67 protein-coding genes (1 of these 67 cut by a window edge) are annotated in these 55,747 nt (G+C 51.9%); 51 read left to right on the top strand and 16 right to left on the bottom strand.

Translation table 11 applies throughout. The features are described 5' to 3' along the window. The 26 genes from rplB to cutA form a co-directional block, all read left to right on the top strand. Positions 1-112 carry the end of a 50S ribosomal protein L2 gene (gene rplB, locus NAI64_RS07005; protein ID WP_269299093.1) on the top strand. 716 nt of this gene lie to the left of the window's left edge, so the window shows 112 of its 828 coding nt (coding positions 717-828); its start codon lies off the left edge, out of view; the stop codon is at positions 110-112. A 10-nt stretch (positions 113-122) separates the two neighbouring features. Further along, the gene (rpsS, locus tag NAI64_RS07000; RefSeq protein WP_005878792.1) at positions 123-398 is read left to right on the top strand and encodes a 30S ribosomal protein S19; all 276 of its coding nucleotides are present in this window, start codon (positions 123-125) and stop codon (positions 396-398) included. Between the two features lie 5 nt (positions 399-403). Then, on the top strand, positions 404-736 hold the full coding sequence (rplV, locus tag NAI64_RS06995; protein WP_269299091.1) for a 50S ribosomal protein L22: 333 nt from the start codon (positions 404-406) through the stop codon (positions 734-736). A gap of 10 nt (positions 737-746) precedes the next feature. Then, positions 747-1,595, top strand: coding sequence for a 30S ribosomal protein S3 (gene rpsC, locus NAI64_RS06990; protein WP_269299089.1), 849 nt, complete (start codon positions 747-749; stop codon positions 1,593-1,595). Positions 1,596-1,597: 2 nt separating this feature from the next. Continuing rightward, the gene (gene rplP, locus NAI64_RS06985; RefSeq protein WP_269264519.1) at positions 1,598-2,017 is read left to right on the top strand and encodes a 50S ribosomal protein L16; all 420 of its coding nucleotides are present in this window, start codon (positions 1,598-1,600) and stop codon (positions 2,015-2,017) included. A gap of 11 nt (positions 2,018-2,028) precedes the next feature. After that, positions 2,029-2,220, top strand: a complete 192-nt coding sequence (rpmC, locus tag NAI64_RS06980) for a 50S ribosomal protein L29 (protein WP_005878796.1) — start codon at positions 2,029-2,031, stop codon at positions 2,218-2,220. Then, entirely contained in the window at positions 2,220-2,492 is a 273-nt protein-coding gene (rpsQ, locus tag NAI64_RS06975) for a 30S ribosomal protein S17 (protein ID WP_269299087.1), read from the top strand. The genes rpmC and rpsQ overlap by 1 nt, the downstream gene beginning before the upstream one ends. A gap of 177 nt (positions 2,493-2,669) precedes the next feature. Further along, on the top strand, positions 2,670-3,038 hold the full coding sequence (gene rplN, locus NAI64_RS06970) for a 50S ribosomal protein L14 (protein WP_005878798.1): 369 nt from the start codon (positions 2,670-2,672) through the stop codon (positions 3,036-3,038). Between the two features lie 9 nt (positions 3,039-3,047). Further along, positions 3,048-3,362, top strand: a complete 315-nt coding sequence (gene rplX, locus NAI64_RS06965; protein ID WP_269299085.1) for a 50S ribosomal protein L24 — start codon at positions 3,048-3,050, stop codon at positions 3,360-3,362. 2 nt (positions 3,363-3,364) lie between these two features. Further along, the gene (gene rplE / locus NAI64_RS06960) at positions 3,365-3,904 is read left to right on the top strand and encodes a 50S ribosomal protein L5 (protein ID WP_269299083.1); all 540 of its coding nucleotides are present in this window, start codon (positions 3,365-3,367) and stop codon (positions 3,902-3,904) included. Positions 3,905-3,911: 7 nt separating this feature from the next. Further along, positions 3,912-4,217 carry a 30S ribosomal protein S14 gene (gene rpsN, locus NAI64_RS06955; RefSeq protein WP_269299081.1) on the top strand — a complete coding sequence of 102 codons (306 nt, stop codon included), beginning with the start codon at positions 3,912-3,914 and terminating at the stop codon, positions 4,215-4,217. A gap of 14 nt (positions 4,218-4,231) precedes the next feature. After that, positions 4,232-4,627 (top strand): 30S ribosomal protein S8, encoded by a 396-nt coding sequence (gene rpsH / locus NAI64_RS06950; RefSeq protein ID WP_269299079.1) that lies wholly within the window; start codon positions 4,232-4,234, stop codon positions 4,625-4,627. 10 nt (positions 4,628-4,637) lie between these two features. Then, the gene (rplF, locus tag NAI64_RS06945; RefSeq protein ID WP_269299077.1) at positions 4,638-5,171 is read left to right on the top strand and encodes a 50S ribosomal protein L6; all 534 of its coding nucleotides are present in this window, start codon (positions 4,638-4,640) and stop codon (positions 5,169-5,171) included. Positions 5,172-5,183: 12 nt separating this feature from the next. Then, complete coding sequence (rplR, locus tag NAI64_RS06940; protein ID WP_269299075.1) at positions 5,184-5,540, top strand: 50S ribosomal protein L18; 357 nt, start codon at positions 5,184-5,186, stop codon at positions 5,538-5,540. Between the two features lie 10 nt (positions 5,541-5,550). Further along, positions 5,551-6,069, top strand: coding sequence for a 30S ribosomal protein S5 (rpsE, locus tag NAI64_RS06935; protein ID WP_005878805.1), 519 nt, complete (start codon positions 5,551-5,553; stop codon positions 6,067-6,069). A 10-nt stretch (positions 6,070-6,079) separates the two neighbouring features. Next, a complete protein-coding gene (gene rpmD / locus NAI64_RS06930) occupies positions 6,080-6,259 on the top strand; it encodes a 50S ribosomal protein L30 (RefSeq protein ID WP_269299073.1) in 180 nt (59 codons plus the stop codon). Between the two features lie 24 nt (positions 6,260-6,283). Further along, complete coding sequence (gene rplO, locus NAI64_RS06925) at positions 6,284-6,715, top strand: 50S ribosomal protein L15 (protein WP_269299071.1); 432 nt, start codon at positions 6,284-6,286, stop codon at positions 6,713-6,715. Positions 6,716-6,740: 25 nt separating this feature from the next. Beyond that, positions 6,741-8,075: a preprotein translocase subunit SecY gene (gene secY, locus NAI64_RS06920; protein WP_269299069.1), complete on the top strand. Its 1,335-nt coding sequence runs from the start codon at positions 6,741-6,743 to the stop codon at positions 8,073-8,075. A 24-nt stretch (positions 8,076-8,099) separates the two neighbouring features. Then, complete coding sequence (infA, locus tag NAI64_RS06915; protein WP_005878809.1) at positions 8,100-8,318, top strand: translation initiation factor IF-1; 219 nt, start codon at positions 8,100-8,102, stop codon at positions 8,316-8,318. 34 nt (positions 8,319-8,352) lie between these two features. Beyond that, the gene (gene rpmJ / locus NAI64_RS06910) at positions 8,353-8,466 is read left to right on the top strand and encodes a 50S ribosomal protein L36 (RefSeq protein WP_081442209.1); all 114 of its coding nucleotides are present in this window, start codon (positions 8,353-8,355) and stop codon (positions 8,464-8,466) included. Between the two features lie 25 nt (positions 8,467-8,491). Then, positions 8,492-8,857, top strand: a complete 366-nt coding sequence (gene rpsM / locus NAI64_RS06905) for a 30S ribosomal protein S13 (RefSeq protein ID WP_269299066.1) — start codon at positions 8,492-8,494, stop codon at positions 8,855-8,857. Positions 8,858-8,903: 46 nt separating this feature from the next. Then, a complete protein-coding gene (rpsK, locus tag NAI64_RS06900; protein WP_005878811.1) occupies positions 8,904-9,305 on the top strand; it encodes a 30S ribosomal protein S11 in 402 nt (133 codons plus the stop codon). Between the two features lie 91 nt (positions 9,306-9,396). Next, complete coding sequence (gene rpsD / locus NAI64_RS06895) at positions 9,397-10,020, top strand: 30S ribosomal protein S4 (RefSeq protein ID WP_269299065.1); 624 nt, start codon at positions 9,397-9,399, stop codon at positions 10,018-10,020. Between the two features lie 67 nt (positions 10,021-10,087). Further along, positions 10,088-11,065 carry a DNA-directed RNA polymerase subunit alpha gene (locus NAI64_RS06890; protein WP_269299063.1) on the top strand — a complete coding sequence of 326 codons (978 nt, stop codon included), beginning with the start codon at positions 10,088-10,090 and terminating at the stop codon, positions 11,063-11,065. A 71-nt stretch (positions 11,066-11,136) separates the two neighbouring features. Further along, positions 11,137-11,529, top strand: coding sequence for a 50S ribosomal protein L17 (gene rplQ, locus NAI64_RS06885; protein ID WP_269299061.1), 393 nt, complete (start codon positions 11,137-11,139; stop codon positions 11,527-11,529). A gap of 108 nt (positions 11,530-11,637) precedes the next feature. Continuing rightward, positions 11,638-11,955: a divalent-cation tolerance protein CutA gene (gene cutA, locus NAI64_RS06880; protein ID WP_269299059.1), complete on the top strand. Its 318-nt coding sequence runs from the start codon at positions 11,638-11,640 to the stop codon at positions 11,953-11,955. 14 nt (positions 11,956-11,969) lie between these two features. On the opposite strand, the gene NAI64_RS06875 is transcribed toward cutA, so the two are convergent. The 5 genes from NAI64_RS06875 to NAI64_RS06860 form a co-directional block, all read right to left on the bottom strand. Next, positions 11,970-12,596, bottom strand: a complete 627-nt coding sequence (locus tag NAI64_RS06875; protein WP_269299058.1) for a diacylglycerol/polyprenol kinase family protein — start codon at positions 12,594-12,596, stop codon at positions 11,970-11,972. A gap of 140 nt (positions 12,597-12,736) precedes the next feature. Then, positions 12,737-13,402, bottom strand: a complete 666-nt coding sequence (gene yihA, locus NAI64_RS06870; RefSeq protein ID WP_269299057.1) for a ribosome biogenesis GTP-binding protein YihA/YsxC — start codon at positions 13,400-13,402, stop codon at positions 12,737-12,739. A gap of 52 nt (positions 13,403-13,454) precedes the next feature. Then, a complete protein-coding gene (gene lysA, locus NAI64_RS06865; protein ID WP_269299055.1) occupies positions 13,455-14,747 on the bottom strand; it encodes a diaminopimelate decarboxylase in 1,293 nt (430 codons plus the stop codon). Positions 14,748-14,752: 5 nt separating this feature from the next. Further along, positions 14,753-14,980, bottom strand: a complete 228-nt coding sequence (lptM, locus tag NAI64_RS09100) for an LPS translocon maturation chaperone LptM (protein WP_407946919.1) — start codon at positions 14,978-14,980, stop codon at positions 14,753-14,755. 99 nt (positions 14,981-15,079) lie between these two features. Further along, positions 15,080-17,440, bottom strand: coding sequence for a penicillin-binding protein 1A (locus NAI64_RS06860; RefSeq protein ID WP_269299053.1), 2,361 nt, complete (start codon positions 17,438-17,440; stop codon positions 15,080-15,082). 170 nt (positions 17,441-17,610) lie between these two features. On the opposite strand from NAI64_RS06860, the gene aroKB reads away from it, so the two are divergent. Then, positions 17,611-19,302 carry a bifunctional shikimate kinase/3-dehydroquinate synthase AroKB gene (gene aroKB, locus NAI64_RS06855; protein WP_269299052.1) on the top strand — a complete coding sequence of 564 codons (1,692 nt, stop codon included), beginning with the start codon at positions 17,611-17,613 and terminating at the stop codon, positions 19,300-19,302. Between the two features lie 20 nt (positions 19,303-19,322). Beyond that, complete coding sequence (locus NAI64_RS06850; RefSeq protein WP_269299050.1) at positions 19,323-20,456, top strand: deoxyguanosinetriphosphate triphosphohydrolase; 1,134 nt, start codon at positions 19,323-19,325, stop codon at positions 20,454-20,456. 5 nt (positions 20,457-20,461) lie between these two features. On the opposite strand, the gene xseA is transcribed toward NAI64_RS06850, so the two are convergent. Together xseA and NAI64_RS06840 are read right to left on the bottom strand one after the other, a co-directional pair. Then, entirely contained in the window at positions 20,462-21,811 is a 1,350-nt protein-coding gene (gene xseA / locus NAI64_RS06845) for an exodeoxyribonuclease VII large subunit (protein WP_269299048.1), read from the bottom strand. A 65-nt stretch (positions 21,812-21,876) separates the two neighbouring features. Continuing rightward, positions 21,877-22,455 carry a DUF2889 domain-containing protein gene (locus NAI64_RS06840; protein WP_269299047.1) on the bottom strand — a complete coding sequence of 193 codons (579 nt, stop codon included), beginning with the start codon at positions 22,453-22,455 and terminating at the stop codon, positions 21,877-21,879. Between the two features lie 248 nt (positions 22,456-22,703). Between NAI64_RS06840 and recA the strand changes: the two genes are divergently transcribed. Both recA and recX read left to right on the top strand, forming a co-directional pair. After that, on the top strand, positions 22,704-23,765 hold the full coding sequence (recA, locus tag NAI64_RS06835) for a recombinase RecA (RefSeq protein ID WP_269299046.1): 1,062 nt from the start codon (positions 22,704-22,706) through the stop codon (positions 23,763-23,765). A 37-nt stretch (positions 23,766-23,802) separates the two neighbouring features. After that, on the top strand, positions 23,803-24,264 hold the full coding sequence (gene recX / locus NAI64_RS06830; RefSeq protein ID WP_269299045.1) for a recombination regulator RecX: 462 nt from the start codon (positions 23,803-23,805) through the stop codon (positions 24,262-24,264). A gap of 9 nt (positions 24,265-24,273) precedes the next feature. On the opposite strand, the gene lgt is transcribed toward recX, so the two are convergent. Next, positions 24,274-25,083, bottom strand: a complete 810-nt coding sequence (gene lgt, locus NAI64_RS06825; protein ID WP_269299043.1) for a prolipoprotein diacylglyceryl transferase — start codon at positions 25,081-25,083, stop codon at positions 24,274-24,276. 216 nt (positions 25,084-25,299) lie between these two features. Here lgt and ilvD point away from each other — a divergent pair, with 216 nt between their 5' ends. The 10 genes from ilvD (at position 25,300) to pyrF (ending at position 35,879) form a co-directional block, all read left to right on the top strand. Then, positions 25,300-27,150 (top strand): dihydroxy-acid dehydratase, encoded by a 1,851-nt coding sequence (gene ilvD, locus NAI64_RS06820; RefSeq protein WP_269299041.1) that lies wholly within the window; start codon positions 25,300-25,302, stop codon positions 27,148-27,150. 132 nt (positions 27,151-27,282) lie between these two features. Further along, a complete protein-coding gene (gene argH / locus NAI64_RS06815) occupies positions 27,283-28,680 on the top strand; it encodes an argininosuccinate lyase (RefSeq protein ID WP_269299039.1) in 1,398 nt (465 codons plus the stop codon). A 71-nt stretch (positions 28,681-28,751) separates the two neighbouring features. Next, on the top strand, positions 28,752-29,360 hold the full coding sequence (locus NAI64_RS06810) for a MotA/TolQ/ExbB proton channel family protein (RefSeq protein WP_269299037.1): 609 nt from the start codon (positions 28,752-28,754) through the stop codon (positions 29,358-29,360). Between the two features lie 15 nt (positions 29,361-29,375). Further along, on the top strand, positions 29,376-29,801 hold the full coding sequence (locus NAI64_RS06805) for an ExbD/TolR family protein (protein ID WP_269299035.1): 426 nt from the start codon (positions 29,376-29,378) through the stop codon (positions 29,799-29,801). Between the two features lie 61 nt (positions 29,802-29,862). After that, on the top strand, positions 29,863-30,864 hold the full coding sequence (gene lpxK / locus NAI64_RS06800; protein ID WP_331282618.1) for a tetraacyldisaccharide 4'-kinase: 1,002 nt from the start codon (positions 29,863-29,865) through the stop codon (positions 30,862-30,864). After that, entirely contained in the window at positions 30,845-31,051 is a 207-nt protein-coding gene (locus tag NAI64_RS06795; protein WP_269299034.1) for a Trm112 family protein, read from the top strand. Before lpxK ends, NAI64_RS06795 begins: the two co-directional genes overlap by 20 nt. After that, on the top strand, positions 31,048-31,815 hold the full coding sequence (gene kdsB, locus NAI64_RS06790; protein WP_269299032.1) for a 3-deoxy-manno-octulosonate cytidylyltransferase: 768 nt from the start codon (positions 31,048-31,050) through the stop codon (positions 31,813-31,815). The genes NAI64_RS06795 and kdsB overlap by 4 nt, the downstream gene beginning before the upstream one ends. 134 nt (positions 31,816-31,949) lie before the next feature. Then, positions 31,950-32,606, top strand: coding sequence for an adenylate kinase (adk, locus tag NAI64_RS06785; protein ID WP_269299030.1), 657 nt, complete (start codon positions 31,950-31,952; stop codon positions 32,604-32,606). 67 nt (positions 32,607-32,673) lie between these two features. Beyond that, on the top strand, positions 32,674-34,848 hold the full coding sequence (locus tag NAI64_RS06780; protein ID WP_269299028.1) for a sodium-translocating pyrophosphatase: 2,175 nt from the start codon (positions 32,674-32,676) through the stop codon (positions 34,846-34,848). 200 nt (positions 34,849-35,048) lie between these two features. Beyond that, on the top strand, positions 35,049-35,879 hold the full coding sequence (gene pyrF / locus NAI64_RS06775; RefSeq protein WP_269299026.1) for an orotidine-5'-phosphate decarboxylase: 831 nt from the start codon (positions 35,049-35,051) through the stop codon (positions 35,877-35,879). Here the strand turns inward: pyrF and hrcA are convergent. Next, a complete protein-coding gene (gene hrcA / locus NAI64_RS06770) occupies positions 35,863-36,906 on the bottom strand; it encodes a heat-inducible transcriptional repressor HrcA (protein WP_269299024.1) in 1,044 nt (347 codons plus the stop codon). The two genes, pyrF and hrcA, sit on opposite strands and share 17 nt — an antisense overlap. 301 nt (positions 36,907-37,207) lie before the next feature. Here hrcA and NAI64_RS06765 point away from each other — a divergent pair, with 301 nt between their 5' ends. The 5 genes from NAI64_RS06765 (at position 37,208) to dnaJ (ending at position 43,871) form a co-directional block, all read left to right on the top strand. Beyond that, positions 37,208-38,098, top strand: coding sequence for an NAD kinase (locus NAI64_RS06765; RefSeq protein WP_269299022.1), 891 nt, complete (start codon positions 37,208-37,210; stop codon positions 38,096-38,098). Between the two features lie 70 nt (positions 38,099-38,168). Next, positions 38,169-39,824: a DNA repair protein RecN gene (gene recN, locus NAI64_RS06760; RefSeq protein ID WP_269299021.1), complete on the top strand. Its 1,656-nt coding sequence runs from the start codon at positions 38,169-38,171 to the stop codon at positions 39,822-39,824. An 85-nt stretch (positions 39,825-39,909) separates the two neighbouring features. Continuing rightward, entirely contained in the window at positions 39,910-40,485 is a 576-nt protein-coding gene (gene grpE, locus NAI64_RS06755) for a nucleotide exchange factor GrpE (RefSeq protein ID WP_269299020.1), read from the top strand. Between the two features lie 127 nt (positions 40,486-40,612). Beyond that, positions 40,613-42,559, top strand: coding sequence for a molecular chaperone DnaK (gene dnaK / locus NAI64_RS06750; protein ID WP_269299018.1), 1,947 nt, complete (start codon positions 40,613-40,615; stop codon positions 42,557-42,559). A 187-nt stretch (positions 42,560-42,746) separates the two neighbouring features. Continuing rightward, the gene (gene dnaJ / locus NAI64_RS06745; protein WP_269299016.1) at positions 42,747-43,871 is read left to right on the top strand and encodes a molecular chaperone DnaJ; all 1,125 of its coding nucleotides are present in this window, start codon (positions 42,747-42,749) and stop codon (positions 43,869-43,871) included. 57 nt (positions 43,872-43,928) lie between these two features. On the opposite strand, the gene trmL is transcribed toward dnaJ, so the two are convergent. Together trmL and NAI64_RS06735 are read right to left on the bottom strand one after the other, a co-directional pair. Beyond that, the gene (gene trmL, locus NAI64_RS06740; protein WP_269299014.1) at positions 43,929-44,399 is read right to left on the bottom strand and encodes a tRNA (uridine(34)/cytosine(34)/5-carboxymethylaminomethyluridine(34)-2'-O)-methyltransferase TrmL; all 471 of its coding nucleotides are present in this window, start codon (positions 44,397-44,399) and stop codon (positions 43,929-43,931) included. A 1-nt stretch (position 44,400) separates the two neighbouring features. Beyond that, positions 44,401-45,030 (bottom strand): ComF family protein, encoded by a 630-nt coding sequence (locus tag NAI64_RS06735; RefSeq protein ID WP_269299012.1) that lies wholly within the window; start codon positions 45,028-45,030, stop codon positions 44,401-44,403. Between the two features lie 240 nt (positions 45,031-45,270). Between NAI64_RS06735 and NAI64_RS06730 the strand changes: the two genes are divergently transcribed. Further along, positions 45,271-46,107 carry a methyltransferase domain-containing protein gene (locus NAI64_RS06730; protein WP_269299011.1) on the top strand — a complete coding sequence of 279 codons (837 nt, stop codon included), beginning with the start codon at positions 45,271-45,273 and terminating at the stop codon, positions 46,105-46,107. Between the two features lie 32 nt (positions 46,108-46,139). On the opposite strand, the gene rpoH is transcribed toward NAI64_RS06730, so the two are convergent. From rpoH to ftsY, 4 genes are all read right to left on the bottom strand, one after another. Next, positions 46,140-47,036 (bottom strand): RNA polymerase sigma factor RpoH, encoded by an 897-nt coding sequence (gene rpoH, locus NAI64_RS06725; protein WP_269299009.1) that lies wholly within the window; start codon positions 47,034-47,036, stop codon positions 46,140-46,142. Positions 47,037-47,220: 184 nt separating this feature from the next. Continuing rightward, positions 47,221-48,153 (bottom strand): cell division protein FtsX, encoded by a 933-nt coding sequence (locus NAI64_RS06720; protein WP_269299007.1) that lies wholly within the window; start codon positions 48,151-48,153, stop codon positions 47,221-47,223. After that, a complete protein-coding gene (locus tag NAI64_RS06715) occupies positions 48,150-48,830 on the bottom strand; it encodes a cell division ATP-binding protein FtsE (RefSeq protein ID WP_269299193.1) in 681 nt (226 codons plus the stop codon). Before NAI64_RS06715 ends, NAI64_RS06720 begins: the two co-directional genes overlap by 4 nt. A 12-nt stretch (positions 48,831-48,842) precedes the next feature. Continuing rightward, positions 48,843-49,889, bottom strand: a complete 1,047-nt coding sequence (gene ftsY / locus NAI64_RS06710; RefSeq protein ID WP_269299005.1) for a signal recognition particle-docking protein FtsY — start codon at positions 49,887-49,889, stop codon at positions 48,843-48,845. Between the two features lie 77 nt (positions 49,890-49,966). Between ftsY and NAI64_RS06705 the strand changes: the two genes are divergently transcribed. Genes NAI64_RS06705 through NAI64_RS06685 form a run of 5 tightly spaced genes read left to right on the top strand, consistent with a single transcriptional unit; the run spans position 49,967 to position 54,210 of the window. Further along, a complete protein-coding gene (locus NAI64_RS06705; protein WP_269299003.1) occupies positions 49,967-51,313 on the top strand; it encodes a M16 family metallopeptidase in 1,347 nt (448 codons plus the stop codon). A gap of 48 nt (positions 51,314-51,361) precedes the next feature. Continuing rightward, positions 51,362-52,702, top strand: a complete 1,341-nt coding sequence (locus tag NAI64_RS06700) for a M16 family metallopeptidase (RefSeq protein WP_269299002.1) — start codon at positions 51,362-51,364, stop codon at positions 52,700-52,702. Positions 52,703-52,734: 32 nt separating this feature from the next. After that, a complete protein-coding gene (gene rsmD, locus NAI64_RS06695) occupies positions 52,735-53,379 on the top strand; it encodes a 16S rRNA (guanine(966)-N(2))-methyltransferase RsmD (RefSeq protein WP_269299000.1) in 645 nt (214 codons plus the stop codon). A gap of 38 nt (positions 53,380-53,417) precedes the next feature. After that, complete coding sequence (gene coaD / locus NAI64_RS06690) at positions 53,418-53,915, top strand: pantetheine-phosphate adenylyltransferase (RefSeq protein ID WP_269298998.1); 498 nt, start codon at positions 53,418-53,420, stop codon at positions 53,913-53,915. Positions 53,916-53,958: 43 nt separating this feature from the next. Further along, positions 53,959-54,210, top strand: coding sequence for a YfhL family 4Fe-4S dicluster ferredoxin (locus NAI64_RS06685; RefSeq protein WP_269298996.1), 252 nt, complete (start codon positions 53,959-53,961; stop codon positions 54,208-54,210). Positions 54,211-54,261: 51 nt separating this feature from the next. Here NAI64_RS06685 and ychF read toward each other — a convergent pair whose 3' ends face one another. Continuing rightward, complete coding sequence (gene ychF, locus NAI64_RS06680) at positions 54,262-55,353, bottom strand: redox-regulated ATPase YchF (protein WP_269298994.1); 1,092 nt, start codon at positions 55,351-55,353, stop codon at positions 54,262-54,264. Positions 55,354-55,747 lie beyond the last annotated feature (394 nt).

The raw sequence follows: 55,747 nt of genomic DNA, 5'->3' as shown, positions 1-55,747 counted from the left end.
ATCCGGTGGACGTCATCCGGTTACGCCTTGGGGTCAGAAGACCAAGGGTCTGAAAACGCGTAGCAACAAGCGCACGACTTCGATGATCGTTTCGCGCCGCAACAAGAAATAAGGGGTAGCATATGACACGTTCGTTGAAAAAAGGACCTTTCTGCGATGCGCACCTGATCGCCAAGGTGGAAGCTGCGCAGGCATCCAAGGATAAACGGCCAATTAAAACCTGGTCTCGTCGGTCAACAATTATGCCGGATTTTATCGGGCTGACGATTGCTGTTCATAATGGCAAACAGCATGTTCCCGTTTATATTTCCGAAAATATGGTTGGTCATAAATTGGGCGAATTCGCATTGACCAGAACTTTCAAGGGTCATGCCGCCGATAAAAAAGCTAAGAAATAGGACCAATGATGGAAACAAAAGCTTCTCTTCGTGGTGTGCATTTGTCAGCGCAAAAAGGTCGTCTGATTGCCGACATGATTCGTGGCAAGAAAGTGGATCAGGCGCTCGATATTCTGTCGTTCACACCGAAAAAAGGTGCTGTCATTATCAAGCAAGTGCTGGAATCGGCTATCGCCAATGCGGAACACAATGACGGTGCGGATATTGATGAACTGAAAGTTTCTTCGATTTATGTTGAAAAAGGAACTTTTATGAAACGTTACTCGGCTCGTGCAAAAGGACGGGGTGACCGTATTTCGAAACAAACCTGTCACATTTATGTGACGGTCGGTAATTAAGGGGGTCACGATGGGACAAAAGATTCATCCAACTGGTTTCCGTCTGGCAGTTGCCCGTAACTGGTCTTCCCGCTGGTATGCCGGCAACAACAATTTTGCCGGAATGCTCAACGAAGACCTGAAGGCTCGTGCCTATCTGAAGAAAAAACTGAAAAACGCATCGGTCGGTCAGGTCGTGATCGAACGTCCGGCAAAGAATGCGCGCTTTACCATTTACAGTTCTCGTCCGGGTGTAGTGATCGGCAAGAAAGGTGAAGATATCGAAGTGCTGAAATCGGATCTTTCCAAGATCATGGGTGTGCCGGTTCATGTCAATATCGAAGAAGTTCGCAAGCCTGAACTGCATGCACAGCTGATCGCAGATTCGATCACCCAGCAGCTGGAAAAACGTATCATGTTCCGTCGCGCAATGCGTCGCGCGATGCAAAACGCGATGCGACTGGGAGCTGTCGGTATCAAGATCATGTCTTCCGGTCGTCTGAACGGTATCGAAATCGCGCGTACCGAATGGTATCGTGAAGGTCGTGTGCCTTTGCATACCCTGCGTGCCGATATCGACTATGGCTTTTCCGAAGCACAGACTACCTACGGCATTATCGGTGTGAAGGTCTGGGTATACAAGGGTGATCGTCTGGAAAACGGCGAAGCGCCAAAGATCGAAACACCGAACGATGAAGACAAGAAACGTCGTGGCGCACGCCGTGATGATGGCCGTCCTGGCAGACAGCGTGTCAGAAAGTCTGAAGGTGCCGGTGCATCCGAAGCTCCTTCGACCGGAGCCAAACGCGTTCGTGCAAGAAAACCTGAAAATGCAGCGGCAGCGACCGAAAGTGCGCCTGCTGAAGCGGCAGGAGAATAATTATGTTGCAACCATCTCGTAGAAAATATAGAAAAGAGCAGAAAGGTCGCAATACCGGTATTTCTCACGAAAGAGGTACCAAGGTATCGTTTGGCGACTTTGGTCTGAAAGCGGTCGGAAGAGGTCGTATCACGGCACGTCAGATCGAGGCAGCACGTCGTGCCATGACACGCCATATCAAGAGAGGCGGCCGTATCTGGATTCGTGTATTCCCGGACAAGCCGATTTCCGAAAAACCTGCTGAAGTCCGTATGGGTAGCGGCAAAGGCAATCCGGAATACTATGTCGCAGAAATCAGACCAGGCAAGGTTCTTTATGAAATGGACGGAGTGGATGAGGCTCTGGCCCGTGAGGCATTCCGTCTGGCCGCTGCCAAATTGCCACTGCCGACGGTCTTCGTTGTCCGTCAGCTTGGCCAGTAATAGGAGTGAATATGAAAGCATCCGAACTGCGTTCCAAGGATCAGGCTGAGCTGAAGACCGAACTCAACGATCTTTTGAAGGCTCAATTTGGTCTGCGTATGCAATTGGCGACCCAGCAGTTGACCAATACTTCCCAGCTCAAAAAGGTGAGAAGAGATATTGCTCGGGTAAAAACTGTCATGAATTCAAAGGGTAAAGCATAATGAACGATCAGGAAAAGTCCGTGTTGAAACGCACTCTGATTGGTAAAGTTGTGTCTGACAAGATGGACAAAACGGTTTCCGTTTTGATCGAACGCCGTGTCAAGCATCCGCTGTATGGGAAAATTGTCCGTCGTTCCAAGAAGTATCTTGCGCACGATGAAAACAATCAGGCAAAAATTGGCGATACCGTTGAAATTCAGGAAAGTCGTCCAATTTCTAAAAACAAATCTTGGGTTCTCACCAAAGTTATTCAGGTTGCGCAAATTATATAAAAGGATTGCATTTGTCCCTGGATAGTGCAATAATGCAAAACTTCGCATCACACCTCACGGGTGCGGTGCGAAGTTCTTTATATATCATGTACACCTAATCAGTCGCACGCATGTGCGTCTGGCGGGACCAAGACTGATCGCCGAAGTTTATGGCGAATTAAGTTGGGAAAGAAAATTATGATTCAGACTGAAAGTCGTTTAAAAGTGGCCGACAATACGGGTGCCAGAGAGGTTCTTTGCATCAAGGTTCTCGGCGGATCCAAGCGTCGCTATGCTCAGATCGGTGACATCATCAAGGTGACTGTCAAAAGTGCTGCGCCGCGCGGTAGAGTCAAGAAGGGCGAAATCTACAATGCAGTCGTTGTTCGTACTGCAAAGGGTGTTCGTCGTCAGGATGGTTCTCTGATCAAGTTCGATGAGGGTGCGGCTGTGTTGCTCAACAACAAGCTCGAACCGATCGGAACGCGTATCTTCGGGCCGGTAACTCGTGAATTGCGTACGGAAAGATTTATGAAAATCGTTTCACTTGCGCCGGAAGTATTGTAAGGGGATGTTATGAACAAAATACGCAAAGGCGATGAAGTGATTGTTCTGGTCGGTAAAGACAAGGGCAAACGTGGCGTCGTTCAGCAATGTATTGAAGATCGTGTCGTTGTCGCTGGTGTGAACGTTGCCAAGAAAACGACCAAGCCGAATCCGATGACGGGTGCAACGGGTGGCATTGTCGACAAGCTTATGCCGATTCATGTTTCCAATGTTGCTCTGTTCAATGCAAAAACGGGCAAGGCTGATCGCGTGGGTTTTAAGGAAGTGGACGGCAAGAAGGTCCGTGTCTTTAAATCGAATGGTGAAGTTGTCGGGGCTAAATAATTATGGCGCGTCTACAGGATTTATATAAGGAAAAAATTGTTGCCGATCTGATGGCAAAGTTTTCCTACAAGTCAGCAATGGAAGTTCCTCGTATTACCAAGATCACTCTGAATATGGGGTTGTCGGAAGCCGTTGCCGATAAAAAGGTAATTGATCATGCTACTGGCGATCTTGCCAAAATCGCAGGTCAAAAACCGGTTGTGACCAAGGCTCGCAAGTCCATCGCGGGTTTCAAGATTCGTGAAGGTTATCCGATCGGGTGCATGGTTACCCTGCGCGGTGCGAGAATGTATGAATTTCTCGATCGTCTGGTAACGATTGCATTGCCGCGTGTGCGTGACTTCCGTGGTATCAATGGCCGCTCTTTTGATGGTCGTGGCAACTACAATCTGGGCATCAAGGAACAGATCATATTCCCTGAAATCGAATATGACAAAATCGATGCGCTGCGTGGTCTGAATATCAGCGTCACCACCACCGCCAAGACAGACGAAGAGGCGAAGGCACTTCTTTCCGCATTTAAATTTCCGTTTAGAAATTGAGATAGCCATGGCAAAACTGGCATTAATAAATCGTGAATTGAAACGCGCTGCGCTTGTCAAGAAATATGCAGGCAAACGCGCTGAACTGAAAGCTATTATCGACGACCAGACGAAGTCTGAAGAAGAACGTTTCGAGGCTCGTCTGAAACTGCAATCGTTGCCTCGCAACGCCAATCCGACGCGTCAGCGCAACCGTTGCGCATTGACCGGAAGACCGCGTGGCACTTACCGCAAGTTTGGCTTGGGTCGTGCCAAACTGAGAGAATTCGCCATGAATGGTGAAATTCCGGGAATTACTAAAGCTAGCTGGTAGCAGGGGGAATTGTTATGAGTATGAGCGATCCTATCGCAGATATGCTGACTCGCATCCGCAATGCGCAGCAGGTCAAAAAAGGTTCTGTTGCCATGCCTTCGTCCAAGGTGAAAGTTGCCATCGCGAAGGTGCTGAAGGATGAAGGTTATATCGATTCCTTCGATGTTAGCGAGGAAGCTGGCAAGGCACAGTTGAATATCGCGCTGAAATACTATGTCGGTCGTCCTGTTATCGAAAGACTTGAACGTGTTTCCCGTCCTGGTCTTCGTATTTACAAGGGTCGTGACGAACTGCCGAGCGTGATGAATGGACTGGGTGTCGCTATTGTATCGACGCCGAAGGGAGTCATGACTGACCGCAAGGCGAGAGCTACCGGTGTCGGTGGTGAAGTTCTTTGCTATGTTGCCTGAGGAGTGAAGCATGTCTAGAGTTGGAAAAATGCCGGTTGCTGTTCCTGAAGGCACGACGGCAGCAATCGCGGGCAATCAGATTACCATCAAGGGCCCTTTGGGTTCCATGAGCAGAACGCTGAGCGATCTGGTTGTTGTCAAGCAGGAAGACAAGTTATTGAAGGTTGAGGCTGCAAACGACAGCCGGGAAGCCGTAGCGATGTGGGGAACGACGCGTGCCCTGCTGAACAATATGGTTCTGGGTGTCAGCAAGGGCTTTGAAAAACGTCTGAGTCTGGTTGGCGTCGGTTTCAGGGCTCAGGCGCAGGGCGACAAGTTGAACATGTCTCTCGGTTTTTCTCATCCTGTCGTTCATGTCATGCCGGAAGGCATCAAGTGCGAAACCCCTTCGCAGACTGAAATCGTGATCAAGGGTATGGACAAGCACCTGGTTGGTCAGGTCGCTGCTGACGTACGTGCATATCGCAAGCCTGAACCATACAAGGGCAAGGGCGTTCGGTATGTAGACGAAGTCGTTAAGATCAAAGAAACTAAGAAGAAGTAATAGGGGCGATTGATGAACAAGAAACAATCACGTTTGCGCCGCGGCCGTCAGACCCGGGCCAAAATTGCTGTTCTGAAGGCAACACGTTTGTCGGTGCATCGTACCAATTTGCATATTTATGCAAACATTATTGGCCCGGATGCCCGGATTCTGGCTTCTTCGTCGACACTGGAATCGGACGTCCGCAAGGAACTGGCAGGGAAAAGCGGTGGCAACGTCGCTGCCGCCATGCTGGTAGGCAAGAGAGTTGCCGAGAAGGCTTTGCAGGCCGGAATTACCGAAGTGGCTTTCGATCGTTCCGGTTTTCGTTACCACGGCCGTGTCAAAGCATTGGCTGAAGCTGCTCGCGAAGCAGGTCTGAAGTTCTAAGGATATAACCATGGCAAAAATGCAACAAAAGACGCAGGGTGATCGGCCGGATGACGGATTGCGCGAAAAGATGATCGCGATCAATCGTGTAACGAAAGTCGTCAAGGGCGGTCGTATTATGGGTTTTGCTGCACTGACGGTAGTCGGTGATGGCGATGGCCGTATCGGAATGGGCAAGGGTAAATCGAAAGAAGTGCCTATCGCTGTCCAGAAGGCAATGGAAGAAGCTCGCCGCAACATGATCAAGGTGACGCTCAAGGACGGTACCTTGCAGCATACGATTATCGGAAAACATGGCGCTTCCAAAGTGATGCTCAATCCTGCCAAACAGGGTACCGGTGTGATTGCCGGTGGCGCAATGCGTGCGATTTTCGACGTGATGGGCGTGACCAACGTCGTCGCCAAATCTTTCGGTTCGAGCAATCCGTACAATATGGTCAGAGCAACCCTCAATGCACTGGCTTCGATGAACACTCCCGCCGATGTCGCGGCAAAACGTGGCAAGTCGGTAGAGGAAATTGTTGGATAAGGTGATCGACATGTCTAATCAAATTACCGTGAAACTGGTCAGAAGTCTGATCGGAACGCGCAAGTCGCATCGCGACACCGTTCGTGGTCTGGGTCTTCGTCGATTGAATTCCGTATCCACTTTGCAGGACACGCCTGCTGTTCGTGGAATGATTAAGAAAGTATCGTATCTCGTTCAGGTTATTGCCTGAGCGGAGCGGCAAACAGGATAAGCTATGAATTTGAATAATTTGCAGCCTGCCTATGGCGCTAAACAGGCAAAGCGCAGAGTCGGACGTGGTATCGGCAGCGGATTGGGAAAAACAGCTGGCCGCGGTCACAAGGGCCAGAAATCAAGAGCTGGCGGTTTTCACCGTGTGGGTTTTGAAGGCGGTCAGATGCCGTTGCAGCGCCGTCTGCCAAAGCGCGGTTTCAAGTCTCCTGCTGCATTGACCCGTGCAGAAGTCCGTCTTTCCGATTTGGATAAACTGGGCGTGGATGAAATCGATCTGCTGGTGCTGAAACAGGCCGGTCTGGTATCCGGTCTGGTCAAGAATGTCAGAGTCATTCTGTCTGGTGAAATCAATCGCAGTGTGACTGTGAACGGGCTTGCTGTCACCAAAGGAGCCAAGGCCGCCATTGAAAGCAAGGGTGGCAAGGTCGCTTAAGTAAACAACTTACAGGGGTATCCAGTTGGCAACGTCATCTAATTTGGCAAAAAATGCCACAGCCGGTTTTCCATGGCGGCGTTTGTTGTTTTTGCTCGGAGCATTGGTGGTGTTCCGTATTGGCGCCCATATACCGGTTCCTGGCATTGATTCCGAACAGCTGGCCATGCTGTTCAGACAGAATCAGGGCGGTATTCTCGGCATGTTCAACATGTTTTCGGGTGGTGCGCTTTCGCGGTTTACCGTGTTTGCGCTGGGCATCATGCCGTACATTTCGGCTTCCATTATCATGCAGATGCTGGGGATTGTGTCCCCGCAGATTGATGCACTGAAAAAGGAAGGTGAAGCGGGCAAAAGGAAGATGACGCAGTACACGCGTTACGGTACGCTTGTGCTGGCCGCGTTTCAGGGGCTCGGTATCGCTGTCGCGCTGGAATCGCAGCCAGGCCTGGTTATCGAACCGGGCATGGCTTTCCGTTTTACGGCAGTTGTTACGCTGGTAACCGGTACGATGTTCCTGATGTGGCTTGGCGAGCAGATTACCGAACGTGGTCTGGGTAACGGTATTTCCATGCTGATTTTTGCAGGTATTGCAGCAGGTTTGCCCAATGCGATCGGCGGTCTTGTCGAACTGGTTCGTACCGGTTCGATGAATACGCTGACTGCATTGATCATTTGCGTTATCGTTGCGGTGGTTACCTTTCTGGTTGTCTTTATCGAAAGCGGTCAGCGTCGTATCCTGGTCAATTATGCAAAACGACAGATCGGCAACAAGATTTATGGCGGGCAAAGCAGCTTTTTGCCGCTCAAGGTCAACATGGCCGGTGTTATTCCGCCGATTTTTGCCTCGTCGATCATCCTGTTCCCGGCAACGATCGTCGGCTGGTTCGCTACCGGTTCAGAGTCGGACAACATGTTCGTTCGCTTTTTGAAGGACCTTGCCGCATCGCTGGCACCGGGTGAACCGGTTCATGCCATTTTGTATGCGGCTGCCATCATCTTTTTCTGTTTCTTTTATACCGCACTGGTATTCAACAGCCGCGAAACGGCAGATAACCTGAAAAAGAGTGGCGCTTTCATTCCGGGCATTCGTCCGGGTGACCAGACAGCACGCTATGTCGATAAAATTTTGATGAGGTTGACACTGGCGGGCGCGATTTATGTTACATTAGTCTGTTTGTTGCCGGAATTTCTGGTTGCGCGTTGGCAGGTGCCGTTTTACTTCGGTGGTACGTCCCTGCTGATTATCGTCGTTGTCACGATGGATTTTATGGCGCAGATTCAGAATTACATCATGTCCCAGCAGTATGATTCGCTGTTGAGGAAAGCGAATTTCAAGAGCAACAGCTTACCGCGTTAATATTTCATAAAAGATATTGGTTTTATGGCTAAAGATGACGTTATCCAGATGCAGGGCGAGATTGTCGATAACTTGCCCAATGCGACTTTTCGTGTAAAGCTGGAAAATGGACATATGGTTCTCGGGCACATTTCCGGCAAGATGCGTATGAATTACATCCGTATTCTTCCGGGCGACAAGGTAACGGTGGAGCTGACTCCTTATGATCTGAGTCGTGCTCGTATTGTTTTCAGAACAAAATAGCTGGATTCAACAGTTTCTTAGAAAGAGGGTGAAAATGAAGGTTCAGGCATCAGTCAAGCGGATTTGCCGCAACTGCAAAATCATCAAGAGAAAGGGCGTGGTCCGTGTGATCTGCACCGAAGCACGTCATAAACAGAGACAAGGTTAATTAACGTCAATTTAGGACAGAACGAATGGCACGTATTGCAGGGGTTAATATTCCCAACCATCAACACATTGTCATTGGCCTGACGGCTATTTATGGTATCGGACGTCCGAGAGCACAGTCGATCTGTGCTGCTACCGGTGTCGATCCTACCAAGAAAGTCAAGGATCTCGATGACAACGAACTTGAAAAACTTCGCGTCGAAATCGACAAATTCGTGATCGAAGGCGACTTGCGCCGTGAAGTTTCCATGAGCATCAAGCGACTGATGGATCTGGGTTGTTATCGTGGTTTGCGTCATCGCCGCGGTTTGCCGGTCAGAGGCCAGCGTACACGCACCAACGCGCGAACCAGAAAAGGTCCACGTAAAGCCGCGCAGTCTTTGAAGAAGTAATGCAGGCATACGTAGTTTGAACAAGTAGACGGATCGAGGAATTTTTATGGCAAAAGCATCGAATAGTGCAGCAGCTCGCGTGCGCAAGAAGGTGAAGAGAAACATTGCAGAAGGTGTTGCACATGTGCATGCTTCTTTCAACAACACCATCATTACCATTACGGATCGCCAGGGCAATGCGCTGACGTGGGCTACTTCCGGTGGTGCAGGTTTCAAGGGCTCTCGCAAGTCCACTCCATTTGCAGCACAGGTTGCCGCAGAAGCAGCAGGCAAGGTAGCTATCGAATATGGTATCAAGAATCTGGAAGTCAAGATCAAGGGCCCGGGTCCTGGTCGTGAATCGGCTGTCCGCGCACTGAACGGACTGGGTATTCGCATTACGCAGATTCAGGACATTACACCTATTCCGCATAATGGTTGCCGCCCGCCAAAGCGTCGCCGTATCTGATTTCCATTGTAAAGAAGACCACTGTTATGCCGTTCGTGGCATGACTTGCGCCTGTTGTGAGGCGTCAATCAATTTTTGAAAAGGAATTATTGTGGCACGATATATCGGACCCAAAGCAAAGCTTTCCCGTCGTGAAGGCACTGATCTCTTCCTGAAGAGCGCAAGACGCTCTCTCGACTCCAAATGCAAACTGGATGTCAAACCCGGCCAGCATGGCATGAAATCGGGTGCACGTACATCCGACTATGGCAATCAGCTCCGTGAAAAACAGAAAGTCAAACGCATGTATGGCATTCTGGAAAAACAGTTCCGTCGTTATTTTGCCGAAGCAGAACGCAGAAAAGGCAATACCGGCGACAATCTGATGCAGCTGCTGGAATGCCGTCTGGACAATGTCGTTTATCGTATGGGCTTCGGTTCCACCCGTGCCGAAAGTCGTCAGCTGGTCAGCCATCAGGCATTGATGGTCAACGGCAAGGTTGTCAATATTCCTTCGTATCTGGTCAAACCGGAAGACGTCATCACCGTTCGTGAAAAGGCCAAGAAACAGGCACGTATCATCGAATCGCTTTCCCTGGCTGAACAGATCGGTATGGCCGACTGGGTTTCTGTCGATTCCAAGAAGATGGAAGGTGTTTTTAAGCGTATTCCGGATCGCAGCGAATTTGCAAACGATGTCAACGAATCGCTGATCATCGAATTGTATTCACGTTAATTACCGCATTATCAGAGCCATCAGCCTTATTGGTGTAACGAGCCAAGGGTATTGAAAAGGACAAATTATGCAAAACAATTTTCTTAAACCGCGTATTATCAACGTCGAATCGCTGGGTGGCGGTCGTTCCGTTGTCGAAATGGAACCGTTCGAACGCGGTTATGGACATACGCTGGGCAATGCGTTGAGACGTGTGCTGCTGTCGTCCATGACAGGGTATGCACCTACAGAAGTCACGATTGCCGGCGTGGTCCATGAATATTCGACGCTGGACGGCGTTCAGGAAGATGTAGTCGATCTGCTCCTGAACCTGAAGGGCGTCGTTTTCAAGCTGCACAACCGCGATTCGATCACCCTGTCCCTGAAAAAAGCGGGACCGGGTGTTGTCACTGCAGGTGATATCGAGCTGCCGCATGACGTAGAAATCATCAATCCGGATCATGTCATTGCCAATCTTGCGGACAATGGCAAGCTGGATATGCAGATCAAGGTTGAAAAAGGTCGTGGATATGTTCCAGGCAACGTCAGACGTCTGTCCGAGGATGCGAACAAGACCATTGGACGCATCATTCTGGATGCATCTTTTTCGCCAGTACGTCGTGTTTCCTATTCGGTCGAATCGGCTCGTGTCGAACAGCGTACCGATCTGGACAAACTGATCATCAATATCGAAACCAACGGTGTCATTACTGCCGAGGAAGCGATTCGCCAGTCTGCTCGCATTCTGGTCGATCAGCTGAGCGTTTTTGCCGCACTGGAAGGCACTGAAACGACATCCGAAGCACTGACGCAGGTTCCGGCGGTTGATCCGATTCTGTTGCGTCCTGTCGATGACCTGGAATTGACCGTACGCTCCGCAAATTGCCTGAAAGCGGAAAACATCAATTACATCGGCGATCTGATCCAGCGCAGTGAAAACGAATTGCTGAAGACCCCGAATCTGGGACGCAAGTCGCTCAACGAAATCAAGGAAGTTCTCGCTTCCAGAGGTTTGACACTGGGTATGCGTCTGGATAACTGGCCGCCGGCAGGACTTGAAAAATAATGTTTAACCCGAACGGCCCGCAGTTCTGACTGATAGAAGAGCCGTATTGAAAGATTTATAAGGAAAATATCATGCGTCATCGTCATGGTTTGAGAAAACTGAACCGTACTTCTTCCCACCGTCTGGCCATGCTCCGCAATATGACGGTTTCCCTGCTCCGTCACGAAGCAATCAAGACCACTTTGCCGAAGGCCAAGGAATTGCGCCGTGTCGTCGAACCGATCATCACGCTCGGCAAGACCAATACGGTTGCCAACAAGCGTTTGGCATTCAATCGTCTGCGTGATCGTGAAATCGTCGTCAAGCTCTTCAATGTACTTGGCCCGCGTTTTGCCAATCGCAACGGTGGTTATCTGCGTATTCTGAAAATGGGTTTCAGACTGGGTGACAATGCACCGATGGCTTATGTCGAATTGCTCGACAGACCGCAGGAAGAAAAAACGGAAGCTGCAGAAAGCAAATAAGCTTTCCGCCATCTGTTGCAAAGGGCTGGATTTCCAGCCCTTTTTTATTGCCATGAAAGACTGACGGCTGTGGCATACTCTGTACATGGAATATTGCTGGAGAGAGAAATGGAAAAGCCGATTCTGGTTTTTTGTACTGTACCTGACGCGACCACAGCGGAACGTCTGGCAAAGGCGCTTATCGATGAAAAACTGGTTGCCTGTGTAAATTGCGGTACGCCGTCACGTTCCTTTTATCGCTGGAATGGCAAGGTGGAAGAGGCGTCCGAGATGACACTGACGATCAAGACAGTCGATGCACGCTATGATGCCGTCGAGTCATTGATCCGCTCGATGCATCCGTATGAATTGCCTGAGATACTGGCAGTGCCCGTTCTTTGTGGCCTGACACCCTATCTGGAATGGCTGGCACGTGAGACGGCCTGAAATGATGTTGTTCCTTAAAGATAGTGCGTAAGCATCAGGCACAAGCCGACGATGAGCGGAATGGAAAAGTTATCATCGATATGGATGCGGTTTTCGTAGATTTCTGCGAATGTGGCCAGTGTGATGCCAAGTGCACCGTATAACAAAAAGGAAAGCGGTTGCCGGCTATAGTGGTAAAACAATAGCAGAACGATAAATGAGAACAGCCAGAAAGCGATGCTGCCTTCGATACTTTTCTTCCCGTGGTTGATTTTATGTCGTCCGAGTTTTCTTCCGATCAGGGCAGCGAAGGTATCTCCGACAAGCATGATGGACAAGGCGGTCATGGCGATGGTTCTGGGAAACAGGATCGTGGCGAAAAGTACGGCGGCAATGAGGTAGGGCGCTCCGCTTGGACGAAAGGTTTCACGTGTTTCGCATTCGCGCAGAATCCGGTTGAACAGGGCGCCATAGGTCATGGTAAATAGCGGCCAGCGTTTGTTGTTGCCATATTCGACGACAAGCATGATGAACAGCAGCGCGGCAAAAAGCGAGATATTGAACCATTTCGGGAAATAGCCTATGGAAGCGACCATCCAGAGAGAACTTAGGTGGATGAGTTTCCTGAATACTTCGTGACCGTATGAAATCGGTTTGTTCATCTGAAGGTGCCTGCTGTAACGTGGAATGGTATCTTGCAAGATGTTTTTATGCAGACATGATAACGAAACAGAGCTGCAAATTTCTGTAAAAAACGTGCATGAGAGAAATCGTAAAATCCGGGACGTGAATGGCGGGCCGGTCATGAAGAAGCGGACGCGAGACCCAGAATGCTGCTAGTGGCTTTTTCCAGTCCGCTGCGTTTCAAGGAAGAGAAAAGCTGCGCCGAAAACGGAAAAGGAACGCCTTTTTCATCAACATAGCTTGCGAGAATGGTATTGACCTGTTTCAGGGCATTGGAAGACTCGCTGCGGTTTAGCTTGTCGGATTTTGTCAACAGACAGTGAACAGGTTTTCCGGTCGGCGCGAACCATTCGAGCAATTCGATGTCGAGCGGCTGGAATGGGTGACGTGCATCCATTACAAGTACCAGTCCCTTGAGTTGCTCACGTGTCATCAGGTAGTCGCCAAGCAGTTTTTGCCAGTGATTTTTTGCCGCACCCGAGACCTGTGCATAACCGTAGCCCGGAAGATCGACCAGAAACAATTCAATTTCACGAGGATTGACCGGATCATGGCGATGTTGCGCCACGTGGCCGCCACCGACGGAGAAAAAATTGATATGCTGGGTTCGCCCGGGTGTTCTTGAAGCGAAAGCCAGTCCTTTCTGGTTGCACAAGGTATTGATGGCGGAGGATTTTCCCGCGTTGGAGCGACCGACAAAGGCAATTTCCGGTACGTCAAGGCGAGGCAAATCGCGCAAATGGTTTGCCGTTTTGAAAAAGCGCGCTTGCCACAGTTTTGACATGATGACTCCGGTTATGCGGGACCGGGAATGTCCCGCGGGGTAGTAAGACAGTTCAGGATACGACGGTTTCCAGTGCAAAAAGTTCTTCTGTACGTTCACGTCTGCGTATCAGATGGATTTTCCCGTTCGCGACAAGAATTTCAGCTGCGCGGCCACGCGAATTGTAGTTGGAAGACATGGCCATGCCATAGGCGCCGGCACTCATGATCGCCAACAAGTCGCCTTCCTCAATGGCCAGTTCACGCTGTCTGGCCAGCCAGTCGCCTGATTCACAAATCGGACCGACGATATCGTATGAGGTGGTTTTGCCGGAGCGTTGCGTGACAGGCAAGACACCATGCCATGCTTCGTAGAGTGAAGGACGCATCAGATCGTTCATTGCACCATCGACGATAGCGAAATGTTTTTCCGCATTGGTTTTCAGGTATTGGACTTCTGTAAGCAGGATGCCCGCATTACCTGAAATGGAACGGCCTGGTTCAAACACCATGGTGAAAGGCATACCGGGATATCTGGCTTTCTTCCAGGCCGAGATACGATGAAAAACACGGTCGATATAGTCCGCAACAGGGACAGGACGTTCACTGTCATAAGTGATGCCGATACCACCGCCGATATCGATGTGATGCAGTTCGATACCATGTTGTGCAAGACGGTCGAACAAATCGGTCAGTTTGTCCAGCGCTTCGAGCAGCGGTGCGTCGTCAAGCAGCTGGGAGCCGATATGGCAATCAATGCCTGTGATCGCGATATGCGGCATTTTGGCAGCGGTCAGGTAACTGTCCAGTGCTTCCTCATACGGTATGCCGAATTTGTTTTCTTTCAGCCCGGTCGATATGTACGGGTGTGTTTTGGGGTCTACGTTAGGATTGACACGGAAGGATACGCGGGCGGTCTTGCCCATTTCGGAGGCAATCCGGTTGATGCGTTTCAATTCTGCCAGCGATTCGATATTGAAGCAGAGAATGTCATGTTCCAGTGCAAGGCGGATTTCCGCGGCAGTTTTGCCCACACCTGAGAAGATGACTTTGCCGGGATCGCCACCGGCTGCGACGACACGAAGGAGTTCACCGCCGGATACGATATCGAAGCCTGCACCTTCCTGTCCGAGAATATTGAGGATGGCGATGTTGGAATTGGATTTGACCGAATAACAGACCAGTGAACCGATTTCATCCGAATGGTGTGCGTGGCATGCGTCGGCATATTGGCGGTAATGGTCGGTAAAGGCAGCTTTGGAATAGACGTAAAGCGGCGTACCGTATTGCGCAGCCAGTTCATCAAGGCGTACGCCGTCAACGGTCAGGATATCGTTTTGATAATAAAAATGCGTATCGGTTTTCATGATGGTTACGGTAGTGTCGGCAAACTGCCTGGAAGAATGCCCAAAGGCGCTCTTTCCGATTCAGGTTCCTCGGTTTCCGGTTCAGGGAATGTTTGCGGAGTGACAGGTTTGGGTGTCGTATCGGTAGGCGGCAGAATCAGCGCACCTTTTTGCCCGCAGGCACCTAGACCGGCACAGAGGCATCCGGCAAACAGCAAGGTAACAAGCCATCGGAGTTGTCTGAAAAATATCATTTTGTCCAGTTGATTCAAAAGGGCGCATGAACGGCTCAATGCGCAGTGTAACACGTGAACCGGCAGGGCATGACCAATGTCATGGTGTGTGGCCGTATATCAGTCGGCGAAGATTTCATCCATGACATGGTTGTTTTCCGATTCATAGATTCTTTCATAATCTTTCTGGCCGACGCCGATATTGGTGACGATTTTGCCCGGAGGATATTCGGCATAATAGTAATCGCCGTTTTCAAAAATCACACCTGGGGGAGGTGACTTTATTTCAACAGGCATCCCGGAAAGCGCTTTTTGCATGTAGTTGATCCAAACAGGCAGTGCAAGACCGCTGCCAGTTTCTCGTCCGCCCATGTTGCGCGGCTGGTCGAATCCCAGCCATGCCACTGCAACGAGACGGGGATGATAACCGGCAAACCATGCATCGTAGGAGTCGTTTGTCGTACCGGTTTTTCCGGCCAGGTCGGGACGGTTCAGTGAATTGGCTCTGGCGGCAGTCCCGCCCCTGACGACATCCTTGAGCAGTGTATCCATGATGAATGCGTTACGTGCGTCGATAACGCGGTTGTTTTCATCGCCCGCCTTGTCAGGATTCGCTTGTGCAAGTGTTTTGCCGTCGGCGTCGGTGATGTACGAAATGATGTAAGGCTTGATACGGTAGCCACCATTCGCGAAAACGGAGTAAGCGCTTGCCATTTGTAGCGGTGTTACGGAACCTGCACCGAGTGCCAGTGTCAGATAGGGCGGGTTTTTATCTGGATCGAAGCCGAAACGGGTGATGTATTCCTGTCCGTATTGTGCACCGATCTGGTTGAGGATGTGAATCGAAATCATGTTTTTCGATTTCATCAATCCGCGACGCATGGTCATGGGGCCTTCATATCTCGAATCGAAGTTTTTCGGCTTCCATATCTGGCCTCCAGGTTGGCCGGTAAACGACATGGGGGCATCGTTGATGATGCTGGCCGGCGCCAATCCCTTGTCAAGGGAAGCGGAATAAATGAAAGGTTTGAAAGACGAGCCCGGCTGACGCCATGCCTGTGTGACATGGTTGAACTTTTTCTGTGTGAAATCGAATCCGCCGATCAGGGAGCGGATGGCACCGTCGTTCGGATCAAGCGATACAAAGGCAGCCTCGATCTGCGGCATTTGCACGATGCTCCAGTTGTTTGCTGCATCCTGCATGACGCGTATGATGGCACCGCGCCGAATCTGGCCGTTGCCGCTTGCATTCTGGCCCAGACGCGACGCGGCAAAAGCGAGTCCCTTGCCTGTGATGGTGACGGTTTTGCCAGACGAAAGAACTGCATGAACGACATCGCCGGATGCATCCAGCACCACCGCACTCAGTATGCCGTCACTGTCTGGGTAACGTGCGAGTTCATCCTCGATGGCATCGTCGATGGCATCGGGGTCTGACGGTATTTCCATGTATCCTTCAGGGCCACGATAACCGTGCCGCTTGTCATAATCCATCGCGCCGCGCCGGACGGCATGGTAGGCGGCTTCCTGGTCTTTTTGTGTAATGGTGGTATAGACGTTCAGGCCGCGGGTGTAGGTTTCGTCCTTGTACTGGTCATAAATCATCATGCGCACGAGTTCTGCGACATATTGTGCGTGAATATTGAATTCGTTGCGGCTTGTTTTGACTTTGATCGCTTCGTTTTTGGCATTTTCGTATTCCTGTTCCGTGATATAGCCGAGTTGTTTCATGCGGAGCAGGATATAGAGCTGGCGCTGTCTGGCCCGGGTCGGGTTGGTGATCGGGTTGTTGGCAGAAGGCGCCTTCGGCAATCCGGCGAGCATGGCTGCCTCTGCGATGGTGATGTCTTGCAAAGGTTTGCCGAAATAAACTTGTGCGGCCGATGCGAAGCCGAAAGCACGTTGCCCCAGATAGATCTGGTTCAGATAGATTTCTAGAATCTGGTCTTTGGTCAGCGTTTGCTCGATTTTCCATGCCAGGAGGACTTCGTAGAGTTTCCGTTTGAATGTCTGCTCGCTGGTCAAAAAGAAGTTGCGTGCGACTTGCTGGGTGATGGTCGATGCACCCTGTCTGTTTCTGCTGACCAGATTGTGAAGCGCCGCGCGCAAAATGCCGATGTAATCGACACCACCATGCTGGTAGAAACGGTCATCCTCGATGGCGAGGACGGCTTTTTTCATGACATCGGGAATCTGGTTGATGCGAACCAGACTGCGTCGTTCTTCACCGAATTCGCCGATCAGGACGCGGTCCGCTGTATAAATGCGCAAGGGCATTTTCGGGTGATAGTCAGTGAGCTGGTCCATCGGTGGCAGTTTCGGATAGATCAGCGTCATGGCCAGTATGACAACGAGTGCACCGGCGAGTATCGCGCAGGCGCCCAGTATCGCGCAACGGATCAGAATACGTACAAGAAACGATCTGCTTATTCGCGTTCCGGAAGAGGGAGGCTGTTCGTTGTTCTGATTCTTGTTAAACATGCTATTCAGCAAAAAAGACAATACGCGCATTATCCATTAAACACGCAATATTAGCACTTAAATATGTAAGTAACTGTTTCAGGATGTATGTGTGAGCCTGCAAAAGAATTGCGATTGCGAGGGGATATATCTGATATATTCGGCAATACGGAAACGATAGTTATTTTTTTATGCAACAGAATATTTTTCTTGTCGGCCTGATGGGTGCTGGCAAGACGACCGTCGGTCGTCTCCTGGCAAAAAGGCTGGGTATGAGATTTGTGGATTCGGATCACGAGATCGAGGCGCGTACCGGCGCCACGATTTCATGGATTTTCGAAATCGAGGGGGAAGAAAGTTTCCGGCGCCGTGAAGTCGAAACGATCAGGGATTTGACCGGACGTTCCGGAGTGGTGCTGGCGACAGGTGGCGGTGCGGTGATTCATCCGGAAAACAGGAAACACCTGAAGGCCAGAGGAACGGTTATTTATCTGCGTGCCAGTGTGAATAATATTTTGCAACGGACCATGCATGATAAAAGCCGTCCGTTGTTGCAAACCGAAAACCGGAAAGAAAAACTGGAAGAATTGGCAAGACAGCGCGATCCCCTGTATCGTGAGGTGGCCGATATTATCGTGGATACAGGCAGGCCCAATGTTCATGCCATGGTGCAGTCGATTATGGCCCAGCTGGCGAATTACCAGAAAGGCCAGACTGCCCGAAAACAGAAAAAACAACCTGCGAACCGCACGAAGAAAGTACAAACGATCATGAAAAACAGCGATACTCATCTTGAAGTCGATCTCGGCGAACGCAGTTATCCGATCGAAATCGGCGCCGACCTGCTGACGGACACGGCTTTGCTGGGCAGGCTGATTTCCGGCAAGCGCATCGTCATCATCACCAATACAGTCGTTGCGCCGCTTTATCTGGAAACATTGACTCGTTCGCTCGAAGCGGCTGGCAAAACGGTACAGTCGCTTGTTTTGCCAGATGGCGAAAAGGAGAAAAACTGGACCAGCCTGATGAAAATATTCGATTTTCTGATGGAGCACAAATGCGACCGGAAGACGACGCTGGTGGCACTGGGTGGCGGTGTGATCGGCGACATGACGGGATATGCAGCGGCAAGTTTCATGCGAGGGGTGCCTTTCGTACAGGTGCCGACGACGTTGTTGGCCGAAGTGGATTCGTCGGTGGGCGGCAAGACGGGAATCAATCATCCGCTCGGCAAAAACATGATCGGGGCGTTTTACCAGCCCGAGGCAGTGATTGCCGATACCAAAACACTGGATACGTTGCCGGATCGTGAACTGGTCGCCGGGCTGGCGGAAGTGATCAAGTATGGCGCAATTATCGACATGCCGTTTTTCGAATGGCTGGAAGACCATATCGGCAACTTGCTGGCACGCGACAGGGATGCGCTGGCTTATGCCATTCGTCGTTCGTGCGAGATCAAGGCCGATATCGTGCGTCAGGATGAGCGTGAAAGTACGGGATTGAGGGCGATACTGAATTTCGGACATACTTTCGGACATGCGATAGAGGCAGGACTGGGGTATGGGGAATGGCTACATGGCGAGGCGGTAGGTTGCGGCATGGTGATGGCGGCAGATCTGTCATGTCGCATGGGCTGGCTGGACGCGACTTTGCGGGACCGGATCCGTGCATTGGTGGAAAAAGCGGGTTTGCCGGTCGTGTCGCCTGCGCTGGGAACGGAACGCTGGATCGGATTGATGCAGGTCGACAAGAAAAATGCAGGCGGTGAAATCCAGTTCGTGTTGCTCAAGACGTTGGGTGAAGCAGTGGTGACCCCTGTGCCGATGGATTTGCTGAGTGCCACACTTCGTGAAAGTTCCGCTGCTGGCCAGGAGAGTGTCTGATCTGAAAGAAAGGAAACCGCATGGGATCTCCGAAACTGGCCGTTTATGCATGCGATCCTGCGGTTTCGCGAGGGCGCCGCTTTGCGGAACCTTCCGATATATCGCGTACCGAATATCAGCGTGATCGGGACAGGATCGTACATTCCGGCGCATTCAGACGTCTGGAATACAAGACGCAGGTTTTCGTCAATCATGAGGGCGATCTGTTCCGGACACGCCTGACACACAGTATTGAAGTGGCACAAATCGCACGGTCGGTCGCGCGCAATCTGTCGTTGAACGAGGATCTGACGGAGGCCATATCGCTGGCGCATGATCTGGGACATACGCCGTTTGGTCATGCCGGTCAGGATGCGCTCAATGCCTGTATGAAAAACTATGGCGGGTTCGAGCACAATTTGCAGAGCCTGCGTGTCGTGGATATGCTCGAGGAGCGGTATGGCGCATTTGACGGGCTGAACCTGACTTATGAGACGCGTGAGGGGATTCTCAAGCATTGCGATACGGCAACTGCGCAGCGGTTGGGCGATGTGGGACAGCGTTTTCTGGAAAACCGGCGGCCTTCGCTGGAAGCGCAGCTGGCCAATATGGCCGACGAGATCGCCTATAACAATCATGATGTGGATGATGGCTTGCGTTCCGGATTGCTTTCAGTGAAGCAGCTGATGGATGTCGGGTTGTTTGCCCGTTTCTGGAAAGAGGTTCATCTGGCGATGCCGGATATTACCGAACGGCGTGCCATTCACGAAACGATACGGAGGATGATCAGTGCACTGATTTGCGATCTGACCCAAACGTCCATGGCCCGGATACGTGATGCCGATCCACGGTCGGTCGATGATGTTCGTGATGCCGAACCGCTGATTGCGTTTTCCGATGTCATGGCAAGCGAATCCGGGATACTGAAACAGTTTCTGTTCGAGCATTTGTACCGGCATCATCAGGTCAACCGGATGACCAGCAAGGCACGTCGTATCGTGCGCAAACTTTTCTCGATTTTTATGGAAGAACCTCAGTTGCTTGCTCCGGAATATCGTTCTGCCAGTCGTGACGAATATGAGCAGGCACGCAAAATAGCCGACTATATTGCCGGCATGACGGATCGCTATGCCATGCGGCAGTATCGGCTTTTGTTTGAAATAGAAGGGGTTTGATCGTTTTATTCGATGGCGTCCTGAACCGATTCGATTCGGATTTGTGCAGTTCCGCTTGCCAGACGGACCGATACTGGCGCATGTATGGGAAGTTGTTCGGGAGAACGGATGATTTGGCCTTCCGTGTCGGTCATGATGGCATAGCCCCGTTCGAGAGTCCGTTGCGGACTGAGCAGTTCGAGTTGTGCGGATAGGGACTGGATGTTTTTGCGGTGGTTTGTCAGCTGTGCGGCCATCGTTCGTGCCAGCAAGTCCTGCAGATGCGAAAGACGGGTATGCAGTGGCACGGTGTCAGGCAATTGTGCCTTGAGTCGGGTGCGCATGTTCGCCAGCTCGTGTCGCCATGCAGCCAGTGTGTTTGTACCGGTATGAGCCAACCGGGTGGCCAGTGTCTGGGATTTGAGGCGTTCGCTCGTGATGTAGGTGGATGGGCTGATCAGTCTTCTCGAAAACGAATCGGTTTCCTGCATCGTCTTTTCCAGACGCCGTTTCATGGCGTACTTGAGTTTGCCGGCTTGTGTGGACAGCCATTCCATCCAGTCGTCTCGCGCACGTGCAGCCAGTTCGGCAGCCCCTGTCGGTGTGGGTGCACGCAAATCGGATACGAAATCCGCGATTGTGAAATCGGTTTCATGGCCGATACCGGAAATGGTCGGTATCGTGCAGTTGGCGATGGCACGTGCGACATTTTCGTTGTTGAAGCTCCACAGATCTTCAATGCTGCCGCCCCCGCGGCAGATCAGCAATACGTCGCATTCCGCCCGTTCGGACGCTGTTTCGATGGCTTGTACGATGGCTGCAGGTGCGTCGGCGCCCTGAACTGCTGCAGGATACAGAATGACCGAAATATGCGGCGCTCTTCTGTATAGTGTTGTCAGAATATCCCGCAAGGCAGCCGCTTTCGGGCTGGTGACGATACCGATGGTACGTGCCAGTAATGGAAGCGGACGTTTGCGACTCTGCTCGAACAGTCCTTCTGCTTCCAGTTTTGCTTTCAAGCGCAAAAAGGCTTCGTACAGGCTGCCTGCTCCTGCGTGGCGGATGGCTTCGGCATTGAGCTGGAAGTCGCCACGGGGTGTGTATAGCGATACGGTTGCACGAACTTCGACATGGTCGCCATTACGCGGTATGAAATTCGCCAGTTGGGCGCGATTTCTGAACATGACGACCCGGACTTGCGCTTTGTCATCCTTGAGCGTGAAGTACCAGTGTCCGGATGCGGCTCGCGTGAAGTTTGAGATCTCGCCGGATATCCACAGTAGCGGAATGCTTTGCGTGAGCAGATTAGCGACGATGCCGTTGAGTTCGGTGACACTTAATACGGGTGACGAGGAAGCAATGCGGCTGGATGGCATATGACGTTTCCCGAAGGGGACGGACTGTGCGGCAGACGCTTGTACAGGGGCAAGCCGTGTACAGGTCACGATTGTTTGTCGTGTTCGGCGTGAATGGACCAGACAGGATAAAATTTCTCGACGGCCGGTCCGGATGTATCCATGCAATGACACTGGTCCAGATGGAACGGTCGTTCGCCTGCTTTCTGGAAGGCTGCCTTGACACGCGCTTCTTCCTCGCCGAAGACGAATACCTGCATCGCAACGGATGGAATGGCTTCGGCCAGTTCATTCATATGGGTGCAACCGTTGATTCCCTTGAACCTGTCGTGAAGTTCATGGCGGAAATGATGAAGAACGTTCAGCCCGATCAGTTGTTTGTACCGTGAATGGATGTTTTCGCAGTAACCTTCGAACGGAACATCGTCGAATGCCACATGGGCATCCACAACGGTGCCTTGCGCATTGATCGTCAGGCGTATCCACAGGTTGTGCAAAGGACGTTTGGCAGGAATGACGATCGAGGTAAGAAACAGTTCATGCGTCTTGACATCGGTAAAATGGGCGTCGATATCCCATAACTCGTCGTCCCGATAGAAAAACTGTACCTGGATGGTTCTGGTGTGTTTCAGAACACGTTTGGGGGTTGCTGATGGCAATGGCATAAATGTTCGCACTTACTACATATACAGTTACCGTCAGAACAGTTGCCAACGTCTTCGCCTTGAAACAACCGCTCGCATACGGTGTTGGCGATATTATAGCTGAAAAGCCATATCCTTTTAAAGGAGACAGAACGATAATAAATTTTGATCGTTGTCCGCAAATAGTACATTTTTTTTCAAAATTACTGTTAATATATACAGGCATATGATCTTGAATTTTTATTGGCAGTCTAAACGGAAAGAATCTTATGGACGATAACAAAACCGCATCCAGTCAGGAAAAGAGCAAGGCACTGTCCATGGCGCTGGCTCAGATTGAGAAACAGTTCGGCAAGGGGTCTATCATGCGCATGGCGCCCGGCGTGGTGGTAGAGGAAATTCCTACGGTCTCGACCGGTTCGCTTGGTCTGGATATCGCACTGGGCGTTGGAGGTTTGCCGCGTGGACGGGTTATCGAGATCTACGGGCCTGAATCGTCAGGGAAAACGACGCTGACGTTGCAGGTCATTGCGGAAATGCAGAAGATCGGGGGCACTTGCGCGTTTATCGATGCGGAACATGCGCTCGATGTCGGGTATGCCCAGAAACTGGGGGTACATTTGCCGGATTTGCTGATTTCGCAGCCGGATACCGGAGAGCAGGCGCTCGAAATTACGGATGCACTGGTTCGTTCCGGTGGCGTCGATCTGATTGTGATCGATTCGGTGGCCGCACTGACGCCGAAAGCGGAAATCGAGGGGGATATGGGTGATGCGTTGCCGGGTCTTCAGGCCAGACTGATGTCGCAGGCATTGCGCAAGCTGACCGGCAGTATCAAGAAAAACAACACAACTGTCATTTTCATCAACCAGATCAGAATGAAGATCGGGGTGATGTTCGGCAATCCGGAAACCACGACAGGGGGCAATGCGCTGAAGTTTTATTCTTCTGTCCGTCTGGATATCCGTCGTACGGGTTCGATCAAGTCGGGTGACGAAGTGATCGGTAGCGAAACGCGCGTGAAAGTGGTCAAGAACAAGACTGCACCGCCGTTCAAGGAAGCGTATTTCGATATCCTGTATGGCGAGGGGACGTCACGTGAAGGGGAAATTCTCGATTTGGGCTCTGAGGCGAAAATCGTGGAAAAGGCAGGTTCATGGTACAGCTACAACGGAGAGCGGATCGGGCAAGGAAAGGATAATGCTCGCAATTATTTGCGCACGCATCCGAAACTGGCGCGTGAAATCGAGAATCGGGTCAGGGTGTTCTATGGCGTTCGTGAGTTGCCTGCTTTGCAGGATGATGCCGGTAGTGAATCACCGGAGGCATGATGTGTCGTTCAGCCGGTGAGAGGATATCGGAACGGGCATGCTGAGACAGAAATTGACGTTGAAGGCTCGGGCATTGCGTTATTTGTCCATTCGTGAGTACAGTCCGGCTGAACTGGAACGCAAACTGCAGCCTTATGCAGCGGAAGGTGACGATCTGGCTGCATTGCTGGCGTGGTTAAAGGAACGCGGTTTCTTGTCCGAGACGCGTTTTGTCGAAACATATGTCCGGCGGCAGTCTGCGCGCTATGGAAATGCGCGCGTGCTGATGGAACTGGAGCGGCACGGGGTTTCCGGTTCGGCGTTGTCTCATGCGGAAGCGGAATTGCAAGACAGTGAGTTCGAACGGGCACAGTCTGTCTGGAAGAAAAAATTCGGTACCGCGCCGTCTGATATGCGCGAAAAGGCGCGTCAATTCCGTTTCTTGCAGCAGAGGGGCTTTTCCGGAACGGTCATCAGAAAAGTGTTGAAAGACGCGGATTTTTCCGATGACGAGCGATGAAAGGGCGGGTTACCGCCCTTTTTTGCGGGCTGCATATGCGTAGGACAGATACAGTGCGAACAGCCCGATGAGGATCATGGGGACCGAGAGCATTTGTCCTGCGGAAATGGTGATGCCAGCAAAGGAAACTTCGTAGTCGGGGGTGCGGAAATATTCCGTCAGGAAACGTGCTGCACCGTACAGAAAGGCATACATGGCACTGACCGCGCCAAGCGGGCGTTCCTTGCGTGCGTAAATCCAGATCAGGATGAATATCAGCACGCCATCCACCAGTGCTTGATAAAGCGGTGACGGATGGCGGGGCAACATGTCGACATTCGGCCAGATCATGGCCCAGGGCAGCGAAGGATCGGCGACTCTGCCGGGTAATTCGGCATTGATGAAATTGCCCAGTCGTCCGGCTGCGTATCCCAGCGGTATCAGTGGGGCGATCAGGTCAAGTGTCGCAAGGATATTCCGGTGGTTTTTGCGGCACCACAGCCATGCGGCGATGACGACGCCAAGACAACCGCCGTGGTAAGACATGCCGCCGTGCCAGACGGCGAATATCTGGGATGGATGGGAAAAGAAATAGGACGGGTTATAGAAGAGCACCTCGCCCAGTCGTCCGCCGATGATGACGCCGAGCACGCCGTAAAAGAGCATGTCGTCCAGGTTTTTTGTTGTCCAGCCCGCCTGCATGATATGCGGCTGTTTCAGCCGTATGCGGCCCAGAACCGAAAACAGGATGAAGGCCAGCAAATACATGAGGCCGTACCAGTGGACGGCAAGCGGTCCGATAGAAAAGGCGACCGGGTCGGGTAATGGGTGTACGAGCATATTCGTTGGGTTGGACGGATTGACATCCAGGCTTTTTTACAAGGGTTGAATTTTGGCACAAGTTAAGGTTTTTTGGCGGTCTGTGCGCAAATAAAACGGTCTTTTTGACTACCGGATGCCGAGAGGATGTGCAGAAAGGTGCAGACTTTCTGGTGTTTACTTTCCGATTTCGTGTCAAAATATTCCGTTATCGCAAAATAAATGGGAGATTTTCACATGCCTCAATATCGTTCCTGGACTTCGACTCACGGAAGGAATATGGCCGGTGCACGTGCGCTGTGGCGTGCAACAGGCGTCAAAGACGGCGATTTCGACAAACCGATCATTGCGGTGGTCAATTCGTTTACCCAGTTTGTACCCGGACACGTGCATTTGAAGGATCTGGGACAATTGGTCGCCCGCGAGATCGAGGCGGCAGGCGGCATTGCCAAGGAATTCAATACCATCGCCGTGGATGACGGTATCGCCATGGGGCATGGCGGGATGTTGTATTCGTTGCCGTCACGTGAATTGATCGCCGATTCGGTCGAATATATGGTGAATGCACATTGTGCTGATGCCATGGTCTGCATTTCCAATTGCGACAAGATCACTCCGGGAATGCTGATGGCATCGTTGAGGTTGAACATTCCGACGATTTTCGTCTCCGGTGGCCCCATGGAAGCCGGCAAGCTCATGGGGGTTACGCAAGGTCAGAAGGTCATCAAGGTTGATCTGATCGATGCAATGATCCAGGCGGGCAATCCGAACAACAGCGACGAAGTGGTGATGGATTACGAACGGTCTGCTTGTCCGACGTGCGGTTCCTGTTCCGGCATGTTCACCGCCAATTCGATGAATTGCCTGATGGAAGCGCTGGGCATGGCGCTCCCCGGAAACGGTACGCTTCTGGCGACGCATGCCGATCGCAAGGAATTGTTCCTGCAAGCGGCACGCAAGATTGTGGAAATCACCAAACGGTATTATGAACAGGACGATGCTTCCGTATTGCCGAGAAGTATCGTGACCAAGTCTGCGCTGGAAAACGCCATGGCGCTGGATGTGGCCATGGGCGGTTCGACCAATACGGTGCTGCATTTGCTGGCAGCGGCCAACGAAGGGGAAATCCCGTTCGTGATGGCCGATATCGACAGGGTTTCGCGTCGCGTTCCATGCCTGTGCAAAGTGTCTCCTGCCACGCATGATTACTATGTCGAGGATGTCCATCGTGCAGGCGGGATTCTGGGGATCATGGCCGAACTGAACCGCGCCGGACTGATCGATCCGTCCACGAGGACGGTTTATGGTACGACGCTGGGTGATGCGATCGGCAAATATGATGTGATGACGACGCAGGACGAAGCAGTCCGTACCTTGTACAAGGCAGCTCCGGGTGGCGTCAGAACACAGGAAGCGTTCTCGCAGAATGCCCGTCATGCCGATCTGGATCTGGATCGTGTGTCGGGATGTATCCGTGACAGGGCACATGCCTATACGCAGGATGGCGGTCTGGCGGTATTGCATGGCAATATTGCGGAAAACGGTTGTATCGTGAAGACGGCGGGGGTTGATGCCAGCATCATGCAATTTACCGGCAAGGCGCGGATTTTCGAAAGTCAGGAAGATACGGTCGAAGCGATTCTGGGTGACCGGATTCATCCTGGCGATGTCATCATTGTCCGTTATGAAGGACCGAAAGGCGGTCCGGGCATGCAGGAAATGCTGTATCCGACGTCCTATATCAAATCGAAAGGCTTGGGGACATCCTGCGCCTTGTTTACGGACGGACGTTTTTCTGGCGGTTCTTCCGGTCTGGTGATCGGTCATGCTTCCCCGGAAGCGGCATCGGGCGGCGCCATCGGTCTGATCGAGGAAGGCGACGAAATCGAAATCGATATTCCGGCACGTCGCATTCATCTGAAAGTATCGGATGACGAACTGAAAAAACGTCGTGAAAAAATGGAAGCCAAAGGCACCAATGCATGGAAACCGCTCAATCGCAAGCGTCAGGTTTCCAAGGCATTGCAGATGTATGCCGCCATGGCGACATCGGCAGATCGTGGCGCTGTCAGGGATATTTCCAGATAAGCGTCGTAAGCAGGTTATGGAAATCCCCGCCTCGTGCGGGGATTTTCTTAGGTGCTGCCGGAAAGTGTCTGTGTCTTGTCGTGGTTTTGTACGGCTTGTTCTATAATCCAGCCTATTCAACGGGATTTTATTATGAGCGAACAATCTTCTATGAAAAGTGATGTCTGGTCCGGCCGTTTTTCGGAACCGGTTGATGAATTGGTGCAACGCTATACGGCGTCGGTCACTTTCGACAAACGACTGGCTGAGTTCGATATTCAGGGGTCGCTGGCGCATGCGGAGATGTTGTGTGCGCAAAAGATACTGAGCGAACAGGATTATGCCGATATCCAGCGTGGACTGGCGCAGATACGCGAGGAAGTCAGGTCTGGACGTTTCGACTGGCAGATCGGTCTGGAAGACGTGCATATGAATATCGAACGCCGTCTGACCGATCTGATTGGCGATGCAGGCAAGCGTTTGCATACCGGCCGTTCGAGAAACGATCAGGTAGCGACGGATATCCGTTTGTATTTGCGTGCGGCGATCGATGATATCGACCATCTGTTGCGCCGGATGTGTCATGCACTGATCGATCTGGCTGAACGCCATTACAGTACGATCCTTCCGGGGTTCACGCATATGCAGGTCGCGCAGCCGGTGACGTTCGGCCATCATTTGCTGGCTTATGCGGAAATGTTTTATCGTGATATCGAACGGTTTTCCGATTGCAGACACCGTGTGAACCGCCTGCCGCTGGGAGCTGCCGCGCTGGCTGGTACGACGTTTCCGATCGATCGCGAACGGGTTGCGAAGACGCTTGGTTTCGAGGATGTTTGTCGCAATTCGCTGGATGCGGTTTCCGACCGTGATTTCGCGATCGAGTTTTGTGCCGCTTCCGCGCTGGTCATGACTCATATTTCGCGTCTGTCGGAAGAACTGATTATCTGGATGAGTCCGCGGGTCGGATTCATCGATCTGGCGGATCGCTTCTGTACCGGTTCCTCGATCATGCCGCAAAAGAAAAATCCCGATGTGCCGGAACTGGCCAGAGGCAAGACGGGTAGGGTCAACGGACATCTTGTCGGATTGCTGACGCTGATGAAAGGACAACCGCTGGCTTACAACAAGGATAATCAGGAAGACAAGGAGCCGTTGTTCGATACGGTGGATACGGTGACCGATACCTTGCGTATTTTCGCCGATATGATCGGTGCCGTTACCGTACGGCACGAAATGATGCGTCAGGCTGCATTGCAGGGGTATGCGACGGCGACGGATCTGGCCGATTATCTGGTGAAAAAAGGCTTGCCTTTCCGCGATGCGCATGAAGCGGTTGCCAGGGCCGTGCGCTACTGTGTCGAAAAGGGATGCGATCTGAGTGAATTGACACTGGAACAGATGCGCATGTTTTCCGATCTGATTGAATCCGATGTGCTGAAGATTCTGACGCTGGAAGGTTCTGTCGGTGCGCGGGATCATATCGGTGGAACCGCGCCGGCACAGGTGAAAAAGGCTATTGCCGCACTGAAAGACAGGTTGGGCCTGTAAGGGGGCGGGCAGGTGCCGTTTACGGCACCTGCCCGGGCAAAATAGGCAAACGCATTCGTTGGGAGGCCAATGTGTTTTATATCATTCAGGCAGCCGGATGGCCGATCTGGCTGTTGCTGATTGCATCGGTTATCGCACTGGCGCTGATTATCGAGCGGCTCTGGTATTTGAGACGCAAGAGGATTTTGCCGGACGGGTTGCTCGATCAGGTGATTCGCGATTATCGTGACGGCCGTGTCGACAATATGGCCATTTCTCGTATTGAAAAAAGCTCTCCGCTGGGAATCGTGCTCGCGACGGGATTGCAACATGCCGATGTTTCGCGTGACGATATGCGCGAGGCGATGGAAGACGCCGGCCGTACGGCAGCGTTGCAGATGGAGCGTTTTCTGACGACGATCGGGACGATTGCGACGCTGGCGCCGCTGATGGGACTGTTCGGAACAGTCGTCGGGATGATCGAGATTTTCGGCTCGCAAAGCGCTGTGGGGTCGAATCCGGCCGAGCTGGCGCATGGTATTTCCGTCGCTTTGTACAACACCGGTTTCGGCTTGCTGATCGCGATGCCGACGCTGGTTTTTTACCGTCATTTCAGGGCGCTGGTGGACAGTTTTCTGATCGAGATGGAAAGGCAGTCATCCCGTCTGGTCGATGTCATTTGTGCGGCACGCCGTTCCTGACAGAGGGGGAAAATCATGAATTTCCGGAAAGGAAAGGCGCATGAGGAACCGGAGATCAACCTGATTCCGTTCATCGATGTGCTGCTGGTGATCCTGATTTTCCTGATGGTGACGACCACATACAGCAAATATTCCGAGTTGCAGGTGACGCTGCCGACTGCGACGGCCGAAAATGTTCCGGATCGGCCGGATGAATTGACGGTGACGGTGGATGCTTCCGGGCGTATTGCGATTGGTCAGGAAACGATCCGGTATGAAAACGCATCGCAACTCGCCTCGGAAATGCGCAAGCGTGCCAGTTTCGATGAAAATGGCAAGGGACCGGTGGTCGTGATTTCCGCCGATGGTGCGGCACGTCACCAGCATATCGTCAATGTGCTGGAAGCGGCCAGACTGGCGGGTCTGGAACGGTTGACGTTCGCGACGGTCAAACCGCAATGAGGTGTCCACCGAAGGAAAGGTATCCTTGAAAACAGTCGAAGTCAGTCATGCGAATTACTGGATGAGCGTCTGGATGCGGCGCGGGCTGGTTGCCAGACTGCTGTGGCCGTTGTCGCTTTTGTTTCGTCTCGTCGTTGCCGTGCGTCGTTTCGGTTATCGCAAGGGCTGGTTCAAGTCGGTGAGATTGCCGGTACCGGTTGTTGTGGTCGGCAATATTTTCGTTGGCGGTACAGGCAAGACACCGGTAGTGATCTGGCTGGTGGATGTCCTGAAAAGGGCCGGGTTCCATCCCGGAGTCATTTCACGTGGGTATGGTGCGTCGGGGAATTTACCTCGTGAGGTATTGCATTCATCAAGGCCGTCAGAAGCAGGTGATGAACCGTTGCTGATCGTACAGAAAACAGGATGCCCACTGGTGGTATGCCGCAATCGCGCAGAAGCAGGGCGGCACCTGCTTTCCCTGCATCCGGAAGTCGATATCATCGTGTCTGACGACGGGATGCAACATTATGCCCTGAAACGCGATGTCGAGATCATGCTTTTCGACAGTCGTGGCGGTGGTAACCAGTGGATGTTGCCGGCAGGTCCCCTGCGGGAGCCGTTGTCCAGAAAAGGGGATTTCACAATCATCAACGGCAGAAATTATCCGTCTCCGGGCAATCCGATTTATACGCCCGAACTGTACAGGATGCAACTGAAGAACGATCGCATCGAACAGCTGGTCGATCGCAATCGCTGTATGCGTCTGGCGGATATGCAGGGCGAGATCGTCGCCGCTGCAGGTATCGGCAATCCGGCGCGTTTTTTCAATACATTGCGTCAGGCGGGGTTGTCGTTTTCAGAGATGCCATTGCCTGATCATTTCGATTTTTCGTTCAATCCGTTTGCGCAGGTACGGGCCGACAGGATTCTGATTACCGAAAAAGATGCGGTGAAGTGTGCGCAGATTGCCGGACTGAAGGATGACGGACGGTTGTGGGTGGTTCCGGTCAGGGCGGAGTTCGATGATAATGAACCGGAACGCCGTATTGTGGAGAAATGTCGTGGATGCCAAATTGCTTGAAATACTGGTGTGTCCATTGTGCAAGGGACCGCTGAAATTCGACAAGGAAAAACAGGAACTGATATGCCGTGCTGACCGGCTGGCGTATCCGATACGGGATGGTATTCCTATCATGTGGGTCGATCAGGCCAGAGCCATCGAACAGTATCCTGAAGCAGAACCGGTAATGACGGGGGATGAAAAATGAAGTCTTTTTATGTGGTGATTCCAGCGAGACTGGCTTCGACCAGATTGCCTAACAAGCCGCTGGCCGATATCGGTGGCAAACCGATGGTTGTCAGGGTGGCGGAGCAGGCACGGTTGTCCGGTGCGCTCGACAGTATTGTCGCGACAGATGACCAGTCCATTGTCGATGCCTGTGCCGGTTTCGGCATTCGTGCGGTGTTGACCAGAAAGGATCATCAGTCAGGAACGGACAGGATCGCGGAAGTTTCCTTGAAGATGGATTGGCCGTTGTCTGCCACGGTAGTCAATGTTCAGGGCGATGAGCCGTTGATTGATCCGGAACTGATCGCGGCGACAGCGGAACGGGTCTCCGATACGGTACCGATGGCGACGGCTGCGCACAGGATGGAGCAGCCGGAAGATATTTTCAATCCCAATTATGTCAAGGTTGTGCTGGATCGTTTCGGCAAGGCGCTTTATTTCTCGCGTGCTCCGATTCCTTGGTATCGGGATGGTTATGCGAAGACGGAAAAGCGTTTTCCTCAACCGTTTGATGCGTTACGGCATATCGGAATTTATGCATTCCGCAATGAGTTTTTGAGGATGTATTCGTCGTTGCCGGTTTCGCCGATTGAACAGACCGAATCGCTGGAACAGTTGCGTGTGCTATGGCATGGCTATGCCATAGCGGTGCATGTCACGGAAAAAATTCCGGAAGCCGGTGTGGATACGATCGAGGATCTGGAGCGGGTTCGGCGTGTTTTCGATTTGCGCGATAGGACATGACAATTATCGAAATTGTCGGCATTCCAATGTAAAATCGAAAATTTGAAAGACGGTATGGTTTGCGGTACCGGAACGCTCTGTGCATTTCGCACGGGCAGTACCGTCGTTTTTTGACATTTTCTAGGAATTTTGCAATGCGTCTTATTTTGTTGGGAGCTCCCGGAGCGGGAAAGGGTACACAGGCTACGTTCATTCGTGAGCAGTATGGTATTCCGCAAATTTCGACGGGTGATATGTTGCGAGCTGCCGTCGCGGCCGGAACGCCGTTGGGTCTTGAAGCCAAGAAAGTAATGGAATCAGGTGGTCTGGTATCGGATGAGCTGATCATCAATCTGGTCAAGGATCGTCTGAAACAGCCGGATTGTGAAAAAGGTTATCTGTTCGACGGTTTCCCGCGTACGATCGGTCAGGCAGAAGCCATGAAAGAGGCAGGTATCGCCATTGATTATGTCGTTGAAATCGATGTGCCGGATGATGTGATCGTTGCCCGTATGAGTGGCCGGCGGGTACATCCTGCGTCGGGACGGACTTACCATGTCGAGTTTTATCCGCCGAAAGTCGAAGGTAAAGATGATGTGACAGGGGAAGATCTGATCATCCGTGATGACGACAAGGAAGAAACGGTCAAGAAGAGATTGGCGGTTTATCACGACCAGACGGAAGTTCTGGTGGATTATTACGGCAAATGGGCTGCATCCGGCGAACCGGGAGCACCGCGTTACCGGAAATTGTCCGGTGTCGGACAGATTGATGCAATACGAGCGAGCATTGTGGATGCGCTGAAACAGTAAAACAGGCTGGGTGGGCATCGACGCGCTTGTCGAACTGAAGTAAACCCCTTTTTCAGAAGGAGGCAAAATGACGGCAGGTTTGTGGTTTGCGGTTGCATGTGGTGTATTGGCGGTTATATACGGCCTGGTTACACGAAGCTGGATTCTGTCAAAGGATGCCGGCAATGAACGGATGCAGGAGATTGCCCACGCCATTCAACAGGGCGCAGCAGCATATCTGGCCCGGCAATATCGGACGATCGGTATTGTCGGGCTTGTTTTGTTTATCGTGATCGCCCTTTTGCCCGGTCTCGGTTTCGCGACCGCGATCGGATTCCTGATCGGTGCGGTATTGTCGGGTGCTTGCGGTTTTATCGGGATGAATGTTTCCGTCCGTGCCAATGTGAGGACGGCGCAGGCTGCGGTAAACGGTATGCAGAGTGCATTGAATGTCGCTTTCCGAGGGGGCGCCATTACCGGGATGCTGGTGGCAGGCCTCGGACTTTTGGGCGTCGCGGTTTTTTATCTGGTCCTGACTTATTTGCCATCGGCTGACACACTTTCGCAACATGATCTGATCAAACCGCTGGTGGGGCTGGCTTTCGGCGCTTCGCTGATCTCGATTTTCGCACGTCTGGGCGGCGGTATTTTCACGAAGGGAGCCGATGTCGGCGCCGATCTGGTCGGCAAGGTCGAAGCGGGTATTCCGGAAGACGATCCTCGCAATCCTGCGGTGATCGCCGATAATGTCGGTGACAATGTGGGAGACTGCGCCGGTATGGCGGCCGACCTTTTCGAAACGTATGTCGTGACGCTGATCGCCACGATGTTGCTGGGAGCCCTGCTGGTGACGCATGCAACGACAGAGGCGGTGATTTATCCGCTTTTGCTCGGTGGTGTTTCGATCATCGGTTCCATTATCGGTTGCCAGATGGTCAAGGCCGATCCGAACAAGAAAGTGATGTCGGCACTGTACAAGGGATTGTGGTGGTCGGCCATTCTTTCCCTGATCGGATTCATCGGGGTCACTTGCTGGATCATGCCGGAGGAAATGCGCTACCAGATGATCGGCGCGACGGTGACCGGTATCGTGCTGACCGGACTGATGGTGTATATCACGGAATACTATACCGGGACGGATTTCAAGCCGGTCAGGCATATTGCCGAAGCATCGACGACAGGACACGGGACGAATATTATCGCCGGTCTGGGTGTGTCGATGAAATCGACGGCCTATCCGGTTCTTGCCGTTTGTGTCGCCATTTATGTGACATACCAGTTCTGTGGCGGTTTGTATGGAGTCGCGGTGGCCGCGACTTCCATGTTGTCCATGGCGGGTATCGTGGTCGCACTGGATGCCTATGGCCCGATTACGGACAATGCGGGTGGTATTGCGGAAATGGCCGGAATGCCTGAATCGGTTCGTGCCATCACCGATCCGCTGGATGCAGTGGGCAATACGACAAAGGCTGTGACGAAGGGGTATGCGATCGGTTCGGCAGGGCTGGCTGCGCTGGTGCTGTTCGCGGACTATACCCATGCACTGGATTCGATCGGTTTGTCGACGGCATTCGATTTGTCGAATCCACGCGTGATTATCGGTCTGATTATCGGCGGTCTGATTCCGTATCTGTTCAGCGCGATGGCCATGGAAGCGGTCGGTCGCGCTGCCGGTTCGGTTGTGCTGGAAGTCAGGCGGCAATTCAGGGAGATCGCCGGCATTATGGAAGGTACGGCAAAACCGCAGTATGACAAGGCGGTCGATATGCTGACCTCAGCTGCGATCCGTGAAATGATTGTGCCTTCATTGTTGCCGGTGATCGTTCCGGTTCTGGTCGGTTTGCTCATCGGCCCGGCCGCACTCGGCGGTGTGCTGATGGGAACGATCGTGACGGGATTGTTCGTCGCCATTTCCATGACGACCGGTGGTGGAGCATGGGACAATGCCAAAAAATATATCGAAGACGGACATTTCGGGGGCAAGGGGTCCGATGCGCACAAGGCGGCGGTTACCGGTGATACGGTGGGCGATCCTTACAAGGATACGGCGGGACCTGCAGTCAATCCGCTGATCAAGATCATCAATATCGTGGCGTTGCTCGTGGTACCGTTATTGCCGATAACGGCAGGTTACGTGGCGCCTGTCGAAAAACCGGTGTCTGTCAGTGCGCCGGGTGTCTCGCGTATGGACGGACCACCGACCGTGATCATCATAGAAAACGATTGCAGCGCAGTCGGCAAACAGACTGACAAGGTGAAATGACGCCACGACAGGCCCGTAAAAAGGCAGCGCAAGCTGCCTTTTTGTCGTTTTGTCTTGCCTGTTTGATGTAACAGGCGGTCATGAAGGGGGCAGGCTGGAAGAAATCGGTGCCGTTTTCATTCTTCGCTGGATAAGCGGGTTGTTGCTGGGTGATAATATGACCGGTTTCGGCAACGCTATTTTTGGACGGAGATTTGACAGTGACATTTATCGGGAAATTATCGGCTGCTTGGGAAAAGAACCATTCACTTTTGTGTGTCGGACTGGATCCGGATATCAAGCGTTTTCCGGAATATCTCCGTGGGAAACCGGATGCGATTTATACTTTTTGCAAGGGAATCGTGGATGCGACCGCCGATCTGGTATGTGCATTCAAACCGCAGATCGCCTATTTCCATGCGGCCCGCGCAGAAGATCAGCTGGAAGCCATCTGTGCGTATATCCGGCAGCAATATCCGGATATACCGCTGATTCTGGATGCCAAACGTGGCGATATCGGTGCGACGGCGCAGCAGTATGCGCGCGAGGCGTTTGAACGCTATAACGCCGATGCCGTGACTTTGAGTCCTTATATGGGATTCGATTCTGTCGAACCCTATCTTGAGTATCGTGACCGGGGTGCGATTATTCTGGCACGTACGTCCAATCCGGGTGGTTCGGATCTTCAGTTTCTTGAAGTCAATGTGTCAGGTCGGACTGTGCCGTTGTATCAGCATGTCGCCCGCCTGGTAGCCGAAAAGTGGAATGTGCACGGACAGTGCGCCATGGTCGTCGGCGCGACTTTTCCGCATGAGATCGCAGAGGTTCGCGGTATTGTGGGGGATATGCCGTTGCTGATTCCGGGAATCGGCGCGCAGGGCGGCAATGTGGAAGCGACGGTCGCCGCAGGAAAAACGGCGGACGGGCGCGGCATGATGATCAATTCATCGCGCGCCATTCTTTATGCAGGTATCGGCGAAAACGAAAATTATGCCGCGATTTCCAGACGTGCCGCGATCCGGACACGTGACGAAATCAATCAGTATCGCTGATGGAGCTGGAGTGGCTCAGCGCGTTCGACAGCAGACGCGCTGTGATGTCCACGATCGGGATGATTTTCTGGTAGGCCATGCGTGTCGGGCCGATGACGCCCAGGGTGCCGACGATTTTTCCGTTGACCTGATAGGGGGCGGTCACGACGCTCATGTCATCCATGGGCACCAGCTGCGAGTCACCGCCGATATAGATCTGGATGCCGCTGGCCTTGCTCGATATGTCAAGCAGTTGCATCAACTGGGTTTTCTGTTCGAACATGGCGAACAGTTTGCGCAGTGAATTGAGATCGTAGGTGAAGTCGTGGACGTTGAGCAGATTGTTTTCTCCGGCGATCACGACGTCTTCGGTATTGTCGGCGATGGTTTCGTTGCCTGCTTCGATGGCGGTTTGCATCAACTTGGTGAGGTCGCCATGGATTTCTTTCAGTTCATTGCGCAGTCGAAGGCGGATTTCGTTGAAGCTCAGGCCACTGTAATGACGGTTGATGTAATTGGCAGCTTCATTGAGTTGCGATGGGGTGTAGTCCGATTCGGTCAGCAGCAGCCGGTTTTGTACATCGCCGTTCGGTGTGACGATAACGAGCAGTATCCGTTTTTCGGACAGGCGCAAAAATTCGATTTGAGAAAAGGCGGATTCATGTTGTGGCGCCAGTACGACACCGGCGAATTGTGTCAGGGATGACAGCATTTGTGCCGCATTGGCGATGATTTTTTGCGGTTGCCCGATACGGGTGGTCAGTTGCAGACTGGATCCGATGGAGTTTTCGCTGACCGGTTGTACGGTCAGAAGGGTATCGACAAAAACGCGGAAACCCTTCGGCGTCGGTATCCGGCCAGCCGATGTGTGCGGACTGGCGACAAAGCCCATTTCTTCCAGATCGGCCATGATGTTGCGGATGGTGGCCGGAGACAGATCCAGTTTGGACAGTTTGGACAAGACACGCGAGCCGACAGGCTGGCCTTCGGCGATATAGCGTTCGACCAGTGTCTTGAGCAAGGTTTGCGCGCGCGGTTCGAGTGACATGTTCAAACGGATGTTCGTAGGATTAACCGGAATATTTTAAATCAAATATCTGTTTTATTTTATGCTTGTCCGGATTGCATGGGTTTTGTCGGGAACACGGGGGGTGACGATGCACGTCGTGCCGCGCCATGATGCTTTGGTGCAATACCGGTGACTGTATCGGGTTCTTGTGTTGCATGGGGGATGTCGCCGGTGTGATGCCCGATTTATGGCTGCAGTTGTTGGTTTGAGGATAATTTTATGTTTCAGATGTGTTTTTTGGTGTAATCTGAAAGTATTCACAGTTCATCCCCAGATAAACATGCAAACGAAGAAGAAAGTTTTCGCACTCGTCTCCAGGGTGTATATCAGCAGCATTACACAGTCGATGGAAAAAGTCGCCAATTTTCTGGTCGAGGCGGGGCATACGGTCGTCTATGAATCGGAAACGGCATCCAATATTTCGCTTCCTGGCATTACATCGATGAATCTTGAGGAAATCGGTGCGCAAGCGGAAGCGGCTATCGTCATCGGCGGCGACGGTACCATGCTGGGGATCGCGCGGCAGCTGGCGCCTTACAGTGTGCCGATGATCGGTATCAATCATGGCCATCTCGGTTTTATGGCCGATATTCCGTTGAATCGGATGCTGCTGGTGCTGGACAAGATGCTCAAGGGCAAGTATGTGTCCGAACAGCGTTTTCTGATCGAGGGATCGATTATCCGTTCGGGTGAAACCATTCATCATTCGGTGGCTTTTAACGATATCGTCATTTCACGCGGAGGCGGCTCCGGTATGATCGATCTTCGGGTGCATGTGGATGGCCACTTCATGTATCAGCAACGTTCCGATGGTCTGATTATTTCGACTCCGACGGGATCGACGGCTTATTCCCTTTCGGCTGGCGGTCCCATGCTGCATCCCAATCTGGCGGGTATCGTTCTGGTGTCGATCGCTCCGCATACCTTGTCGAACAGGCCGATCGTGATCCCGGATACCAGTGAGATCGTCGTCGAGGTGGTCGAGGCCAATCAGCCAAGTATCAATTTCGATTCGCAATCGTTTGCCAGCCTGAGGGTTTCCGACAGGATTTTCATCAAGCGTTCTGCCGATACGATTACCTTTTTGCATCCCATGGGATGGAGTTATTACGATACCTTGCGCAACAAGTTGCACTGGAACGAGATTTCACGACGGGAAAAGGTGGATTGAGACGGGCGCGCCTGCAGTGAGAACCGTTGGGAATATCATGAATCATTGGGGATAAGAATACGGAATTGCCATGCTGCGTACGCTGTCGGTACAGGATTTTGTCATTGTCGATTCAGTCGAACTGGATTTCGATTCCGGCTTTTCGGCATTGACCGGAGAAACCGGAGCGGGAAAATCCATTCTGATTGATGCGCTGGCACTGGTGCTCGGTGGTCGTGCAGATGCCGGCATGATTCGTGAAGGTGCAGAAAAGGCCGATATCCGTGCGGAATTCAATACAGTCGATGGGGTGGCGGATTGGCTCAAAGCCAATGAGATCGATTGTGAAGATGAATCCGTTCTGGTGCGCAGGACGATCGACCGCTCTGGAAGATCAAGGGGATTTGTCAACGGAGTGCCGGTGACGGCATCGCAGATGCGTGATCTGGCGGCGATGCTGGTCGATATTCATGGGCAGCATGCCCATCAGTTGTTGCTTCGGCAAGATGAACAGCGGAAATTGCTTGACCGGCATGCCGGACTGGAAACGGATGTCGCGGAACTGGCATTACGGTTTAGCGCATGGCAGGCCTTGCGAAAACAGATCGATGAAGCGAAGGCCGATTCGGCGAAATGGCTGGCTGAAAAGGAACAGCTTGAATGGCAGATTGGTGAACTGGAAAAGATCGCGCCGAAATCCGGTGAATGGGAGCAGGTCAACAGCGATTATGACCGTTTATCTCATGCAGCCAGTTTGATCGAGGGGAGCGGCGAGGCGTTGTCGGAGCTTTCCGAGTCCGATATGCCGGTGTTGTCGAGGTTGAATGCCGTCAGACAGCGACTTTCCAGGTTGGCGGAGATCGATGTGAAGCTATCGCCGGTTGTCGAATTGCTGGAGTCGGCGGGTATCCAGCTTCAGGAAGCCGCTTACAGTCTCAGGGATTATCTCTCACGTACCGATCTTGATCCGGAACAGTTGCAGTCGGTAGAAAAGCGTCTGGAAATGTTGCATTCGGCAGCACGCCAGTTCAGGGTGCGACCTGAGCAATTGTCTGAGGAACTTGAAAACAGACGGCAACTTTTGGCTCGATGCGTGCAGGCTTCGGATCTGGGGGCGCTTGAAGAGCAGGAGCGTCATGCCAAAGAGCGGTATTGCGCTCTGGCCGAGGAAGTTTCCGCCAAGCGTCGGCAGGCAGCTGATGATCTGGGGCGTGCCGTAACGGCCGTTATGGATGATTTGCATATGTCGGGCGGGCGTTTTGCAGTGGATATTCGACGTTGTCCTGCACATGCATATGGTACGGATCAGGTGGAATTCATGGTTGCCGGTCATGCCGGAACGGGGTTGCGCCCGCTGGCAAGGGTTGCATCCGGCGGTGAACTTGCCCGTATCGCGTTGGCGATATCGGTGATCGCGTCGCGTGCGACTGCCACACCGACGCTGATTTTCGATGAAGTGGATTCCGGTGTCGGCGGCGCTGTGGCAGAAGTGGTCGGCCGTTTGCTGAAACGGTTGGGACAGGAACATCAGGTATTGTGCGTCACGCATTTGCCGCAAGTCGCCAGTCAGGCACACCAGCATTTTCAGGTCAGCAAGGTGGCTGCCGCGCATGTTTCTCATCCTGTTTCGCGCATTGTATTGCTCGATGATGCCGGGCGTGTCGATGAAATCGCTCGTATGCTGGGCGGTGTCGAAATGACGGATGCAACGCTCAATCATGCACGTGAAATGCTGCGTCATGATTGATCTGTCGCCGGTGTCGCACATTTTTCAAAATATTTTTCATGTTTCCTCTTGAAATGCTCTTGGGTGCCCCCATTATCGGTTGAATGTGAAAGACATCGATGTGGAGGAAACAGTGCAAGACCAGAATACGGAAAGCGACAAGGTCGAAACGAGTCAGGAAAATCCGGATACGCCTGATGAAAAGGTTGTGAATCAGGAAGACTCGCTGGAAACACGACTGGCTAATGCGGAAAAACAGGCTGCAGAACTGCAGGATGCTTTTTTGCGTGCCAGAGCCGAAGGTGAAAATATCCGGAGACGTGCGCAGGAAGATATCGCCAAGGCGCATAAATTCGCCATCGAAAATTTTGCCAAGTCGATGCTGGCCGTCAAGGACAGTCTCGAGATGGCGATCAAGACGGATGCTCCCACTGTCGATACGATCAAGGAAGGCGTCGATGTGACATTGCGGCAGCTCAGACAGGTTTTCGAACAGAACAAGATTCTTGAAATCGTGCCGGAGCAGGGTGACAAGCTCGATCCGATGAAGCATCAAGCTATCCAGATGGTTGAAGCGGATCAGGAACCCAATACGGTCGTTTCGGTTGTGCAAAAAGGCTATACGCTGGCCGACAGGCTGTTGAGGCCGGCCGTCGTTGTCGTCGCCACCAAAAAGTCTTGAAATTCGTGAAAGTGGCCTTATCTAGGGAACAGTAGCGAGCGGGAGTGATCAAACAGATGTATCCGTTGTCGATTGAATGGTTCATCTCCTGTTCCGGAAAAATTATGGTATTGAAAGGATAAACAATATGTCAAAAATTATCGGTATTGACCTGGGAACGACGAACTCCTGCGTTGCCGTTATCGAAGGTGGTCAGCCAAGAGTGATCGAAAATTCGGAAGGTGCCCGTACGACACCTTCGATCATTGCGTATCTGGAAGATGGTGAAATTCTGGTGGGCGCTCCGGCCAAACGTCAGGCGGTCACCAATCCTAAGAATACGCTGTATGCGATCAAGCGTCTGATCGGACGTAAATATGACGATCCGGAAGTTCAGCGCGATGTGCCGATTATGCCGTTCTCCATCATCAAGGCGGACAATGGCGATGCATGGGTTTCTGTCCTGAATGACAAAAAACTGGCTCCGCCGCAGGTTTCCGCAGAAGTGTTGCGCAAGATGAAAAAGACGGCGGAAGATTATCTCGGTGAAGAAGTGACCGAGGCAGTCATTACTGTTCCGGCCTACTTTAACGATGCACAGCGTCAGGCGACCAAGGATGCCGGTCGTATCGCCGGTCTGGATGTCAAACGGATTATCAATGAACCGACGGCAGCCGCTTTGGCTTTCGGTCTGGACAAGGCTGGTCGTGGCGACAAGAAGATTGCGGTGTATGACCTGGGTGGTGGTACGTTCGATATTTCCATTATTGAAATCGCCGATATCGACGGTGACAAGCAGTTCGAGGTGCTTTCCACCAATGGTGATACTTTCCTGGGTGGCGAAGATTTCGACCAGCGTGTGATCGATTTCATCATTGATGAATTCAAGAAGATCAACGGTATCGATCTGAAGAAGGATCCGATTGCGCTTCAGCGTATCAAGGCATCGGCAGAACGAGCCAAGATCGAATTGTCTTCCACGCAGCAGACGGAAATCAATGAACCGTATATCGCGATGGCCAATGGCGCTCCGGTTCACCTGAATATCAAGTTGACTCGTGCCAAACTGGAATCGCTGGCTGAAGAGCTGATCGAAAAGACGATCGAACCGTGTCGTATCGCATTGAAGGATGCCGGTCTGAGTGTGTCCGATATCGATGACGTCATTCTTGTCGGCGGTATGACCCGTATGCCGGCTGTTCAGGAAAAGGTCAAGGCGTTTTTCGGCAAGGATCCGCGCAAGGATGTCAATCCGGATGAAGCAGTCGCTGTCGGTGCATCGTTGCAGGGTTCGGTTTTGTCGGGCGATCGCAAGGACTTGTTGTTGCTGGATGTCACCCCGCTGTCGCTGGGTATCGAAACCCTGGGCGGTGTGATGACCAAGATGATCCAGAAGAATACGACGATTCCGACGAAGTTCAGCCAGATTTTCTCGACGGCGGAAGACAATCAGCCTGCCGTGACGATCAAGGTTTATCAGGGTGAACGTGAAATGGCCGCCGGCAACAAGGCACTGGGTGAATTCAATCTGGAAGGTATTCCGGCTGCACCGCGCGGTATGCCGCAGATCGAAGTTACGTTCGATATCGATGCCAACGGTATTTTGCATGTCAGTGCGAAAGACAAGGCAACCGGCAAGGAAAATACGATTACCATCAAGGCCAATTCCGGTTTGTCCGAAGAGGAAATCCAGCGGATGATCAAGGATGCGGAAATGAATGCAGCCGAGGATCACAAGATCCGTGAATTGACCGAAGCGCGTAACCAGGGTGATGCGCTGGTCCATACGACACGCAAGTCTCTGGATGAACACGGCAGCAAGCTCGATGCGGCAGCGAAGGAATCGATTGAAAACGCGATCAAGGATCTGGAAGAAACCCTGAAGGGTGACGACAAAGCTGCTATCGATGCCAAGATGAGTGCACTGGCCAATGCGGCCCAGAAACTGGGTGAAGCGGTTTATGCGGAACAGCAGGCCAAGGCAGCGGCCGCAGGAGCGGCCGGAGCGGCACCGGGAGCGGGCAGCGCTTCCTCTGCACAGGATGGCAAGGATGATGTTGTCGATGCCGACTTCAAGGAAGTGAAAGATAAATAAGACCGATCAATTCCTTGGGTACTGTTCGCCGGGCAGAAATGATCGTCTGATGACGTATTTTCTGCTCGGCTTTCTGTTTGAATGTTTCAGATAATGTTGAACGGATGCCAGCCTGATCCTTGTGGAGACGATGATGGTATTTAGCGCATTCTGATTATGCTGAATCGCTTTTTGTAAAGTAGACAAAATGGCAAAACGAGATTTTTACGATGTTTTGGGGGTTGCCAAAAACGCTTCAGAGGATGAGATCAAGAAAGCCTACCGCAAGCTGGCGATGAAGTATCATCCTGATCGCAATCCGGATAGTAAAACCGCTGAAGAAAAGTTCAAGGAAGTCAAGGAAGCTTACGAGATTCTCTCCGATGAACATAAACGGGAAGCGTATGACCGTTTCGGCCATGCCGGTGTCGATCCCAATATGAATATGGGGGGACATCCGGGTGCTGCGGATTTCGCGGATGCGTTTGGCGATATTTTCGGTGATATCTTCGGCGGCGGACGCAGTCAGAGAAGCAGCGGCCCGCAAATGTATCGGGGGGCCGATCTTCGCTACAATATGGATATCTCGCTGGAGGAAGCGGCCAGAGGGTGTACCAAGACGATTCGTGTACCTTCCTGGGATAATTGTGAGACTTGTCATGGTTCGGGCGCGAAACCCGGTACGTCGCCGACGACATGTACGACCTGTAACGGACAAGGACAGGTCAGGATGCAGCAGGGTTTTTTCAGTATCCAGCAACCGTGTCCGACCTGCCATGGAACAGGCAAGGTCATCAAGGAGCCGTGTACGACTTGTCATGGCGCCGGCAAGATCAGGCGTAACAAAACGCTGGAAGTCAAAATTCCTGCCGGTATCGACGATGGGATGAGAATCCGCTCTTCCGGCAATGGGGAACCAGGGCAGAACGGTGGGCCCCCGGGTGATTTGTATGTCGAAATCAGGGTATTGCCCAATCCGGTTTTCCGGCGCGAAGGAGACGATTTGCATTGCGAAATGCCGATTTCGTTCGGTATCGCGGCATTGGGAGGTGAGATCGAGGTACCGACCCTGAATAACCGTGTCGCATTCAATGTCCCTGCGGGAACCCAGACAGGCAAGACTTTCCGTCTGAAAGGGAAGGGAATCAAGGGAGTCCGTTCCTCGCAACCCGGTGACCTGTTCTGTCATGTGAGAGTGGAAACGCCTGTCAATCTGACGGACCGTGAAAAAGCGCTGATGCGTGAATTCGACGGGCTGATTGTGGAAGGTGGCGCCAAGCACAGTCCGCAGGCCAAGTCGTGGATGGACAAGGTCAAGTCCATGTTCAGCTAACCCGATTTTTTCTGGAAAAACCCGATACCGGATTCGAACGGTATCGGGTTTTTTGTTTCAGATTCCGCCAGCGAAACCGTTCTGTCGCCATGCTTCGTATACGACGATGGCGACGCTGTTGGACAGGTTCAGGCTGCGATTGTGTGGACGCATGGGCAGACGGATACGGTGGCCTTCGGCGAAAAAATTGTGTATCTCGGGGGAGAGGCCTTTGGTTTCCGAACCGAAGATGAAAAAGTCTCCGGGGCGAAATGCCGTTGTGGAAAAACAGGTTTGGCCGTGTGTGGTGAAGGCGAACATGCGTGATGGTGCAGGAGATTCACTTTGCAGAAACGCTTCCCAGTTTTTGTGAACCTGCATGGTGGCAAATTCATGGTAGTCCAGTCCGGCACGGCGCATTTTCGCGTCATCGAGCGGGAATCCCAGTGGCTCGATCAGATGCAGTTGTGCACCGGTATTGGCGCACAGACGAATGATGTTTCCGGTGTTCGGCGGGATTTCCGGTTCGACCAGTACGACATGAAACATTTCAGTTCTCCTGTAACAGTTTGAATGGGGTGCGTGCAAAGACAAAATTGGTGATGTATCCGGCACCCGCTTTTTTCAGAATACGTGCGATTTCCTCCAGTGTGTGTCCTGTTGTCATGACGTCGTCAACTACACCGATGTGTTTTCCGCGAATGAGGGACTGCGTGTTCTGAGCGACACTGAAAGCATTGTGGACGTTCTGTTTTCTTTCGCTGAATGAAATGGTGGATTGTTTTGCGGTTTCCCTGTTACGGTATATCAGGTCGGTATACAGCGGTAATTTCATCGAACGTGCCAATGTTTTTGCGATTTCGTGTGACTGATTGAAGCCACGTTCGATCAGGCGGGCTTTTCCCAATGGTACGGCAACAAGGATATCCGGTGCTTGCCAGTCTGTACGGGCCTGCCGCTTGATGGCGCTGTCGATCAGTTTGCCCATCAGGGGGGCCAGTGCCAGTTGATGAGTGAATTTCAGTTGGTGAATCAGAAGATCGACAGGCGGTACGTAGTCGGTCGCCACGATCGTGGTATCGAAGGCCGGTTGTCTGGCAAGACAGGTACCGCAAAGATTGTCAGAGCATGTTGACTGAGTTTCCGGTATGTCATGGCCGCAGCAGTGGCAGCGTGGCATAGGGTTCCCAAAATAATGTTGTGTGCAGCTGTCGCAAATTCCGTAAGGGCTGGGAGTATGGCACAGGACACAGGGGCAGGGAATCTTGCCTGTAAAACTGGCAAGGCAGGTCAAGCAGTGCATATAATCAGCCATCATTTTGCAATCGGTAACATGCGCGGTTATGGCCGGTTTTCCGAAATGGTTCGGCATTGCTCATGTTATGGTGCGTTTTTCATTATCTTGCGGAAACAGAATTGTATGCCTATTGATTTGCCGAAAGTGCGTTTGTTGTTTGAAAAGGCGAATAAAACAGCCGATGTCCGTTTTCTGACAAGAGAAATCGCTTGCAGAATGCATGAACGCTTGTCTGTCATGAAAATCGATCCGTTGGATATTCTGGATGCCGGATGCGGTGACGGGGATGATATGAATGTGTTTGCGCATACTTTCGGGAGGGCACGGGTTTATGGTCTGGATGCTGCGTGTACCAGAGCGCGGCTTGCTGCCGGATATGCCGGAAGGGTGGATATGCCGGCAGGCGTGGTTTGTTGTGGCGATTTCGGCAGTTTGCCGTTTCTGCCCGGAACGTTCGATATGGTCTGGTCCAATCTGGCCTTGCACTGGCGTGATGATCATGAACATGTGTTTCGTGAGTGGCAGCAGGTTTTAAGGGCTGACGGTCTGGTTATATTTTCCTGTTTCGGTGAAAAAACGCTGGAGTTGTTGCGCAAGGCGTATGGGACAGCTGATGCGTATTCGCATGTTTTGCCGTTCAGAAGCATGCAGGCCATCGGTGACGATCTGGTCAGATCGGGATTTTCTGCTCCTGTACTGGAGCGTGAATGGATTACGGTGACTTATACGGAAATCGAACGGTTGTTGTCGGATGTGCGTGCATTGGGAGGTAATCCGCTGTCGAGCCGTCCTGTCGGTTTGACCGGGAAACGGGCTTGCCAGAGATTGCTTGACATGCTGGAAGCGGAAAGAACGGATGACGGAATATTGTCACTGGCGTTCGAGGTGATATATGCGCATGCTTTCAGGGAGGCGGAACCGGAGGATGCGGGAAAGATGATTCGTTTGTTGAGGGAATGACGGTAAAAGAAAAGGTGCCGAAAGGCACCTTTTCAACTGTATGTCGCCAATGTATTTTTCATTTTCTTGAGTGCGGCTGCCTCGATTTGCCGGATTCGTTCTGCCGAGACGCCGAATTCGGTTGCCAGTTCATGCAATGTGGCACCGTTTCCGTTGTCGTTGTTCAGCCATCTTGCCTCGATGATGCGACGGGACCGTGGATCCAGTTTTTCAAGCGCTTCGCTCAGGCCTTCGGACTGGAGACGGTCGTTTTGGCGTGTTTCCAGAATATGGGTCGGTTCTGTCTGTTCCGATGACAGATAGGCGATAGGCGCGAAATTGTCATCGTCGTCATCGTGCTGGGTTTCCAGTGCGATATCATGACCGTTGAGTCGTGTTTCCATTTCGATGACGTCTTCATCACGGACATTCAGTTTTTCGGCAAGCGAACGGATTTGTGCCCTTGTCATGGCATCCGTACCATTTTTATGGCTGCGCAAGTTGAAAAACAGTTTTCTCTGGGCTTTTGTGGTTGCGACTTTGACCATTCTCCAGTTCCGGAGAATGTATTCGTGTATTTCCGCCTTGATCCAGTGAATGGCATAGGAAACCAGTCTGACGCCCATATCGGGATCAAAGCGTTTGACCGCTTTCATCAATCCGATATTGCCTTCCTGGATCAGGTCGGCGTGTGGCAATCCATATCCCAGATAATTGCGTGCAATGGAGACAACCAGTCTCAGATGGGACAGAACCAGTTCCTGTGCAGCCCCCAGATCGTTATGCCTACGATAACGCAGTGCAAGATCGGTTTCCTGTTCCTGGGTCAGGATAGGCAAACGATTGACTTCTGTGATGTATGCATCGATGTTGCCGAGCGAACCTGTAATAACCGGAGCCAAGGCATGACGGCTGACCGGCATCAATGCTTGTGCGGACTTTGCGTTCATTCTTTCTCCTGTGTATTTGAATGCATTAATTGCTTATAGATTCTATTTTAGCACTCTTTGGCATAGAGTGCTAATTTATATCTGTTTGCCGTGTTATGTCCACTCTAGTGCAAAACGGGTGATACGGTTTGTTTTGCATCATGATGCAAATACGGAATACGGCTGAACGCATGCGCGGCAGATTTCAGTAGATTTTTCTCAACTGGCGATTGACAGACAAGAGTGCGCCCAGCCATCCTAGCGCGGCACTCGCCAGCAATAAAATCGCCGATGTACCCGGGTTCAGCGGGGAGAGCCTGAAGTCAGAGCCGTAAAGCTGTGCCAGTTCATTGATGGCGCTGTTGAAGGGATACAGGCTCAGGCCGACGAGTATCAATGCCAGTATTCCGGAAAAGAGTCCGAGAAAAATGCCCATGTAGCAAAACGGACGGCGTATATAGGCGCGACTGGCTCCGACATGCCATGAAAGTGTGATTTCATCAAGATGCATCAGAACTTGCAGGCGAATGGTGTTGAAGGTGACGACGATTACGACGATGCCCAGCACGACACCCAGAAACAGCAGTCCCATCCGCATGACACCAAGCAAGGCTGCCAGACGTTTGGTCCAGTCGGAATCGATTTGCACCTTGTCGGTTTCAGGCATTTTCTGTAATTGTCCGGTAATGGCGTTGATGCGGGCGGATAGCGTCGCACCGTCAGGCGTGTTGTCTGAAAGACGGATGATATAGGAGTCGGGCAAGGGGTTTTTCCCCAGTGAGCCGGCCATATTGTTCAGACCGGTTTTTTCCTCAAGCGAGTCCAGTGCGGCTTCTTTCGGAATGAAAATAATGTCGGCGGCGAGGTTGTCTTTGCGTAGCAGTTGTCTGATGGATTGTTCCATGGCCTGCGCGTCGGTACGTTCCGTGTTTTGCTTCAGAAAAAGACTGATTTCCGGCGATACGGACAGTTGTCCGGTAACGGACTGGATATTGTCGAACAGCGTGATTCCACCGAAGGGCAATGCCAGCGTCATGGAAAGGACCAGAATATTGAAAAAGAAATGTCCCGGAGAACGTCTGAACTGGGCAAGCGCGAGACAAATTGCCGAGATATGATAACGAAACCAGGTATTCATGCTTGTTTACCCTTTGTGGGTTGGTTGATGTGATGCAGTCTGCCGCTGTCGAGATAAATGATCCGGTCGGCTCTTGGAAAAAGACTTTCGTCATGGGTTGCGATGACACAGGTCACGCCTGCAGACTGGAAAAAGGCGATGGCATCGAGCACTTTTTCTGCATTGGCGCGATCAAGATTGGCTGTCGGTTCGTCTGCCAGAATGATTTGCGGCTGGTTGACGATGGCACGTGCGACGGCGACCCGTTGTTGTTCGCCTTCCGACAGCGTCAGCGGTAGCGATGCTGCTCGCCCGGCAAGTCCCACTTTTTCCAGTGCGGCATGCGCACGGGATTGTGCTTCGGTTTCTGGGATACCGGTGACGAACAGGGGAAGCATGACGTTTTCGAGAATGGTTTTGTCGTTCAGTAAATGCTGTTGCTGCAGGATCAGTCCGAGGTTGCGTCTCAGAAACGGTATCCCTGCCGGTCTGAGTCCACCGATGTCCTGACCGTTGACGGTCAGCGTTCCGGTATCGGGGCGTTCGATAGCGGCGATCATTTTCAGGAGTGTCGATTTTCCTGCTCCGGAAGGGCCCGACAGAAAAACGAATTCACCCTGCTCGATGGTCAGGTTGATATCCTGTACGGCGATGATGTTGCCGGGATAGCACCTGGATACATTCTGGAATTGGATCATTGCGCTCATTTTCTAGCTCAACAATGCTTTTGCAAATTCTTGTGCGTCGAAAGGTTGAAGATCGTCTATTTTTTCGCCGACGCCGATGAAATAGACGGGCACAGGATGGTTTTTTGCGATGGCCGCCAGAATGCCTCCTTTGGGGGTGCCGTCGAGTTTTGTGACGATCAGTCCGGTCAGTCCGAGTGCTTCGTCGAATGCCTTGACCTGGGCCAGTGCATTTTGTCCTGTATTGCCGTCGATGACGAGAATGATTTCATGTGGCGCGGTGTCCATACCTTTGCCGATAACGCGTTTGACCTTTTTGAGTTCTTCCATCAGGTGAAGTTGCGTCGGCAGTCTGCCGGCTGTATCGACCATGACGACGTCGATATTTTTCGCTTTGGCGGATTGAACGGCATCGAAAGCGACGGCTGCCGGATCGCCGGATTCCTGTGCGATGACGGTGATCCTGTTTCGGTCGCCCCATATCGCCAGCTGTTCGCGGGCAGCTGCACGGAACGTGTCTCCTGCAGCGAGAAGGACACTCTGGTTATGGCGCTGGAGATGCTTTGCCAGTTTCCCGATCGTGGTGGTCTTGCCGGCACCGTTGACGCCGGTCATCATGACGATGAGCGGGGTATGACGGCCGATTTCCAGCGGTTTTACGAGGGGTGTCAACAGCTCGGTCAACAACCGGATCAGTTCTTCCCGAATTTCGGCAGGTTGTGTCAGACGGTTTTGTTTGACTTTTTGCCGGAGTTCATCCAGAAGATATTCAGTGGCGGGCAGACCGACATCGGAGACGAGTAATGCGGTTTCCAGTTCCTCGAACAGTTCCTCATCGATTTTGGTTCCACCGAAAATGTTCAGATTGGCCGATGTCCGCGCAAGTCCGGCCTTGAGGCGGTCAAACCAGGACGTTTTTTCTTTTTCCGGCTTGGCAAGCGTAGTGTAAGTCTCTATATTGGCATCAGACGGAGTATCCGCAGTTTCGGTGGCGGTCTCGGGTGATGCCGGTGCACTGATTTCATCTTCTGTCGTTTCGACAGGGGGTTTCTTTTTGAAAAAACTAAACATTGGCAACCGTCGTGCGCTGAAATAAAGTACAAAATGCAAAGGTTTATCGAGACTTTCATTTTAACAGAGCTGTCAATATGAAAATTCTAAAAATCTTTTTTGGTCTGATGTTTGTCCTGTTCTGGGTACAAAACGGGGCGCAAGCCGAACCTGCCGAAGAGTTTTATCTTGCCAACGGGATGAAGGTCGTGGTCAGGGAAGATCACCGTGCGCCTGTTGCGGTTCATATGGTCTGGTATCGGGTCGGCTCCATGGATGAAAGTAATGGAACGACAGGGGTGGCGCACGTTCTCGAACATATGATGTTCAAGGGGACGAGGAAGTTTCCGGAGGGAAGCCTGAGCAAGACGGTCGCGAGACTGGGTGGCAGGGACAATGCGTTTACGAATACGGACTATACGGCATATTTTCAGCAGATTCCGAAAGATCATCTGGAAAAGATGATGGAAATGGAAGCGGATCGCATGCGCAATCTGCAATTCAAGGCGTCTGATTTCGACAAGGAAATCAGGGTCGTGATGGAGGAAAGGCGCTGGAGAACGGATGATCAGCCGGAAGGAAGGCTGGATGAAGCGTTGCGTGCGAGCGCTTTTGTCGCACATCCTTATCACTGGCCGATCATCGGCTGGATGAACGATTTGCAGAATATGACGGTCGATGACGCCCGTCACTGGTATGAACGCTGGTATGCACCGAATAATGCGACACTGGTCGTCGTTGGCGATGTGGATGCTCAGGCCGTCCGCAAGATGGCGGAAAAGCATTTCGGACGGATCAAACCCAAAAAAATTACGCCGGTCAAGCCACAGGAAGAACCGGAACAGCGTGGTATCCGGCGGGTAGCGGTTTCAGCTCCTGCGGAAAATCCGATGGTTGTGCTGGCATACAAGGTTCCGGCATTACGGGATGTCGAAAAGGATCAGGATGTTTATGCACTCGATGTACTCTCTTCCATACTGGACGGATATGATAATGCACGCTTGCCGGCCACGCTTGTGCGTCAGGAAAAGATTGCGTTGGCGGTAGGCGCGAGTTATTCGGCGCTTTCACGCGGGCCTGCATTGTTTGTCGTCGAAGGGGTGCCTTCCAAAGGTGTGACAGTCGATGAACTGGAGAAGCGGTTACGGGGAGAAATTGCACGAATTGCCAAAGATGGTATATCGGAAGCCGAGTTGCAACGTGTGAAGATGCAGCTGATCTCTTCACAGATATACAAGCGCGATTCGATGTTCGGTCAGGCGATGGAAATCGGTGTGTTCGAGATGACGGGGATCGGACATCGGCAGATCGACCGGACGATTGAAAAACTCAAGGCTGTGACGCCGCAGCAGGTTCAGCAGGTAGCGAAAAAATATTTTTCGGATGACGGATTGACGATCGCTACGCTGATTCCGGAATCTTTGCCGAAACAGCCTGCAAAGTAAGGAATCTGACGGAAGTATCTATTTATGACAATGAGTCGATATATACAAATGAGAAATCCAGAATATGTGTTGCAACAGGTATGCCGTTTTCTCAAGGCAGGTTTGATCGGTTGCCTGTTATATGGTGTTCAGGTATATGCTGCCTTGCCTATTCAGCATTGGGTAACGGAAAACGGGGCACGTGTCTTTTTCGTCGAGACACATGCGATTCCGGTACTGGATATCAGTGTCGAATTCGATGCGGGTTCGAGGAGGGATCCGGCCGGAAAGGCTGGGCTGGCGGCATTGACGAATGGTTCTCTGGACAAGGGGATTGCACGGTCAGGTGTTGCGGACATTACCGAGGCGCAGATTCTGGATACGTTTGCAGATGCGGGCGCATTGCGTTCCAACAAAACGAGTATGGACAGAGCCGGTTATTCATTGCGTGTGATGTCAGGACAGGCAGAATCGGATGCGGCGATCCGGATGATGGCGCAACTTCTTGCCAGTCCGTCGTTTCCGCAAGCATTGCTGACACGGGACAAGGCGAGGCTGGTCGCGTCACTCAGGGAGGAAATGACTCGGCCGGATTCGATTGCTGCGAAAGCGTTCAGGAAGGATATTTATCCGAAGCATCCTTATGGTGAAAGTTCGACGCCGGAGTCCGTGGAGCAAATCACCCGGGATGATCTGATGGATTTTCATAAAACACACTATGTCGCCAACAGGGCCGTTATCAGTCTTGTCGGCGATATCGATATCGAAAGGGCGCGGCGCATTGCGCAGGAGATCAGCGGCGGCTTGAGGGTTTCGGATCAGGAGTTGCCAGTACTTCCGGATGTGACGGTTGCCAATGGAAAAACGAATGTCATTGCGCATCCTGCCACTCAGGCACATATCCTGATCGGTATGCCAGCCCTCAAACGGGGCGATCCCGATTTTTTTGCATTGACGGTCGGCAATTACATTCTGGGTGGTGGAGGTTTTTCTTCCAGACTCATGCAGGAAGTCAGGGAAAAACGCGGCTTGTCCTATAGTGTTTACAGTCAGTTTCAGCCGATGTTTCAGCCTGGGCCTTTCGTGATTGGTTTACAGACTGAAAAAAAACAGGCCACGGATGCGATTGGTGTAGTCAATAACACGCTGAATGATTTTTTGCGCAATGGACCGGATACCACCGAATTGCAATCCGCTCGTGATCATCTGGTCAACAGTTTTGCCATGCAGATGGATAACAATCTCAAGGTGCTGGAGCTCATTGCCATGATCGGATACTATCACTTGCCGCTGGATTATCTGGATCACTGGACGGAAAAGGTCGGACAGGTTACGGCGGCGGATGTGAAGGCTGCGATGAACCGAAAGCTCAATGCAGAAAAAATGGTGACGGTCATTGTTGGCCAGTGATGGCGTGTGCAGGATGCAGCGGGTGTCTTGAAATGGGGGCTCAGAAAAAAAACGGGAAGTTATCTGCCGGACATCACAGTCATAAAATCCGTATTGTTGGCGGACAATGGAAACGTACGCCGCTTGTCGTCGCTGATGTGGAAGGGTTGCGCCCGACATCGGATCGCGTGCGTGAGACGGTGTTCAACTGGTTGACACACATGCGTGGTGCACGTTTTGCAAATATGCATTGTCTTGATCTGTTTTCCGGAACGGGAGCGCTTGGGTTTGAAGCGGCGAGCCGGGGTATGGCACATGTGACCATGATCGAAAAAAATCGTGTGGCATACGAGCAGTTGCAACGTGCAAGGAACAAGCTGCAGGCATCGCAGATTGCCGTTTTTCAGGCAGATGCCATGGATATGGCCGCGCAATTGATCCGGCAGGGAAAAACGTTCGACCTGATTTTTCTGGATCCGCCGTTCCGGAAAGAATGGTTGCCGAAAGTCATACCGCTTTGTGTGGAATTGTTGGCGAAAGACGGAATGGTTTATATAGAATCGGATATGCAGTTGACTGCAGAAAGGCTGGCTTTGTGGTCGGGACGTGATGTATCTGCGCTACAGCTTGTCAGGGATGGCCAGGCAGGACAGGTTTATTATCATTTGTTTGAGATGCAGGCATCGTGCTTATCTTGAGGTAATATTACGGATGTTTCCTTTCTGAAAGAATAAAAATGGTTATTGCAGTTTATCCTGGAACATTTGATCCGTTGACGCGTGGACATGAAGATCTGGTTCGTCGTTCGTCCGGGCTGTTTGACGAATTGATTGTCGGTGTCGCCGACAGCAGGACGAAAAGGCCTTTTTTTACCATGGAAGAACGGATGGCCATTGCCAAGGAAGTGCTCGGACATTATCCGAATGTCCGGGTCGAGAGCTTTACCGGTTTGCTCAAGGATTTCGTTCGTGAGCATAACGCCAGTGTCATTATTCGCGGGTTGCGCGCCGTATCGGATTTCGAGTACGAATTCCAGATGGCGGGAATGAATCGTTATCTGATGCCTGAGGCGGAAACGTTGTTTATGACGCCGTCTGACCAATATCAGTTCATTTCAGGTTCCATCGTCAGGGAAATCGCTTTTCTGGGCGGCGACGTATCCAAGTTCGTATTCCCGTCCGTGGAAAAATGGCTCAGGAACAAGGTCAACGACATGAAGGGGAAAAATGTCTGACGACCGGACAGAAGCGTTTGACTGAAGGGAATTTGGAGAATCAATGGCGTTATTGATAACGAAAGATTGTATCTGTTGCGATATATGTGTTCCAGAATGCCCGAATGAGGCGATTACGCTGGGCAAGAAAATATGTGAGATAGATGTCAACCGCTGTACCGAGTGTGTGGGACATTATGATGAGCCGCAGTGCAAACAGGTATGCCCAATGGATTGCATCGTCAAAAATCCGGATTGTGTGGAGACACCTGATCAGCTGATGCAGAAATTTCTTCGCTTGAGCGAGGGCAAATGACCATAAAAAAACGGTTGCCATTGCAACCGTTTTTTATTTGACCGGATTGTTTTAGACGTTGAAAAGAAAATTCAGGACATCGCCATCCTTGACGATGTAGTCTTTTCCTTCAGCCCTCATTTTCCCTGCTTCTCGCGCGCCGTTTTCACCTTTGCAGGCGATATAGTCTTCAAAAGCGATAGTCTGTGCGCGAATGAAACCGCGTTCGAAGTCGGTGTGAATGACTCCAGCGGCTTTCGGTGCAGTGTCGCCGATATGAATCGTCCATGCACGTACTTCCTTGACTCCTGCTGTGAAGTAGGTTTGCAGGCCAAGCAGCTTGAAGGCAGCTCGAATGAGCCGGTTCAGGCCTGGTTCGTCCATGCCCATGTCCGAAAGAAATTCCGCACGGTCTTCTTCAGGCAGTTCGACGATTTCGGATTCGATAGCGGCGCAGATCGCGACGATCGGCGCTTTTTGTGACTCGGCATATTGTGTGAGCTGATCAAGTAACGGATTGTCGGTGAATCCATCGTCCGAGACATTGGCAACATACATGGTCGGTTTTGCCGTAATCAGACAAAGCGGACGGATCAGTTCCATCTGTTCCTTGTCAAGTCCCATCGAACGGACCGGTTCTGCCTGATTCAGATGGGCAGCCACTTTTTCAAGCAAATCGCACAGGCGTGCCGATTCCTTGTTGCCTGCACCGGCTTTCTTGATTTCTCGCTGTATGACTTTTTCTACGGTATTCAGATCTGCCAGAGCCAGTTCTGTCTGGATGACGGAAATATCGCTTAAGGGATCAACCTTGCCGGCGACATGAACGACATTGTCGTTACGGAAACAGCGAACGACCTGGACAATGGCATCTGTTTCGCGAATATGGGCAAGAAACTGGTTGCCAAGTCCTTCACCTTTGGATGCGCCAGCGACCAGTCCGGCGATATCGACGAATTCGACTACAGCCGGTACGATGCGTTCAGGTTTTACGATTTCGGCCAGTTGATTCAATCTGGGATCTGGTACTTCGACAATACCGACATTGGGTTCGATCGTGCAAAACGGGTAGTTTTCGGCAGGAATACCCGCCTTGGTCAATGCATTGAAAAGGGTGGATTTGCCGACATTGGGCAATCCGACAATGCCACATTTCAAACTCATGGAAATACTTTCAGAAATAAACTAAACAATGGAAATATGTCGTGATCGACAGTCTGTCAGACACTTTATCAATTTTCCATTTGATGTCAATGAATCGTAAGGGACGGACAGTTATATTCCTGACAGTTCCGGACAGGGGAAAAAGCAGAGTTTGCGCAGCAGGCAAAAAGACAGTTTGCAGAAGGTACGATGACTGGGAGTGAAGATTTCCGGATGGAAGTCAAGGCGTATGTGCCGGGAGAGGGCGCATCGAATTGAAAAACGACTTTGAGTGTGTAAAAAATGCTTGACAGCAAGTGTGTGAAAAGATCATAATTTTCTTTCTCGACTTTGCCGATGTTGAAACTGGCAAAGTGAAGTTGCAAAAGTCAGGAAATTTTTTTGTGAAGTTGAA

Source organism: Oxalobacter paeniformigenes (assembly GCF_027158465.1).
Taxonomy (GTDB): Bacteria; Pseudomonadota; Gammaproteobacteria; order Burkholderiales; family Burkholderiaceae_D; genus Oxalobacter; species Oxalobacter paeniformigenes.
The sequence above is the reverse complement of the archived record's forward strand: the minus strand, read 5'-3'. Positions and strand labels throughout refer to the sequence as shown.

Coding starts and splice junctions, on each gene's coding strand:
- NAI64_RS06720 (WP_269299007.1), bottom strand. CDS start 48,153: ATGAATACCTGGTTTCGTTATCATATCTCGGCAATTTGTCTCGCGCTT.
- rpsQ (WP_269299087.1), top strand. CDS start 2,220: ATGAACGATCAGGAAAAGTCCGTGTTGAAACGCACTCTGATTGGTAAA.
- rplR (WP_269299075.1), top strand. CDS start 5,184: ATGAACAAGAAACAATCACGTTTGCGCCGCGGCCGTCAGACCCGGGCC.
- rplX (WP_269299085.1), top strand. CDS start 3,048: ATGAACAAAATACGCAAAGGCGATGAAGTGATTGTTCTGGTCGGTAAA.
- rsmD (WP_269299000.1), top strand. CDS start 52,735: ATGGGGGCTCAGAAAAAAAACGGGAAGTTATCTGCCGGACATCACAGT.
- NAI64_RS06860 (WP_269299053.1), bottom strand. CDS start 17,440: ATGTTTAACAAGAATCAGAACAACGAACAGCCTCCCTCTTCCGGAACG.
- recX (WP_269299045.1), top strand. CDS start 23,803: ATGCTGAGACAGAAATTGACGTTGAAGGCTCGGGCATTGCGTTATTTG.
- dnaK (WP_269299018.1), top strand. CDS start 40,613: ATGTCAAAAATTATCGGTATTGACCTGGGAACGACGAACTCCTGCGTT.
- NAI64_RS06805 (WP_269299035.1), top strand. CDS start 29,376: ATGAATTTCCGGAAAGGAAAGGCGCATGAGGAACCGGAGATCAACCTG.
- NAI64_RS06850 (WP_269299050.1), top strand. CDS start 19,323: ATGGGATCTCCGAAACTGGCCGTTTATGCATGCGATCCTGCGGTTTCG.
- rpsS (WP_005878792.1), top strand. CDS start 123: ATGACACGTTCGTTGAAAAAAGGACCTTTCTGCGATGCGCACCTGATC.
- trmL (WP_269299014.1), bottom strand. CDS start 44,399: ATGTTTCATGTCGTACTGGTCGAACCGGAAATCCCGCCGAACACCGGA.
- rplQ (WP_269299061.1), top strand. CDS start 11,137: ATGCGTCATCGTCATGGTTTGAGAAAACTGAACCGTACTTCTTCCCAC.
- NAI64_RS06730 (WP_269299011.1), top strand. CDS start 45,271: ATGCCTATTGATTTGCCGAAAGTGCGTTTGTTGTTTGAAAAGGCGAAT.
- NAI64_RS06890 (WP_269299063.1), top strand. CDS start 10,088: ATGCAAAACAATTTTCTTAAACCGCGTATTATCAACGTCGAATCGCTG.
- rplO (WP_269299071.1), top strand. CDS start 6,284: ATGAATTTGAATAATTTGCAGCCTGCCTATGGCGCTAAACAGGCAAAG.
- dnaJ (WP_269299016.1), top strand. CDS start 42,747: ATGGCAAAACGAGATTTTTACGATGTTTTGGGGGTTGCCAAAAACGCT.
- aroKB (WP_269299052.1), top strand. CDS start 17,611: ATGCAACAGAATATTTTTCTTGTCGGCCTGATGGGTGCTGGCAAGACG.
- ftsY (WP_269299005.1), bottom strand. CDS start 49,889: ATGTTTAGTTTTTTCAAAAAGAAACCCCCTGTCGAAACGACAGAAGAT.
- NAI64_RS06705 (WP_269299003.1), top strand. CDS start 49,967: ATGAAAATTCTAAAAATCTTTTTTGGTCTGATGTTTGTCCTGTTCTGG.
- hrcA (WP_269299024.1), bottom strand. CDS start 36,906: ATGTCACTCGAACCGCGCGCGCAAACCTTGCTCAAGACACTGGTCGAA.
- rpsK (WP_005878811.1), top strand. CDS start 8,904: ATGGCAAAAGCATCGAATAGTGCAGCAGCTCGCGTGCGCAAGAAGGTG.
- rpsM (WP_269299066.1), top strand. CDS start 8,492: ATGGCACGTATTGCAGGGGTTAATATTCCCAACCATCAACACATTGTC.
- rpmJ (WP_081442209.1), top strand. CDS start 8,353: ATGAAGGTTCAGGCATCAGTCAAGCGGATTTGCCGCAACTGCAAAATC.
- NAI64_RS06840 (WP_269299047.1), bottom strand. CDS start 22,455: ATGCCATTGCCATCAGCAACCCCCAAACGTGTTCTGAAACACACCAGA.
- rpsH (WP_269299079.1), top strand. CDS start 4,232: ATGAGTATGAGCGATCCTATCGCAGATATGCTGACTCGCATCCGCAAT.
- rpsN (WP_269299081.1), top strand. CDS start 3,912: ATGGCAAAACTGGCATTAATAAATCGTGAATTGAAACGCGCTGCGCTT.
- rplN (WP_005878798.1), top strand. CDS start 2,670: ATGATTCAGACTGAAAGTCGTTTAAAAGTGGCCGACAATACGGGTGCC.
- rpsE (WP_005878805.1), top strand. CDS start 5,551: ATGGCAAAAATGCAACAAAAGACGCAGGGTGATCGGCCGGATGACGGA.
- ilvD (WP_269299041.1), top strand. CDS start 25,300: ATGCCTCAATATCGTTCCTGGACTTCGACTCACGGAAGGAATATGGCC.
- xseA (WP_269299048.1), bottom strand. CDS start 21,811: ATGCCATCCAGCCGCATTGCTTCCTCGTCACCCGTATTAAGTGTCACC.
- cutA (WP_269299059.1), top strand. CDS start 11,638: ATGGAAAAGCCGATTCTGGTTTTTTGTACTGTACCTGACGCGACCACA.
- rplV (WP_269299091.1), top strand. CDS start 404: ATGATGGAAACAAAAGCTTCTCTTCGTGGTGTGCATTTGTCAGCGCAA.
- recN (WP_269299021.1), top strand. CDS start 38,169: ATGCTGCGTACGCTGTCGGTACAGGATTTTGTCATTGTCGATTCAGTC.
- infA (WP_005878809.1), top strand. CDS start 8,100: ATGGCTAAAGATGACGTTATCCAGATGCAGGGCGAGATTGTCGATAAC.
- recA (WP_269299046.1), top strand. CDS start 22,704: ATGGACGATAACAAAACCGCATCCAGTCAGGAAAAGAGCAAGGCACTG.
- NAI64_RS06715 (WP_269299193.1), bottom strand. CDS start 48,830: ATGATCCAATTCCAGAATGTATCCAGGTGCTATCCCGGCAACATCATC.
- rplF (WP_269299077.1), top strand. CDS start 4,638: ATGTCTAGAGTTGGAAAAATGCCGGTTGCTGTTCCTGAAGGCACGACG.
- yihA (WP_269299057.1), bottom strand. CDS start 13,402: ATGTCAAAACTGTGGCAAGCGCGCTTTTTCAAAACGGCAAACCATTTG.
- lpxK (WP_331282618.1), top strand. CDS start 29,863: ATGAGCGTCTGGATGCGGCGCGGGCTGGTTGCCAGACTGCTGTGGCCG.
- lgt (WP_269299043.1), bottom strand. CDS start 25,083: ATGCTCGTACACCCATTACCCGACCCGGTCGCCTTTTCTATCGGACCG.
- rpsC (WP_269299089.1), top strand. CDS start 747: ATGGGACAAAAGATTCATCCAACTGGTTTCCGTCTGGCAGTTGCCCGT.
- rpmC (WP_005878796.1), top strand. CDS start 2,029: ATGAAAGCATCCGAACTGCGTTCCAAGGATCAGGCTGAGCTGAAGACC.
- rplE (WP_269299083.1), top strand. CDS start 3,365: ATGGCGCGTCTACAGGATTTATATAAGGAAAAAATTGTTGCCGATCTG.
- NAI64_RS06875 (WP_269299058.1), bottom strand. CDS start 12,596: ATGAACAAACCGATTTCATACGGTCACGAAGTATTCAGGAAACTCATC.
- adk (WP_269299030.1), top strand. CDS start 31,950: ATGCGTCTTATTTTGTTGGGAGCTCCCGGAGCGGGAAAGGGTACACAG.
- ychF (WP_269298994.1), bottom strand. CDS start 55,353: ATGAGTTTGAAATGTGGCATTGTCGGATTGCCCAATGTCGGCAAATCC.
- NAI64_RS06685 (WP_269298996.1), top strand. CDS start 53,959: ATGGCGTTATTGATAACGAAAGATTGTATCTGTTGCGATATATGTGTT.
- kdsB (WP_269299032.1), top strand. CDS start 31,048: ATGAAGTCTTTTTATGTGGTGATTCCAGCGAGACTGGCTTCGACCAGA.
- NAI64_RS06700 (WP_269299002.1), top strand. CDS start 51,362: ATGAGAAATCCAGAATATGTGTTGCAACAGGTATGCCGTTTTCTCAAG.
- lptM (WP_407946919.1), bottom strand. CDS start 14,980: ATGATATTTTTCAGACAACTCCGATGGCTTGTTACCTTGCTGTTTGCC.
- lysA (WP_269299055.1), bottom strand. CDS start 14,747: ATGAAAACCGATACGCATTTTTATTATCAAAACGATATCCTGACCGTT.
- rpoH (WP_269299009.1), bottom strand. CDS start 47,036: ATGAACGCAAAGTCCGCACAAGCATTGATGCCGGTCAGCCGTCATGCC.
- rplP (WP_269264519.1), top strand. CDS start 1,598: ATGTTGCAACCATCTCGTAGAAAATATAGAAAAGAGCAGAAAGGTCGC.
- coaD (WP_269298998.1), top strand. CDS start 53,418: ATGGTTATTGCAGTTTATCCTGGAACATTTGATCCGTTGACGCGTGGA.
- rpmD (WP_269299073.1), top strand. CDS start 6,080: ATGTCTAATCAAATTACCGTGAAACTGGTCAGAAGTCTGATCGGAACG.
- argH (WP_269299039.1), top strand. CDS start 27,283: ATGAGCGAACAATCTTCTATGAAAAGTGATGTCTGGTCCGGCCGTTTT.
- NAI64_RS06765 (WP_269299022.1), top strand. CDS start 37,208: ATGCAAACGAAGAAGAAAGTTTTCGCACTCGTCTCCAGGGTGTATATC.
- NAI64_RS06735 (WP_269299012.1), bottom strand. CDS start 45,030: ATGCCACGCTGCCACTGCTGCGGCCATGACATACCGGAAACTCAGTCA.
- NAI64_RS06780 (WP_269299028.1), top strand. CDS start 32,674: ATGACGGCAGGTTTGTGGTTTGCGGTTGCATGTGGTGTATTGGCGGTT.